General features: G+C 67.2%; 53 protein-coding genes, 1 tRNA gene and 2 riboswitches (2 of these 56 cut by a window edge). Of the genes, 34 read left to right on the plus strand and 20 right to left on the minus strand.

From position 1 onward, the window contains the following. From yidC to ttcA, 3 genes are all read right to left on the minus strand, one after another. Nucleotides 1–124: the 5' portion of a membrane protein insertase YidC gene (gene yidC, locus ACFO5X_RS14700; RefSeq protein ID WP_380718224.1), read on the minus strand. 1,709 nt of this gene lie to the left of the window's left edge; only the first 124 of its 1,833 coding nucleotides appear in the window; it begins with the start codon at nt 122–124; the stop codon falls past the left edge of the window. Nucleotides 125–708: 584 nt separating this feature from the next. Continuing rightward, a complete protein-coding gene (locus ACFO5X_RS14705) occupies nt 709–2,247 on the minus strand; it encodes a putative bifunctional diguanylate cyclase/phosphodiesterase (protein WP_380718225.1) in 1,539 nt (512 codons plus the stop codon). A gap of 87 nt (nt 2,248–2,334) precedes the next feature. Beyond that, nucleotides 2,335–3,180, minus strand: coding sequence for a tRNA 2-thiocytidine(32) synthetase TtcA (gene ttcA, locus ACFO5X_RS14710; protein ID WP_380718226.1), 846 nt, complete (start codon nt 3,178–3,180; stop codon nt 2,335–2,337). Nucleotides 3,181–3,588: 408 nt separating this feature from the next. On the opposite strand from ttcA, the gene ACFO5X_RS14715 reads away from it, so the two are divergent. Continuing rightward, nucleotides 3,589–4,302 (plus strand): VPLPA-CTERM sorting domain-containing protein, encoded by a 714-nt coding sequence (locus ACFO5X_RS14715; protein WP_380718227.1) that lies wholly within the window; start codon nt 3,589–3,591, stop codon nt 4,300–4,302. Between the two features lie 154 nt (nt 4,303–4,456). Then, nucleotides 4,457–5,620, plus strand: coding sequence for a leishmanolysin-related zinc metalloendopeptidase (locus ACFO5X_RS14720; RefSeq protein ID WP_380718228.1), 1,164 nt, complete (start codon nt 4,457–4,459; stop codon nt 5,618–5,620). A gap of 48 nt (nt 5,621–5,668) precedes the next feature. Here the strand turns inward: ACFO5X_RS14720 and yidD are convergent, their stop codons facing one another. From yidD to rpmH, 3 genes are all read right to left on the minus strand, one after another. Beyond that, on the minus strand, nt 5,669–5,893 hold the full coding sequence (yidD, locus tag ACFO5X_RS14725) for a membrane protein insertion efficiency factor YidD (protein ID WP_380718229.1): 225 nt from the start codon (nt 5,891–5,893) through the stop codon (nt 5,669–5,671). Then, nucleotides 5,890–6,240, minus strand: coding sequence for a ribonuclease P protein component (gene rnpA / locus ACFO5X_RS14730; protein ID WP_380718230.1), 351 nt, complete (start codon nt 6,238–6,240; stop codon nt 5,890–5,892). The genes yidD and rnpA overlap by 4 nt, the downstream gene beginning before the upstream one ends. A gap of 102 nt (nt 6,241–6,342) precedes the next feature. Next, entirely contained in the window at nt 6,343–6,477 is a 135-nt protein-coding gene (gene rpmH / locus ACFO5X_RS14735; RefSeq protein WP_009574071.1) for a 50S ribosomal protein L34, read from the minus strand. A 297-nt stretch (nt 6,478–6,774) separates the two neighbouring features. Between rpmH and ACFO5X_RS14740 the strand changes: the two genes are divergently transcribed. From ACFO5X_RS14740 to ACFO5X_RS14755, 4 genes are all read left to right on the plus strand, one after another. After that, on the plus strand, nt 6,775–7,509 hold the full coding sequence (locus ACFO5X_RS14740) for a TVP38/TMEM64 family protein (protein ID WP_380718231.1): 735 nt from the start codon (nt 6,775–6,777) through the stop codon (nt 7,507–7,509). Further along, nucleotides 7,510–8,928, plus strand: a complete 1,419-nt coding sequence (locus ACFO5X_RS14745) for a dihydrolipoyl dehydrogenase family protein (RefSeq protein WP_380718232.1) — start codon at nt 7,510–7,512, stop codon at nt 8,926–8,928. A gap of 16 nt (nt 8,929–8,944) precedes the next feature. After that, nucleotides 8,945–10,330: a sensor histidine kinase gene (locus ACFO5X_RS14750; protein ID WP_380718233.1), complete on the plus strand. Its 1,386-nt coding sequence runs from the start codon at nt 8,945–8,947 to the stop codon at nt 10,328–10,330. A 53-nt stretch (nt 10,331–10,383) separates the two neighbouring features. Next, a tRNA-Arg gene (locus ACFO5X_RS14755) sits at nt 10,384–10,460 on the plus strand. Nucleotides 10,461–10,600: 140 nt separating this feature from the next. On the opposite strand, the gene ACFO5X_RS14760 is transcribed toward ACFO5X_RS14755, so the two are convergent. Both ACFO5X_RS14760 and ACFO5X_RS14765 read right to left on the minus strand, forming a co-directional pair. Further along, the gene (locus tag ACFO5X_RS14760; RefSeq protein WP_380718234.1) at nt 10,601–12,028 is read right to left on the minus strand and encodes an amidase; all 1,428 of its coding nucleotides are present in this window, start codon (nt 12,026–12,028) and stop codon (nt 10,601–10,603) included. Between the two features lie 2 nt (nt 12,029–12,030). Next, the gene (locus ACFO5X_RS14765) at nt 12,031–12,660 is read right to left on the minus strand and encodes a helix-turn-helix domain-containing protein (protein WP_380718236.1); all 630 of its coding nucleotides are present in this window, start codon (nt 12,658–12,660) and stop codon (nt 12,031–12,033) included. Nucleotides 12,661–12,736: 76 nt separating this feature from the next. Between ACFO5X_RS14765 and ACFO5X_RS14770 the strand changes: the two genes are divergently transcribed. Genes ACFO5X_RS14770 through ACFO5X_RS14785 form a run of 4 tightly spaced genes read left to right on the plus strand, consistent with a single transcriptional unit; the run spans nt 12,737 to nt 16,520 of the window. Continuing rightward, nucleotides 12,737–14,056 (plus strand): TRAP transporter large permease, encoded by a 1,320-nt coding sequence (locus ACFO5X_RS14770; protein WP_380718237.1) that lies wholly within the window; start codon nt 12,737–12,739, stop codon nt 14,054–14,056. Nucleotides 14,057–14,086: 30 nt separating this feature from the next. After that, complete coding sequence (locus ACFO5X_RS14775; RefSeq protein ID WP_380718238.1) at nt 14,087–15,076, plus strand: TRAP transporter substrate-binding protein; 990 nt, start codon at nt 14,087–14,089, stop codon at nt 15,074–15,076. Next, nucleotides 15,073–15,588: a TRAP transporter small permease gene (locus ACFO5X_RS14780; RefSeq protein ID WP_380718239.1), complete on the plus strand. Its 516-nt coding sequence runs from the start codon at nt 15,073–15,075 to the stop codon at nt 15,586–15,588. Before ACFO5X_RS14775 ends, ACFO5X_RS14780 begins: the two co-directional genes overlap by 4 nt. Continuing rightward, on the plus strand, nt 15,585–16,520 hold the full coding sequence (locus ACFO5X_RS14785; RefSeq protein WP_380718240.1) for an ornithine cyclodeaminase family protein: 936 nt from the start codon (nt 15,585–15,587) through the stop codon (nt 16,518–16,520). The genes ACFO5X_RS14780 and ACFO5X_RS14785 overlap by 4 nt, the downstream gene beginning before the upstream one ends. Before the next feature lie 31 nt (nt 16,521–16,551). Here the strand turns inward: ACFO5X_RS14785 and ACFO5X_RS14790 are convergent, their stop codons facing one another. The 5 genes from ACFO5X_RS14790 to ACFO5X_RS14810 form a co-directional block, all read right to left on the minus strand. Next, nucleotides 16,552–17,604 carry a DUF475 domain-containing protein gene (locus ACFO5X_RS14790; protein ID WP_380718241.1) on the minus strand — a complete coding sequence of 351 codons (1,053 nt, stop codon included), beginning with the start codon at nt 17,602–17,604 and terminating at the stop codon, nt 16,552–16,554. A 259-nt stretch (nt 17,605–17,863) separates the two neighbouring features. Continuing rightward, nucleotides 17,864–21,262 carry a CHAT domain-containing tetratricopeptide repeat protein gene (locus ACFO5X_RS14795; RefSeq protein WP_380718242.1) on the minus strand — a complete coding sequence of 1,133 codons (3,399 nt, stop codon included), beginning with the start codon at nt 21,260–21,262 and terminating at the stop codon, nt 17,864–17,866. A 5-nt stretch (nt 21,263–21,267) separates the two neighbouring features. Beyond that, nucleotides 21,268–22,134, minus strand: a complete 867-nt coding sequence (locus tag ACFO5X_RS14800) for a rhodanese-like domain-containing protein (RefSeq protein ID WP_380718243.1) — start codon at nt 22,132–22,134, stop codon at nt 21,268–21,270. Next, nucleotides 22,121–23,152, minus strand: coding sequence for a serine protease (locus tag ACFO5X_RS14805; RefSeq protein ID WP_380718244.1), 1,032 nt, complete (start codon nt 23,150–23,152; stop codon nt 22,121–22,123). Before ACFO5X_RS14805 ends, ACFO5X_RS14800 begins: the two co-directional genes overlap by 14 nt. 57 nt (nt 23,153–23,209) lie before the next feature. Continuing rightward, the gene (locus ACFO5X_RS14810; RefSeq protein ID WP_380719514.1) at nt 23,210–25,354 is read right to left on the minus strand and encodes a caspase family protein; all 2,145 of its coding nucleotides are present in this window, start codon (nt 25,352–25,354) and stop codon (nt 23,210–23,212) included. Between the two features lie 149 nt (nt 25,355–25,503). Here ACFO5X_RS14810 and ACFO5X_RS14815 point away from each other — a divergent pair, with 149 nt between their 5' ends. Next, nucleotides 25,504–27,228, plus strand: a complete 1,725-nt coding sequence (locus ACFO5X_RS14815) for an alpha/beta hydrolase (RefSeq protein ID WP_380718245.1) — start codon at nt 25,504–25,506, stop codon at nt 27,226–27,228. Here the strand turns inward: ACFO5X_RS14815 and ACFO5X_RS14820 are convergent, their stop codons facing one another. After that, entirely contained in the window at nt 27,229–28,155 is a 927-nt protein-coding gene (locus tag ACFO5X_RS14820) for a hypothetical protein (RefSeq protein ID WP_380718246.1), read from the minus strand. A 16-nt stretch (nt 28,156–28,171) separates the two neighbouring features. Further along, a complete protein-coding gene (locus ACFO5X_RS14825; RefSeq protein ID WP_380718247.1) occupies nt 28,172–28,630 on the minus strand; it encodes a hypothetical protein in 459 nt (152 codons plus the stop codon). A 242-nt stretch (nt 28,631–28,872) separates the two neighbouring features. Here ACFO5X_RS14825 and dnaG point away from each other — a divergent pair, with 242 nt between their 5' ends. Together dnaG and rpoD are read left to right on the plus strand one after the other, a co-directional pair. Continuing rightward, nucleotides 28,873–30,813: a DNA primase gene (gene dnaG / locus ACFO5X_RS14830; protein WP_380718248.1), complete on the plus strand. Its 1,941-nt coding sequence runs from the start codon at nt 28,873–28,875 to the stop codon at nt 30,811–30,813. 132 nt (nt 30,814–30,945) lie between these two features. Then, nucleotides 30,946–32,931 carry an RNA polymerase sigma factor RpoD gene (rpoD, locus tag ACFO5X_RS14835; protein ID WP_380718249.1) on the plus strand — a complete coding sequence of 662 codons (1,986 nt, stop codon included), beginning with the start codon at nt 30,946–30,948 and terminating at the stop codon, nt 32,929–32,931. Nucleotides 32,932–32,975: 44 nt separating this feature from the next. On the opposite strand, the gene ACFO5X_RS14840 is transcribed toward rpoD, so the two are convergent. From ACFO5X_RS14840 to ACFO5X_RS14850, 3 genes are all read right to left on the minus strand, one after another. Then, complete coding sequence (locus tag ACFO5X_RS14840) at nt 32,976–33,134, minus strand: hypothetical protein (protein WP_380718250.1); 159 nt, start codon at nt 33,132–33,134, stop codon at nt 32,976–32,978. A gap of 94 nt (nt 33,135–33,228) precedes the next feature. After that, a complete protein-coding gene (locus ACFO5X_RS14845; protein WP_380718251.1) occupies nt 33,229–34,137 on the minus strand; it encodes a LysR family transcriptional regulator in 909 nt (302 codons plus the stop codon). Nucleotides 34,138–34,302: 165 nt separating this feature from the next. Then, nucleotides 34,303–35,184, minus strand: coding sequence for a phytanoyl-CoA dioxygenase family protein (locus ACFO5X_RS14850; RefSeq protein ID WP_380718252.1), 882 nt, complete (start codon nt 35,182–35,184; stop codon nt 34,303–34,305). Nucleotides 35,185–35,271: 87 nt separating this feature from the next. On the opposite strand from ACFO5X_RS14850, the gene ACFO5X_RS14855 reads away from it, so the two are divergent. From ACFO5X_RS14855 to cobJ, 9 genes are all read left to right on the plus strand, one after another. After that, the gene (locus tag ACFO5X_RS14855; RefSeq protein ID WP_380718254.1) at nt 35,272–36,243 is read left to right on the plus strand and encodes a LysR family transcriptional regulator; all 972 of its coding nucleotides are present in this window, start codon (nt 35,272–35,274) and stop codon (nt 36,241–36,243) included. Continuing rightward, a complete protein-coding gene (locus ACFO5X_RS14860) occupies nt 36,240–36,839 on the plus strand; it encodes an AAA family ATPase (RefSeq protein WP_380718255.1) in 600 nt (199 codons plus the stop codon). The genes ACFO5X_RS14855 and ACFO5X_RS14860 overlap by 4 nt, the downstream gene beginning before the upstream one ends. Nucleotides 36,840–36,890: 51 nt before the next feature. Then, a riboswitch (cobalamin riboswitch) is annotated at nt 36,891–37,075 on the plus strand. 86 nt (nt 37,076–37,161) lie between these two features. Continuing rightward, complete coding sequence (locus ACFO5X_RS14865; protein WP_380718256.1) at nt 37,162–37,545, plus strand: DUF1636 family protein; 384 nt, start codon at nt 37,162–37,164, stop codon at nt 37,543–37,545. Beyond that, nucleotides 37,542–38,579, plus strand: coding sequence for a cobalamin biosynthesis protein CobW (gene cobW, locus ACFO5X_RS14870; RefSeq protein WP_380718257.1), 1,038 nt, complete (start codon nt 37,542–37,544; stop codon nt 38,577–38,579). The genes ACFO5X_RS14865 and cobW overlap by 4 nt, the downstream gene beginning before the upstream one ends. Before the next feature lie 68 nt (nt 38,580–38,647). Further along, entirely contained in the window at nt 38,648–41,890 is a 3,243-nt protein-coding gene (gene cobN, locus ACFO5X_RS14875) for a cobaltochelatase subunit CobN (protein ID WP_380718258.1), read from the plus strand. Continuing rightward, nucleotides 41,887–43,008: a precorrin-3B synthase gene (gene cobG, locus ACFO5X_RS14880; protein ID WP_380718259.1), complete on the plus strand. Its 1,122-nt coding sequence runs from the start codon at nt 41,887–41,889 to the stop codon at nt 43,006–43,008. Before cobN ends, cobG begins: the two co-directional genes overlap by 4 nt. Then, a complete protein-coding gene (locus tag ACFO5X_RS14885; protein WP_380718260.1) occupies nt 43,008–43,637 on the plus strand; it encodes a precorrin-8X methylmutase in 630 nt (209 codons plus the stop codon). The genes cobG and ACFO5X_RS14885 overlap by 1 nt, the downstream gene beginning before the upstream one ends. After that, on the plus strand, nt 43,634–44,362 hold the full coding sequence (locus ACFO5X_RS14890) for a precorrin-2 C(20)-methyltransferase (RefSeq protein ID WP_380718261.1): 729 nt from the start codon (nt 43,634–43,636) through the stop codon (nt 44,360–44,362). The genes ACFO5X_RS14885 and ACFO5X_RS14890 overlap by 4 nt, the downstream gene beginning before the upstream one ends. Then, nucleotides 44,359–45,111 (plus strand): precorrin-3B C(17)-methyltransferase, encoded by a 753-nt coding sequence (gene cobJ / locus ACFO5X_RS14895; RefSeq protein ID WP_380718262.1) that lies wholly within the window; start codon nt 44,359–44,361, stop codon nt 45,109–45,111. Before ACFO5X_RS14890 ends, cobJ begins: the two co-directional genes overlap by 4 nt. On the opposite strand, the gene ACFO5X_RS14900 is transcribed toward cobJ, so the two are convergent. Beyond that, nucleotides 45,084–45,836, minus strand: coding sequence for a cobalt-precorrin-6A reductase (locus tag ACFO5X_RS14900; protein ID WP_380718263.1), 753 nt, complete (start codon nt 45,834–45,836; stop codon nt 45,084–45,086). The genes cobJ and ACFO5X_RS14900 overlap by 28 nt on opposite strands. On the opposite strand from ACFO5X_RS14900, the gene cbiE reads away from it, so the two are divergent. The 9 genes from cbiE (at nt 45,835) to ACFO5X_RS14945 (ending at nt 52,564) form a co-directional block, all read left to right on the plus strand. Further along, nucleotides 45,835–47,037: a precorrin-6y C5,15-methyltransferase (decarboxylating) subunit CbiE gene (gene cbiE / locus ACFO5X_RS14905; RefSeq protein WP_380718264.1), complete on the plus strand. Its 1,203-nt coding sequence runs from the start codon at nt 45,835–45,837 to the stop codon at nt 47,035–47,037. The genes ACFO5X_RS14900 and cbiE overlap by 2 nt on opposite strands. After that, nucleotides 47,034–47,399: a cobalamin biosynthesis protein gene (locus tag ACFO5X_RS14910; protein WP_380718265.1), complete on the plus strand. Its 366-nt coding sequence runs from the start codon at nt 47,034–47,036 to the stop codon at nt 47,397–47,399. The genes cbiE and ACFO5X_RS14910 overlap by 4 nt, the downstream gene beginning before the upstream one ends. Next, the gene (gene cobM, locus ACFO5X_RS14915) at nt 47,396–48,166 is read left to right on the plus strand and encodes a precorrin-4 C(11)-methyltransferase (RefSeq protein ID WP_380718266.1); all 771 of its coding nucleotides are present in this window, start codon (nt 47,396–47,398) and stop codon (nt 48,164–48,166) included. The genes ACFO5X_RS14910 and cobM overlap by 4 nt, the downstream gene beginning before the upstream one ends. Next, on the plus strand, nt 48,163–49,470 hold the full coding sequence (locus ACFO5X_RS14920; protein ID WP_380718267.1) for a cobyrinate a,c-diamide synthase: 1,308 nt from the start codon (nt 48,163–48,165) through the stop codon (nt 49,468–49,470). Before cobM ends, ACFO5X_RS14920 begins: the two co-directional genes overlap by 4 nt. Next, complete coding sequence (gene cobA, locus ACFO5X_RS14925; RefSeq protein WP_380718268.1) at nt 49,467–50,189, plus strand: uroporphyrinogen-III C-methyltransferase; 723 nt, start codon at nt 49,467–49,469, stop codon at nt 50,187–50,189. Before ACFO5X_RS14920 ends, cobA begins: the two co-directional genes overlap by 4 nt. Next, a complete protein-coding gene (gene cobF / locus ACFO5X_RS14930) occupies nt 50,189–50,932 on the plus strand; it encodes a precorrin-6A synthase (deacetylating) (protein ID WP_380718269.1) in 744 nt (247 codons plus the stop codon). The genes cobA and cobF overlap by 1 nt, the downstream gene beginning before the upstream one ends. A 38-nt stretch (nt 50,933–50,970) precedes the next feature. Continuing rightward, nucleotides 50,971–51,177, plus strand: a riboswitch (cobalamin riboswitch). A 31-nt stretch (nt 51,178–51,208) separates the two neighbouring features. Further along, nucleotides 51,209–51,379 carry a CbtB domain-containing protein gene (locus tag ACFO5X_RS14935; RefSeq protein ID WP_380718270.1) on the plus strand — a complete coding sequence of 57 codons (171 nt, stop codon included), beginning with the start codon at nt 51,209–51,211 and terminating at the stop codon, nt 51,377–51,379. 1 nt (nt 51,380) lies between these two features. Then, the gene (locus ACFO5X_RS14940) at nt 51,381–52,073 is read left to right on the plus strand and encodes a CbtA family protein (RefSeq protein ID WP_380718271.1); all 693 of its coding nucleotides are present in this window, start codon (nt 51,381–51,383) and stop codon (nt 52,071–52,073) included. A 2-nt stretch (nt 52,074–52,075) separates the two neighbouring features. After that, nucleotides 52,076–52,564: a hypothetical protein gene (locus ACFO5X_RS14945; RefSeq protein ID WP_380718272.1), complete on the plus strand. Its 489-nt coding sequence runs from the start codon at nt 52,076–52,078 to the stop codon at nt 52,562–52,564. Here ACFO5X_RS14945 and ACFO5X_RS14950 read toward each other — a convergent pair. Then, nucleotides 52,544–52,924 carry a DUF1636 family protein gene (locus ACFO5X_RS14950; protein ID WP_380718273.1) on the minus strand — a complete coding sequence of 127 codons (381 nt, stop codon included), beginning with the start codon at nt 52,922–52,924 and terminating at the stop codon, nt 52,544–52,546. The two genes, ACFO5X_RS14945 and ACFO5X_RS14950, sit on opposite strands and share 21 nt — an antisense overlap. A gap of 148 nt (nt 52,925–53,072) precedes the next feature. Here ACFO5X_RS14950 and ACFO5X_RS14955 point away from each other — a divergent pair, with 148 nt between their 5' ends. The 3 genes in view from ACFO5X_RS14955 to ACFO5X_RS14965 are tightly spaced (each overlapping or abutting the next) and all read left to right on the plus strand, a layout consistent with a single transcriptional unit that may run on beyond the window. Beyond that, a complete protein-coding gene (locus ACFO5X_RS14955; protein WP_380718274.1) occupies nt 53,073–54,023 on the plus strand; it encodes an ABC transporter substrate-binding protein in 951 nt (316 codons plus the stop codon). After that, nucleotides 54,020–55,069 (plus strand): quaternary amine ABC transporter ATP-binding protein, encoded by a 1,050-nt coding sequence (locus ACFO5X_RS14960; protein WP_380718275.1) that lies wholly within the window; start codon nt 54,020–54,022, stop codon nt 55,067–55,069. Before ACFO5X_RS14955 ends, ACFO5X_RS14960 begins: the two co-directional genes overlap by 4 nt. After that, nucleotides 55,066–55,299 carry the 5' end (the start) of an ABC transporter permease gene (locus ACFO5X_RS14965; RefSeq protein ID WP_380718276.1) on the plus strand. The gene runs 1,833 nt beyond the window's last position, so 234 of the gene's 2,067 nt are visible here — the first part of the coding sequence; it begins with the start codon at nt 55,066–55,068; the stop codon falls past the right edge of the window. The genes ACFO5X_RS14960 and ACFO5X_RS14965 overlap by 4 nt, the downstream gene beginning before the upstream one ends.

Genomic DNA, 55,299 nt, shown 5'->3' on the forward strand with positions numbered 1-55,299 from the left:
CACCCTGTTCGGTCTGCACCGCTTCGGGCTTGGGTTCCGGTGGCGGCATGAGGAAGGTCCAGGCCAGGATCACCAGGAAGCTGAGCACCGTGGCCAGGATGAGATTCTTGTTCTGATCGTCCATGTGGAGACCGCCGCCTTCTTCCGCTTCGACAGGGTGCGTTCAACAGAGTGCGGCCCGAAAGGTCAAGCCGAATCCGGGCCACGGGTCAGCAGGTCGCGCCCCGGCAGCATATTTCGGCTGGCTCGGACGCCACAGCCCGCCGGACTGGCCGGAACCCGTCCCGCCTGAGCGCGCTCAAGTCCGCCCGGCGTCAGACCGGCAGCGCCAGTGATCGGACTGAGCAGCCGGTCCTTCGCCGGCGGACGCCCTTGCTCTCCCAAAGGCAGGCGGACGCGGCGCGTTCAACGGCTTCCTTTCCTGCATCGGGCCCAGCCCAAGACGTGTCCGGCCTCAGGCCGGGAGACGCCCTGCCGCAGGCAGCAACCGCAGTCGGCGCCAGCGCCATGCGGCCCCTGTCCCCGGAAATGCCACACCGCCGGTCTTCGGGGCCTGCGACGCAGGTTGTCGGACCAGGCTCCCGCCCTGCGCACCTGCGCCCAGAGGGAGATCATCCGCGGGCGCACGTCGTCCCGTTGGCGCTGTGCCAGAGCGAGCCCGAGTCCCATGGCGCTGCTTGCCGCGCCACATACGGCCGCTGGTCTGACCTATCCCGCTCCGCGACCGATCTGAGGGGCGTCTGCCAGGGTCGCCTCATGCGCGAAGATCCAGTCGACAGTCTCGCTGAAAGGCATCGGCCGCGCGATGCCAAAGCCCTGGACATGCGCGCAGCCGAGCTGCGCCAGCAGAGCGTGTTCGCCCGCGGTTTCGACCCCTTCGCCCAGCGTGTCGAGACCGAGCTGCTCCGCCATGGTCAGGATCGCGGCGATCATGCGCTGCTGCTCCGGGTCCCGGTCGGCCCGCGCAATGAAGCTGCGGTCGATCTTGATGCGCCGGATGGCGAACCGGCGGAGGGCGGCGATCGAGGCCTGGCCGGTGCCGAAGTCGTCAAGGTCGATGCGGCAACCCAGCTGGCCCAAGGCGCGCACCGTCCGGGTCAGGGCGTCGTCCGGGCTGTCTGTCACCACGGTTTCCAGGATTTCTACGGCCAGCCGTGACGGTGCGAGATCGAAGCGGTCGAGTTCCCATTTGATCCGGTCCACCAGCGCCGGATTGCGCAGTTCCGTCGTCGTGAAGTTCACCCCGACACTGGGGACTTGTACGCCCGCCCTGTCCCAGGCGGCCAGCGCGCCCAGGGCGTGCGACAGCGTAACCTGGCCCATGCGCTCGATCAGACCGTTTCCCTCGAGCAGAGGCAGGAAATCCGGCGGCTGAATCACCCCATGCCGTGGGTGGGTCCATCGCGCCAGCGCCTCGAAACCCGAGACTCTGCCGGTGTCTGTGGAGATCTGCGGCTGAAACCAGGGCTGAATCTGGCCGTTCTCCAGCGCCGCCGCAGCCTCGTCGCGCAGGTTCGGCTGCAGCAAGGAGCGACGCCGTTCCTGCGGTGTGAAACTGCGCATCGAAGAGGGGCCATGGCGCCGCGCCTCGGCCAGCGCCGTTGCGGCGGCACCGATCCAGTCCGCGGCTCCGGCCCCGGGCGCGCGGCCGGACAAGCAGAAGCCAACCGTGCAGGAGAGATAGACCGCCACGCCGTCAACCATCACCGGTTCCTCCAGTGCGACCTGAAGCCGTCCGCAGAGCTGGATGCACATCTCGAGATCGAACTGGCGTACCGGGTGAAGGCATACCGCAAAGCGGCTGTCGTCAAGCCTGGCGACCACGTCCGCCGGCCGCAGCGCCTCGGCGATCCGCTGGGCCACGCATTGGGCCAGCACATCGCCCGCGCCTGCACCATGCCGCACCACCGCCTCGGGCCATTCGTCGAGATCGACAAGAATGCAGGCCGATTTCAGGTCGCTCTCCGCCAGTTCCGCCCCGATCCGCTCCACTTCGGCCTCGAACCCGGCTGACCCGAGCAGTCCGGTCACCTGATCGCGGCCCGGCGGGCGCACCGACTGAAGACCGAAGGTTCCGGCGACGGTGAAAAGCAATGGCAGGCCCAGCGACGCAACCAGCAGCGCCCGTTCTCCCCCCAGCCAGAAGGCACCCAGCGAGAGCGCCGGCAGGAAGGCGAGCAGGGGCGGCCCGGTCAGGCCGGGGGCGATCCAGTCCCGGAACTGGCTCAGAAGACTGGAAAGGCGCATCTGACGGCTCCTGCATGGGTTGGGTTGCAGGGCGCAGTCTAGGTGGCGGTTCTCACCGGATGATTAACGGAACCGCGGAAATCAGTGCTATTTCTCCGCAGGCCCAGGTGCGCTCCGCACCAGGCCCGCGAAATCGAACAGCGCCGGATCCAGCAGATGCGACGGCCGGGCGTTCATCAGCGCGCGGAACATCTTCTGCCTCCGCCCCGGATGGTTCTTTTCCCACTGGTCCAGCAGCGCCTTGATCTGCATGCGCTGCAAGCCGTCCTGGCTGCCGCAGAGATCGCAGGGAATGATCGGATAATTCATCGCCCGGGCGAAACGGTCGCAATCGGCCTCGGCCACATGGGCCAGCGGGCGATAGACGAACAGGTCGCCCTCTTCGTTGACCAGCTTCGGCGGCATGGTGGCCAGCCGGGACCCGTGAAACAGGTTGAGAAAGAAGGTTTCGAGGATATCGTCGCGATGGTGGCCCAGCACCACTGCCGAACAGCCCTCTTCGCGCGCGACACGGTAGAGGTTGCCCCGCCGCAGCCGCGAGCAGAGCGCGCAGAATGTTCGGCCCTGCGGGATCTTGTCCATCACGATGGAATAGGTGTCCGCGTATTCGATCCGATGCGGCACGCCCATCTTCGCCAGGAACTCGGGCAGCACCGTCGCGGGAAAGCCCGGCTGACCCTGGTCCAGATTGCAGGCCAGAATGTCCACCGGCAGCAGGCCGCGCCACTGCAGCTCTGTCAGGGCCGCCAGCAGGGTATAGCTGTCCTTGCCGCCGGACAGGCAGACCAGCCACCGCGCGCCCGGCTCGATCATTCCATACTGGTCCACCGCCTCGCGCACGTCCTGCACGATCCGCTTGCGCAGCTTCTTGAACTCGGTGCTCTTCGGAGCGCCGGCGAACAGCGGATGGATGTCGTCATTCTGGTCGAGCATGGGCCTGCTTTAGAGCCTGACGGGCGCCGCGGCAACGGGTTTGGTGCGTCAGATCCGGCTGATCGAAGGGTCTGTTAGGAAAGCACGGCCGCCGATGACCTGACGCGCATCCGCGTGATTCTGAAAAATGCGCGAAAACCGCACTTTTTCGACCCCGGTATTGTCGCTGCTTCGAGGACAGTTTGATCGAAAGGTGGGAATTTTCCACCGGGCCCAATGCCCAAATCAGCGTGGGGTCGTCCCTGTGAGTGCGGAGCACAGCTCATAGTTGTATTTGTGGCTGGAACGGCATTCTGTCGCGAAAGGCTTTGTGTATTCCTGCAGAATAAGGCAAAATATTGTCCAATGCGAGCCAACTGACGACAGCTAGCAGCGTAACTATGATCCTTTTGACTTGGGGAAAATAAGATGATTGGGAGTATCCGGGGCATCGCATTCGCCGCGACAGCGGCAGCGTGCTTCATGGTCGGAGGCGCGGCAAACGCGGCGCAGATGACTCTGACGAAGATTACCAACAACACGAACTTCAGCGCGGTAAGTCAGATCGTCATCGACGTGATCGACAACACCACCAGCGCGCTGTTCAAGATCTCCGGCATCAGCGGGAGCGCCTTGACCTCTTTCGCTATTTCAGAGGCTTACTGGGACGACAATGGCGGTCTTTTCAATGCCATTTCGATCAACAGCAGCTCGAACGGGCTGAATAACAGCGTCGTGAGCTGGAAGACGACCGGCGTCACCCCGCCGAACCTGCCTTCGGGCAATACCGCCAATCCGACCTTCGACGGTACCGGCGGTCTGAAGGCTGCGGCAAACAATCCGTCGGCTGCGAATGGCGTCGGCATCAATGAATTCGTGCAGTTCAAGCTGACCTACACGAACGGCACCAGCTTTGCCGATGTGATCTCTGATCTGAAGGACGGCAGCCTGCGTCTTGGCCTGCACGTGCAATCGCATAACGGTGGCGAAAGCGAAAGCTATGTCGCCGGCGGCTGCAAGGGCGACGACTGCGGCGACGGTGGTTCGGGCATCGACCCGGTTCCGGTTCCGGCCTCGCTCCCGCTTCTGATCGGCGCGCTCGGCCTTACCGGCTACATCGCCCGCCGCCGCAAGGCTGCCTGAGCGTTTCGCCGCCGCCCGCGCCCTCGGGGGCGGCGACAGATTGCTCAAATCAGCATGAAAAGACAAAAGGCGTCCACACGGGCGCCTTTTTTCTGCCATAGCCGAACCATAGCAAGATCGCCGGATGGGCGACGACAGGCAATCGGGACAGGATATGGCAAAACACGGTGTGTTTGCGGGTCTGCACGAGCGGGCAATCAGCAATCTTCTTCCAGACAATTTCGACGCGGACCTGATCGCCGGTTTTTTCGGCGAGAAAAGCAAGGCGTCGGAGAAGGCCCTGCTCAAGGTGGCAGAGCTGCTCGGATATCACGACTCCGACCAGGGCGGCACGCCCTCGGTTCCGGTCGATGATCCGGTGATCGACGACGACAGCATGGAAGGCGGAGCCAAGCCCAGCTGGTCGGGCGGCAAGGAGACCTCCGGTGGAACCGACCCGATCGACTCCGGCACCGGCGGCAAGGGCCACGGCAAGGTAAAGAACACCACGCCGGACACCGGCACAGATACCGGTGGCACCGGAACGGACACGGGCGGCACGGACACCGGCAGCACCGACACCGGCACGGGCGGGACTGGTACGGGCGGCACGGACACGGGCGGAACCGACACCGCCCCCACCACATCTGCCGATTTCATCAGCGGCCTCGACACGCCCGGTGGCTTCAACATCGCCATCAACTGGGTCGGCACCTGGACGCAAAGCCAGATGCAGTCGGTCATGCAGGCCGCCGAGATGATCAGCGACATCATCATCGGCGATCTGCCCGCGACGAATGGCATCGACGACGTGCGGATCAGCGCGCAGATGACGGCCATCGACGGGGCTGGCAACTATTTCGGCAAGGGCGGCTATACCGCGCTGCGCTCCGACAGCCTGCTTGCCAGCGACGGCTATCTCAAGCTCGACTCTGCCGACATCGGCACGATGGAGGCCTATAACCTCGTCGATGACTTCGCCTTTCACGAAATCCTGCACGCGCTTGGCTTCGGGCTGACCTGGAGCGCGATGGGCCTGACGACGACCTCGCCGGACGGACAGCTGCGCTTTACCGGCGAAAACGCGACGCTCGCCTACAAGAACGTCTACGCCTCGATCGCAGCAAACGACAAATACGCCGATATGGGCGTTCCGATCGAAATGGACGGCGGCAGTTCCACCGCGGGCAAGCATTGGGACGAGATCATCTTCAAGTCCGAAATCATGACGGGCTCGCAAAGCACTGCCGGCAATGTCGTCTCCGACATGACCATCGGGGCCCTTCAGGACATGGGCTATCAGACAATCTTCAACCCGTCGGTCTACGAAATCGCCTGAGGCTTATTGCCATTCAAGGTCGAAAGGGCGCCCGTTTGGGTGCCCTTGTCATTTCGGCGGCACCGGATCGTAGCCCGATCCGCCCCAGGGATTGCACCGCGCGATCCGCCGGGCCGCCAGCCAGCCGCCCTTCAACGCGCCATGCCGCTCCAGCGCTTCCAGCGCATAGGCCGAGCAGGTCGGTTGAAACCGGCAGCTGTGGCCGATCCAGGGACTGAGCAGCAGGCGATAGGCGCGAACGGGCAGGGCGAGAACGTGGGCCAGCGGGCTCATCGCGGTGCGTGGCAGGCCGTCAAGGCCCGGCGCAGGTCGTCCTGCATCGCAACGAAATCCCGCGTCGCGGTGGCCGACGGACGGCCGATCAGCACATAGTCCCAACCGGTTTGCCCGGCGTCCGGCAGCACCAGCCGCGCGATCTCGCGCAGGCGCCGCTTGGCCCGGTTGCGGGCGACTGCGTTGCCGACCTTCTTGGAACAGGTGAACCCCACGCGCATCCCTGCGCCGTCGTCTTCGGCCCGCGCGCGGGCCTGAAGCGTGAAAGCCGGCATCGCCTGACGGCGCGCCCGTGCTGCGGCCAGGAAATCGCCGCGCTTTTTCAGAACTGTGTAAGGCACGGTCATAGGAGCAACGCAAAAACCGCCGGGTGCAAACAGCCCGCGCTGGCAAGGCCAGTCACGGGAGTCCCCGGCGGTGTCATCGCTGTGCGACCTGCGCTGTGCGCCTTACGCGCAGAGCGACTTGCGGCCACGTGCGCGACGGGCGTTCAGAATCTTCCGGCCGGCCTTGGTGGCCATGCGGGCACGGAACCCATGGCGGCGCTTGCGGACCAGGTTCGACGGTTGATAGGTGCGTTTCATCGCGCTTCTCCAGCTTTTCGGGGCGGACCAAGACGTGGAATCGCGTGGACCGTGGTATTAGAGGCCCGGTCTCTACTGTGCCTTGTCGCCCAAGTCAAACCCTGCGGACCGGGTTTTTTGCCCATCCGGTGAAACATTTGCCCGGTGTCGGGATGCAGACCCGTTCGAACCCGCTCCGGACGGCGCGATAAGTTCACGAAACCCCAAACCGCGATCAAGGCGGCGTGATCCGTCGCTCGTCTGCTGTTGCCCGGCAATATTCTCGGTAAGGAAGAAAGACAACTGCACAGGCGGCACATGCGCGACACCGAGCCAAGCGAACAGACCGGCGGATGGATGCGCCATGTGCCACTGGCGGTGATTCTGCTGGTGGCCCTTGTCGGATTCGTCACCCTGCGGGAATTCATCAGCTTCGAGACATTGCGCGAGAATCGCGAAGAGCTGCTCGCCTTCCGCGAGTCGCATCTCGCCGGCATGGCGCTGGCCTTTGTTGCCGCCTACGTCGCCATTGTCGCCTTTTCGCTGCCGGGCGCAGCCGTGGCCTCGGTCACTGGCGGATTCCTCTTCGGGCTGGCGCTTGGCGCGGCGCTGAACATACTCGCGGCCACCATCGGCGCGGCCGCGATCTTCCTGGCCGCCCGCTTGGGCCTGGGCGCGGCGCTCTCCGCGCGTCTCGACGCCACCGAGGGGCGTATCGCCCGTATTCGGGATGGCCTGCGCGAAAGCCAGGTCTCGGTCCTGCTTCTCCTGCGCCTCGTGCCGGCGGTTCCCTTCTTCGTGGCCAACCTGTTGCCCGCCCTCGTCGGCGTGCGCTTTGGCACCTTCCTCTGGACGACCGCGGTCGGCATCGTTCCTGGCGCGATAGTCTTCACCTCCATTGGCGTCGGCCTGGGCGAGGTTTTCGACCGTGGCGAGACCCCGGACCTCTCGCTGCTCTGGACGCCGCAGGTGATCGCACCGATCCTGGGGCTCTGCGCGCTGGCCGCCCTGCCGCTGGTCCTGCGCGCCTTTCGGGCCGGCAAGGAGGACTGAATGGAGCGGATCAAGACAGACGTGCTGGTGATCGGCGCTGGCTCCGGCGGCCTCTCGGTGGCGGCAGGGGCGGTCCAGATGGGCGCCTCGGTCGTGCTGCTGGAAGGGGCCGAGATGGGCGGCGACTGCCTGAACTATGGCTGCGTGCCCTCCAAGGCGCTGCTGGCGGCCGCCAGGGCCGCGCAGGCCCAGCGCACCTCCGGGGTTTTCGGCATAGCGCCCGTGACGCCTCAGGTCGACTACAGCGCCGTCATGGCCCATGTCGGCGAGGTCATCGCGCGGATTGCCCCGGTCGACAGCCAGGAGAGGTTCGAGTCGCTCGGCGTCCGGGTCATCCGCGCATTCGGCCACTTCATCTCGCCAACCGAGGTGCAGGCCGGCCCGCATGTCATCACCGCCCGGCGCGTTGTCATCGCCACCGGCTCTCGTCCCCTGGTCCCGCCGATCCGCGGTCTCGACACTGTCGACTATCTGACCAACGAGACTCTGTTCCAGCCGCGTGGGAAGCCCGCCCACCTGCTGATCATCGGCGGGGGGCCGATCGGGATGGAAATGGCCCAGGCCCATGTCCGCCTCGGCTGCAAGGTCACGGTGATCGAAGGCGCCCGGGCGCTGGGCAAGGAAGACCCCGAAACCGCCGCCGTGGTGCTGGGCGCCCTGCGCGCCGAGGGCGTCGAGATCGCGGAAGACGCCCAGGTGTCAGAAGTGGCGAAAACCGAGACGGGCATCTGCGTGATGACGAAGGACGGGCGGCGCTTCGACGGCTCGCATCTGCTGGTGGCGGTCGGCCGCAAGTCAAACGTCGAAAACCTGAACCTCGACGCGGCAGGCATCGAGACCACCAAGACCGGCATCCGTGTCGATGCCGGCCTGCGCACCACCAACCGCCGCGTCTACGCCATCGGCGACGTGGCCGGCGGCATGCAGTTCACCCATGTCGCGGGCTACCACGCCGGCGTCGTGATCCGCTCCATGCTCTTCGGGCTGCCCTCAAAAGCCGCGACCGCTCACATTCCCTGGGCCACCTATACAGACCCCGAACTCGCCCAGATCGGCTTGACCGAGGCCGAGGCCCGCGACCGCCACGGCGACCGGCTGGAGATCGCCCGCTTCGAATACGCCGACAACGACCGCGCCGTGGCCGAGCGCAAGGGCAGGGGGCTGATCAAGGTGATGGTCGTGCGCGGCCGCCCGGTCGGCGTCTCGATCGTCGGTCCGCAGGCGGGCGAGGCCATCGCGCTCTGGTCGCTCGCCATCTCGTCGCGCCTGAAGATGAGCGCCATTGCCGGCATGGTAGCGCCCTATCCCACATTGGCGGAAATCAACAAACGCGCCGCGGGGGCCTATTTCTCGCCCCGACTGTTTGATAACCGTCTGGTGAGGATAACGGTCGGGCTGATCCAACGTTGGCTGCCCTGACTTTCGGACAGGGCATATGCTGAACACGCTCTCAGGGCGCTTTCTTATTCTGACCACGGTCTTCGTCATGCTGGCCGAGGTGCTGATCTTCGTGCCCTCCATTGCCCGTTTCCGCGAAGACTACCTCCGCGACCATCTCGAACGCGCCCAGATCGCATCGCTGGCGCTGCTCGCCGACGACATGCTCGAAGTCGATCTCGAACGCGAACTGCTGCAGAACGCCGAGGTCTTCAACGTCGTGCTGCGCCGGGACGAGGTGCGCCAGCTCATGCTCTCATCGCCGATCCCGAAACCGGTCGCCGAAACCTACGATCTGCGCGCTTCCGGGCCGCTGACCCTGATCGGCGACGCGCTGACCCAGCTCTTCGTCGCCGACAACCGGATCATCCGCGTCATCGGCGCCCCGGTCCGCGACGCCGGCCTTCTGATCGAGATCACCATGGAGACGAAACCGCTGCGCACCGCCATGGTCGATTATGGCCTGCGCATCCTCGTTCTCTCGGCGGTGATCTCGATCTTCACCGCCATCCTGCTGTTCATCGCCGTCCGCGTCTTCCTGGTCACGCCCATCAAGGGCGTGGTCGGCAACATGAAGCGCTATGCCGCCGCGCCAGAAGATGCGCGCAGCATCATCCGGCCGCACGCCGTCCTGCGCGAGCTGCGCGAGGCGGAAGAGGCACTTTCCTCGCTCCAGACCGAACTCACCCACGCTCTCAAGCAGAAAGAGCGCCTGGCCCAGCTTGGCGGTGCGGTGGCCCGGGTCAGTCACGACCTGCGCAACATCCTCACCTCGGCCCAGCTCTTCACCGACCGCATCGAGACCAGCGAAGACCCGCTGGTGCGCCGCATGGCGCCCAAACTGGTCAATTCGATCACCCGCGCCGTATCGCTGTGCGAAAGCACCCTTGCCTTCGGGCGCGCGGAAGAGCCGGCCCCGACGTTGACCATGGTGCGCCTGATCAGCGTGGCGCAGGACGTGCTCGACAGCGAAAGCATCACCTATCCCGAAGGCGCGGTGACACTCGCCTGCGACATCCCGCCCGACCTGACCCTGCGCGCCGACCCCGAGCAGCTGTTCCGCGTGATTCTGAACCTCGTGCGCAACTCGGGCCAGGCTATCGCCGCCACGGGCCAGCCGGGAACCGTTACCGTCTCGGCCCGTGAGGGCGACAAGGCCTGGACCATCACCGTCGCCGACACCGGCCCCGGCCTTCCCCCCAAGGCCCGCGAGCATCTCTTCAAGGCCTTCCAGGGCGGCACCCGCAAGGGCGGCTCGGGCCTTGGCCTCGTCATAGCAGCCGAACTGATCCGCGGCCACGGCGGAACGCTCGACCTCGAACACTCGGATTCCACCGGCACGCGCTTCCGCATCACCCTGCCGAAAGACGATGGCACGATTTAGTGCGAAACCGCTCTTGCATTGCTCCGAAGGCTTGTCTACATGCAGCCCTCAGTGGACCGATAGCTCAGCTGGATAGAGTACTTGACTACGAATCAAGGGGTCGGGGGTTCGAATCCTCCTCGGTCCGCCACTGATTTCAAGGGCTTGGAGGGTGCCGCCTCCAGGCCCTTTCCTTTCCGCTCATAGCGTGTCGATAGCCCACACCGCCTGACCGGGCGGGCACAAACGCGGCGCGCGATCGTGAGAGCGACCAACCAACGCGCCCAGGGCTCAGGCCAGCGGACGCACCCTGAAAGGTTTGGCGATCTCGATCTGCCTCGCAGCCTGCAATACCAGCGCGTCCTCCCCCAGCCGCCCGACGATCTGCGATCCCACCGGCAGCCCCTCCGGCGTGTGGTGAACCGGCAGCACGACGGCAGGGAGGCCACTGGCATTGAACGGAGCCGAGAAGGGGCTCAGCTCGAACAGACGAGTCAGGAAGCCGTCCAGGTCGGTCGAGGTCATCGGCAGCGACTTGTGCGGCAACGGGGGTGTCGCTGTGGCCGGCGTGACCATCAGATCGAACCGTTGGAAGTAGGCCGCCAGGCGTCGCACCTCGCGGTTGATCACCGCTGTCCGCATCAGGTGATCAGAGAGGGACACGCTTCGCGAGTAACGCAGTGCAGCGCGGGTCATCGGCTCCAGCCCGGCCAGCTCCGCTTCGCCCAGATCGCCGGCGCCGGGATAGAGCCCGGCCAGGGAAGCCAGCAGCACGCGGATCATCGCATCGGTCAATGCGTGAACGTCGAACGCGGGCATCGCCTCCTCTACCTCATGCCCAAGCCCCTCCAGCAGGGCGCCGGTCATCCTGGCAGCTTCTGCACAGGTCGGATCGACCGGCTTTCCGTCGAACCGCGTGGTCACCAGCCCGATCCGCAGCTTGCCTGGCGCCCGTTTGATCAGTCTTTCGAAGGGCTCGGAGGGCTTTGCCGTGAAATAGGGTGCTCCCGTGTCAGGTCCGGACGTCACGTCAAGAATCGCGGCACTGTCGCGCACGCTGACCGTGACCGCATGTTCGTGACTGATCCCGTGATTGGGGTCGCCCCGGTGCGGCCCGAAGGGATTCAGCGCCCGGCTCGGCTTGAACCCGACCAGCCCGTTGAAGGCCGCCGGAATTCGGATCGACCCGGCGCTGTCTGTTGCATGGGCTGCGGGCATCATCCCGCTGGCCACGGCGGCACCGGCGCCCCCGCTCGACCCGCCCGCGCCCCGATCCGGGTCCCAGGGATTGCGCGTCAGGCCCCAGGCCGCGCTGTCGGTCTCCATCGTGAGCCCGAACTCGGGCGAGGCGCTGCGCCCCAGAAATCCGAACCCCGCCGCGCGCAGCCGCCCGACCAGTGTCGAATCGAAATCGAAAACCGCGCCCTTGAACCGTTCCGAACCGTTGGAAAGTGGCAACCCCCGCACCGGCGCGTGCAGGTCCTTGATCAGATAGGGCATTCCCAGGAATCGCGGCTGGTCCCCCTGCGCCACCCGCGCGTCCAGCGCGTCCAGCGCCTCTTCGAAGTGCGTAACGACCACCGCGTTGACGCGCGGGTTCTGCGCCTCGATCTCGCGAATTGCCGTCTCAAGCACCTCGCGCGGGCTCACCTCGCCCCGGCCCGCCAGATCGGCAAGCCCCACCAGGTCCAGCCCGATCCATTCCTCGCGCGTCAGCATGTTCAGTCCTCCAGAGGCAGCCCGCCGCCGCCGGTCACGATATTCAGAAGCGTAGCGTCCTCGTCCGAGACCGAGATCAGCGCATGCCCCATGCCGGCGTCGTAATAGGCGCTGTCGCCGGCTTCGAGGCGGATCGGCGCATAGAGATCCGAGTGCAGCTCCACCGCACCCGTCAGGACAAAGACCAGCTCCTCGCCGGGATGCGAAACCAGATGCTCGAACTCCGTGACATCCCGCGCCTTCACCACGACCACAGTCGCGTCGATCAACTTCTGCTTAAGCCCCATCGCCAGCGGTTCGTAGATATAGGTCGCCGCGTCATAGCCCACCCTCTCGGCCGCTCGCGTCACGTCCAGGCGGCCCATCACCTGAACCGGCTTCTTTGCGGCGGTCTGGTCGCCGTCCAGCAGGGTCGACAGATCCACCTCCAGCCCGCGCGCCAGTTTCAGCAATCCGTCGAAAGTGGGCGACAGGTTTGAATTCTCGATCTTCGAGATGGTCGAACTAGCCATGCCAGCCCGATCAGCCACTTGTTGCAGCGTCAGCCCCTTCCCACGCCGCAGGGTCCGCACCTTTTCTCCGAAGGCGCTCAGCGCATCCAGCGTGCTTTCGTCTTCCGTCTTTCGGATCATCAATATTTCCCATTGGAAATTTATCGCTTGACATATTGCGTATACGAAAGTGACGATCGCGGCAAGGAGCTTGTCCATGGCCTTCGGTCTCATCACGGCGTTTGTCGCGCTCGCCATCGCCGGCGGGGTGGCGATCAGCTATGTCGCTGGCTCGGCCGCCGTGCTTGCCTTCCTGGCCAGCGGCTACGGCAATTACCTCGCGATCATGCCCCAGCGCATCTTCAGCCAGATCGACGTGTTCACCTTCCTCTCCATGCCGCTGTTCATCCTGGCCGGAGAGATGATGACCCGGGGCGGCGTGACCGGCGCCCTGATCGACCTCGCCATGCTGATCGTCGGCCGCATGAAGGGCGGGCTGGGATACGTGAACATCGCCGCGTCGGTGTTCCTCGCCGGTATTTCGGGGTCCGCCGTTGCAGATGCGGCCGCCACCACCAAGACCCTCGTGCCGGCGATGGTCGACCGCGGCTATCGCCTGGACTTCGCCGCCGCGCTCACCGCTGCCAGCTGCGTAATCGGCCCGATCATCCCGCCCTCCATCGTGATGATCTTCTACGGCGCGCTGATGAACGTCTCGGTCGCGGCCATGTTCGCGGGCGGCATCGTGCCCGGCCTGCTGATGGCGCTGTTCCTGTTCGCCTACAACGCCTGGTGCGCCCGGCGCGAGGATCACCCCGGCGGGGCAGGGGTCGTACTGCCGCCTGTGCGTCCGACCATTGCCCGCGCGCTTCCTGCCCTGCTGATTCCCGTCGTCATCGTCGGCGGCATCGTCTTCGGCGTCGTCACCCCGACCGAGGCTGCGGCGCTGGCCGTCGCGATCACCGCCGTCTTGGTCTTCGCCTATCGCCTGATGGAGCGTGACCGCCCGGCCAACGCCCTGCGCCACCTGTTCTCCGAAGGATCGCGCGCTGTGGAAAGTGCCCTGATGCTGACCGGCTCGATCTTCATGATCCTCTTCGCCGCCGCCATCTTCGGCTATCTCATCGGCATCATGCGCCTGCCCGAGGCGATTGCCGCAACGGTCACCAATCTCGACCTCAGCGCCACCACCTATTTCCTCCTCGCCAGCGCCATCATGTTCGCCGCCGGCATGGTGATGGACGTGACCATGGCGCTGGTGCTCATGGTGCCCGTGCTGATCCCTGCCGCCATTGCTGCGGGGGCCGATCCGGTGCACGTCGGCGTGGTCAGCTGCCTCAATCTCACGCTGGGCCTGATCTCGCCACCCTTCGGCGGTATTCTGATGGTCATCTCGGCCGCCAGCGGCACCACCTATCTGCGCCTGTCCTTGGCCATCCTGCCCTTTCTCGCGGTGCAGGTCGTCCTGCTCGTGCTGCTGATCCTCGTCCCCGACCTGACTCTGGCACTGCCCCGCCTTCTGGGCCTCGTAAATTGAACAACAAACTCAATCCAAAGGGAGATAGACATGTTTGACTTGCCCAAGACCGCCTCCGCAATCGCCCTCGGCCTCGCGCTGGCGTCCCCCGCCGCCGCTGAGGAAGTCCGCATCGCGGTCCAGTGCCCGGCCGTCCCGGCCTGTGCCGACTGGGTCTATGCCGAGGACTTCGCCGCCGCCCTGCGCGAGGGCGGGATGGAGGCCACCGTCTTTGCCGGCGCAAGCCTCGGCAAGGACCCCGAAATCGTCGACCAGCTGTCGCAGGGTCTGCTGCAGTTCGGGGTCACCAACTTCGTGATGATCGCCCAGGTCGATCCCCGCATCATCGGCTTCCTCGCCCCCTATGTCTTCGAGAATTCGCGCCAGTTCTTCCGCGCCACGCAGGACGTGGACAGCCCGCTGCTGGATGGCATCCGCGAGAAAATGGAGGCGCAGGGCATAAAGGTTGCCGGGCTGCCCGGCCTCGGCGGGCAGATGGGCCTGTTCAACTCCAAGAAGGACGTCACCTCGGTCGACGACCTTGCCGACCTGCGCCTGCGCGCGATTGACGCCAATCAGGTCAAGCTGTTCGAGGCCTGGGGCACCCAGGGTGTCGTCGTCGACATGCCGGAATTCGCGGGCGCCGTGCAGCAGGGAATCGTCGATGGCTACTTCAACCCGCCCGCCGTGCCGCTGATCTTCAAGCACACCGAGTTCCTCACCCATTTCACCGACCTCCGCGCCGGTACGCCCTTCCGCGCCGCGCTGATGTCGGCCGACTGGTACGACGGTCTGGGCGAGGCCGAGAAGAAGACCGTCGATGATGCCATCGCGGCCGCCAACGCCAAGAACCGCGAATGGACTTTCGCGGCCGAAAAGGCCGAACTCGGAATGCTCGAAAAGGCCGGCGTCACCGTGGTCACTCCCACGCCCGAAGCTCTGGCCGAATTCAAACGCCGCAGCCAGGAGGCCTGGGACACGCTGATGCCCGAAGGCTCGGTCGCCGACATGCAGGCCCTCGCCGACGCTTCGAAGGAATGAACCGCATCGAACGGCTGAGCGCGGGGCTCGACAGGGTCTGTCTCGCGCTGGCCAAGGCCGGGCTGATCGGCATCGCGCTCACGATCCTGCTCCAGGTGGCTGTCCGATATGGCCTGCGCAGCCCCTTCGCCTGGACCGAGGAACTGGCCCGCTACCTGATGATCTGGAGCGGCCTGCTCGGGGCCACCTGCGCCTTCCGGCGCGGGCTGGACCCGGTCATTCTCTCGGTTCACGCGCAGTCCTCGCCAGGGCTGCAGAGGCTCGCGCGGGGGATGCTCGCGCTGGCCGTCGTGATCTTCCTGCTGCCGATGCTGCACTATTCCCTCTTCGGTCCCGGATGGAACATCGAACGCGGCTTCCTCTGGCGCGGCGCTGGTCGCAGCTCTCCGGGGCTCGGCCTCAACATGGCGCTGGTCGGGGCGGTGATCCCGATCACCTGTCTCGTCATCCTGACACATTGCGCGGCCCGGGTGACCGGCCCCTTCGCGCCCCCGAAAGGCATTCCCGAATGAAGGTCATCACCGCCCCGCAGGTGCTCGGCCGCATCTCCGTCGCCGAACTCGTTCCGGTGATGGAGCAGACGATGCGCGACGTCTCGGCCGGTAACGCCCTGCATCCGCCCCGCTTCGCCATCCCGATCAATGACGCCGGGCGCATGGGCCTGATGTATGGCGCCCTGCGAACGCCGGCGGTCCATGGCGTCAAGGTGCTCAGCCTCTATCCCGATGCGGCGCGCCACGGCTTGTCCAGCCATCAGGGCTTTGTCCTGCTGTTCGAAAGCGCTCTGGGCCAGCCGGTTGCCGCCATCGAGGCCGACGCCCTGACCGCTCTGCGCACCGCCGCCGTTTCCATGTTGGCCACCCGTGTATTGGCCCGGCCCGCGCCGCTGGTCTTCACCATCTGCGGTGCAGGCGAACAGGCCGAATGGCACCTGCGCGGCGTGCTGGAATGCTTCGCGCCGGAAGAGATCCGCCTCTGGGCCCGCCGACCCGAAGCGGCGCGCACTCTGGCCAGCCATTTCCCCGAGGCCGCGATCCAGGTTGTCGAGGACCTCGCCGTGGCGATCCGTGGGGCCGATGTCGTCACCACCACCACCTCGGCCCGCGCGCCCTTCCTCGCAGGAGCGCTGCTCGAGCCGGGGCAGCACATCAACCTCGTCGGCGCCAGCCTGGCGGACTCGCGTGAAATCGACGATGCCGGGGTGGCGCGCCTCACGATGTTCACCGACTCGCTGGAAAGCTCCGGCCGCGAGTCCGGCGAAATCCTCGGTGCCAGGGCATCCGGCGCCATCGCGGATGACTATCCGCTGCACGAAATCGGCGCGGTTCTGGCGGGCGACGCGCAGGGCAGGACGGAGGTCGACCAGATCACCGCCTACAAGTCGCACGGCCTCATCGCCCAGGATCTGGCCGCCGGCTGGCACATCGCCCGGGCGCTGGGCTGACCGCGAACGACAGCGCGGTCAGCCGCAAGCCTCAGCCCTGCGCGCCGTTCTTCCGGTTCCAGCGCACCGATGACCAGAAGGCCAGCCCGATCAGGCAGGCGCCGCCCAGCCCGGTCAGAACTTCGGGGATGTGATACAGCGATTGCGCATACATGATCACCGAAAGGATCAGGATCGCATAGAACGCCCCGTGCTCCAGATACTGGTAATGCGCCAGCGTGCGCTTCTCCACCAGCATCACGGTCATCGAACGGACATACATCGCGCCCACGCCCAGGCCGATGGCGATGACGAACAGGTTCTGCGACAACGCAAAGGCCCCGATCACCCCGTCGAACGAGAACGAGGCATCCAGCACCTCGAGATAGAGAAACGCGCCGAGCCCGCCCTGTGCGGCGGCGGCGGTCGCCGCCTGCTTGCGGTCCAGCACCTGGCCCAGAACCTCGACCGCAAGGAAGGTCAGCAGGCCCCAGACGCCGGCTTTCAGGAACACCGGCACATCGGCCGGCGCCTGCAGGTTCGAACATCCGACCAGGATTGCCAGAACGATGGCGATCTCGATCCCCCGAACCGAGGAATACCGCGCCGCCCAGCTTTCCAGCTGCCGCACCCAATGCACCTCCTTCTCGTGATCGAAGAAGAAGTTCAGCGCCACCATCATCAGGAAGGTGCCACCAAAGGCCGCAATCGGCAGATGCGCCCCCTTCATGATCTCGGCATAGCGGTCCGGTTGCGATGCCGCCAGAACCAGCGCTTCAATCGGGCCCACCTTCCCGGCGATCACCACGATCAGCACCGGAAACACGATGCGCATTCCGAAAACCGCGATCAGGATGCCCCAGGTCAGGAACCGCCGCTGCCAGAGCGGCGACATGGTCTTGAGCTTGTTGGCGTTGACGATGGCGTTGTCGAAGGACAGCGAAATCTCCAACACCGACAGCACTGCGACGATGAACAGCACCGACATCGTGCCGCCCAGCGTTCCGGTCATCGTCCAGCCCAGCCAGGCGCCCAGCCCAAGCCCCGCGGCGGTCACCACAAAGGCCCATGCGAAATACGACGCAATCGTCCTCTGCCCAGCCACGCCGCCCGTCACGTCTGCACCTGCGCACACGCCGAAAGCGGCCGCCCCGGGCCGCAGGAATTCAACGAAATCATAAAGTTATGCCGTCTGCGGCTTTTCCCTTGGTCTGCGCCGACATCGCAAGAGTGCCGCACAACTCTTGCCAGAGGGGCCCGGTCGCCGCCAACCCGAATCGCCGAAGCGGCCGGATCAGGATGGGCCAGAACCTAGGGTCCCCATTTCCAAACTGCAAGGCGCAGCACTGGCGCCGCACGCCACCTCACTCCGCGCCCACCAGTGCGAAAGCCGCCCAATAGGACGGATGATGGTGCAGCGCCGGACGGCCAGGGTCGTCCAGAATGTCCAGCACCGAGCGCCGCAGCGCTTCGGAGAACCGCAGCCCGGGGTCGCGGTCCAGCGCGGTGAACAGCCCCGTTGTCACATCCACCGCCGCCTCGGAATAGACAGCCCAATGCGTCACCAGCAGATTGCGCGCGCCCGCCTGAAAGAAGGCCCGTGCCAGACCCGACAGCCCATCCTGGCCGGTATCCCCGCCGGCGGCGGTATTGCAGGCCGAGAGAACGACCAGCTGCGCATCCAGATCCAGCCCCGCGATCTCCCCGGCGGTCAGCAGCCCGTCGTCTTCCAACGTCGCAACTGCCGGCGGTGTCAGAACCAGCCCCGGCGCGGTGGCGCCCGTCTCGCCCGCCGTCAGCCCGTGCGTGGCAAAGACCAGCACGTCGGCCCCGCGCAAGAAGCCCTCCGCATCCATCGCCTTGACCCGAGTCTCGGTCGCCGCATCGCCCAGCACCAGGTCGCCGGCGCCGCCAAAGGCATCTCGGATCGCCTCCAACTCGCAGACCGAATCCGGCAGCCGGGGCAGGGCGGCCAGCCAGGTCACATCCGCCAGCGGCACCGCGCGTGCCGCCGCAGCGTGCAGCACGGCGCCGCCCGACGGCGCGGCCCGCAGCGCGGCCACCGCGATATCGCCGCAACGGGCCGGCGGCGCATGGCCGATCACCGGATCGCCAAAGCCCACCATGTGTTCCATCCGCCGTGGCAGCCGGTCCTGCGCCCGCAACGCCCGCAGGCTGTAGATCGCCGGCAGAACCGAAATCGCATGATCCCGGATCAGCCAGTGGACATCGGCCAGCCCGCCCGACCACTCGGCCGACACCGGCAGCGCCTCGAACGGCAGGCGCAGCAGATCCGGCGGCGGCGCGATGATCAGATGGGGATAGTCCGCCATCTCGTCCGCAAGGTCCCCGAACAGATCGGCAAACAGTGCATGGGCCGCCGCCACATTGAAATGATCTTCCGCCCGTGGTTTCGGTCCGCTTGCCGCCATCGCGCCGCGCAGGCCCGCCGCCCCGCCACCCCGGCAGCCCGGATCGCTGACCGCCACGTCGCAGCGGAAGGCCTGAATTCGCCGGTTCAGCGCGCCCCGGCTCGCCTCGCCCATGCGGGCGATATGCACACCGTCGCGCGTCACCCCGATCACATGGTTCGCCGGCCCCTCCAGCCCGGCGATCCGCCCCGGCGTAAGCCCTGGCAAGAGGAAGGTCACCAACATCTCGTCCGGCGCCAGCAGGGCCTGGACCTCGGCCAGCGGCAGCGGTTCGATACTCCCAAGCCCCAGCGCATCCAGTCCCAGAGCGTCCAGCCGGCTGTCGACCCCGGCCATCTCTGCCGCCACCGCGGCAATCTCTTCAGCCAATGCGCCGGTGTCTTGTCCCGCCGCCTGAGCCCGCGACAGCCGCGCGGCCAGCCCCGCATGGGCCTCGGCAAGGTCCTGCCGCTGCCGCAGCAGGGCGCCTCGCGCGGGATCGTCCACCGCCAGCCGCGCTTCCAGCAGCGCGGTCGCCTCAGCCGATCTCGTCACCTGCGTCCATTGCAGCGCCTCGAAGGCCTCGGCCACCCCGGCGGCCGTCCGGTCGGGCCGGTCGATCAGCAGCCAGGCGAATTGTTCGAAATCCGGCGCCGCGGCGGCGAGGTCGTCGCGGTAGACCGGCGATTTGCGGGCCGCCACGACGCGGCGCAGCTCTGCGGTGGCGCCGGCGCGGTCGCCCTCGATCATCTCGACCCGCGCGAGGAAGCCGCGGGTGTGCAGGGCCTGGGGCACGACGTCGGGCAGGGCGGTGCGGTTGATCTCGACCGCTTCGCTGAGCAGCCGCCGAGCCGCTTTGCGCTCTCCTGCGACCATCAGCGTGTCGGCGGCATTGGACAGCGCCATGCTGTAATCGGCGTTGTCGGGCGGGGCCACCTCGCGCAGGGCGGCGATGGCGGTTTGCAGCGGCCCGGTGTCCGCGGTCGCGCCCGAGGCCAGCGCCATGTCGGCGATCTGGGTGCGCACCAGCTGGGCGCGGAAATCCGACGCGGTGCCGAGGGCGGTCTGCGCCTTGTCGATCTCGGCCCGGGCCAGCTCTTCGCGGCCGGTCCATTCGTAGAAGCGGGCCCGGTTCACCAGGCGGAGCGCGCGTTCTTCGGGGGTTTCGGGGTCCGGCTCTTGGGCCAGGGCCACCTCGCGGGCGGCGTCTGCCTTGGCATAGACCAGATCGGCGCGGGCGTATTCGCTGTTGAGGGCGAGGGCCCACGCCAGATCCTCGTAGAGGAGGAAAACCTGGCGGCGGCCCGCCTCGGTTTGCTCCAGGATCGAAGCGCCGACTTCGAGCGAGCGGATGGCGGCCGCGGTCTGGCCGAAATAGGCTTCGGCGCCGGCCAGGGTGCGCAGGGCCAGACCGATGCGCGGGTCCGCCCCGCTGTCGAAGGCGCTGGCGAAGAACAGCGCCTCGCGCACCGTTTCGAGGCGGTCCAGGGTGTCGATGTTGCCGCCCTCTGCCAGCGGCAGGGCGAGGGCCATGCGCTCTTCCACGAAGGCGCGCTCGGGCTCGGTCAGGGTGCCGAAGGACTTCCACGCCAGCAGTTGGGTGCGGGCGCGGGCGTAGTCGCCGATCTGGCTCAGCGCGAAATAGCGGTTGAACATCAGGTTGCGGATCGCGGTGTCGCGGTCGTCGAGGTCGTAGAAGGTGCGCAGGATGGTCAGCTGCGCCTCCAGAAGGGGGGCGACTTCGGTCCATTTCTCCTGCTCTTCCAGCGCGGTCACCTGCTGGCCGAGGCGACCGTAATACTGGCCGTAGACCGGGCGGATCAGCTCGGGAGCGACTGCGATCACCTCTTCGAAGGCGAGCGCGAAGCCGGTGTAGTCGCCGGCCGCGTAGAGCGCGTCGGCGACCATCTTTGCGGCCTGACCGTGCCACTGGGTGCCCCGCGCCATAGGCAGGGCAGAGCGGAACAGCTCCACCGCCTCTTCGGTTCGGCCCTGGCGGGAGAGGTGGTTGGCCAGTTGCATGCGGGCCAGCAGCGCCTCGACTGTGGTCGACCCGGCGGCGTCCTGGGCGGCGATCACCTCGCGCCAGAGCGCCTCGGCCGCGGCCATGTCGCCCCCGGTGGTGGAGGTGAGGAAGGCGGCATTGGACAGCGCGGTGGACCAGGCGGCGAGGTCGGAGGCGCCGTCTGGCGCGCGTGCGAGTTCCACCGCCTCTGCGGCGATCTTCCGGGCGCCTTCGGCGTCGCCGGCGGAAAAGGCGGCCTGGGCGCGGCTGTTGACCTCGGCCAGGGTCTCGGCATCTGCGGTCCCGGCGCAGGACAGCGCCAGGACGAGGGCGAGGACCCGGCGCATGCGCCTCACATCCCCGATGGCACGACCTGCAACCCCGCCATCTGCCAGGCGGTGATGCCGCCGCGATACCAGTAGACGTTGGCGAACCCGGCATTCACCACGCGCAGGGTTGCGTTGTAGCTCAGCCAGCAATGCGGGTCCGAACAATAGATCACGATGGGCAGATCGCGCCGCCCGCCGGTGATCTGGTTCAGCCACTGGCTCGCCTGCTGCTGCGTGCGGTCCTGGAAGTTCCCGGGCGAGGCCAAGGCCGGCGCCATCAGCGCCCGCGGCAGGCTGTATTGCCCGCCCAGCACGTCGATGAGCACCATCTGCTGCCCCGAGGCAATGGCCCCGGCCAGCGCGGCCGTCGACACCGCATTGGCCCCCGGTATCGCCGTCGGCGTCGGCGCATGCATCTGTCCCTGTCGCAACAGGTTGGTGGGCTGCACCCCGAAGTCGCGGGATTCAAAGGCAAAGATCTGCGGATCGACGCCGCCGGTATTCGGCTGCGGCTGTTGCTGATAGGGTTGTGGCTGCGGTTGCGGCTGCACATTGACCACCGGCGGCTGCGGTTGCTGGTAAGGCTGCGGCTGTTGCGTCACCCCCGGCTGCTCGTCGGTCCCGAAGGTCCCGCCAAAGTTGTCCCCTCCCGGCGCCGGGGCCTGCCCTTGGGGCGGCAATTGCACCGGCGCCGTCGGCTGGCCATCGAACGACCCGCCGAACCCGCCACCCCCCGGCGCGGGCACCGGCTGTTGCTGCACAGGTGCAGGTGCCTGGCCACCGCTATCGAAGGATCCGCCGAACCCGCTCTGCGCGCCCGCCGCCGAAGCGGTCAGAGCCGCGACCACACAGAAAACCGACCGCATGAACATGGCGCTAACCCCGGACATGGCGTGCGATCCAGTCGAAATAGGCCGGTATCCGGGTATAGACGCCATACAGGCTCTCATGCCCGCAGGCCGACTTCGCTCCGATGGGCGACCGGTTCCAGCTGACGATCCCAACCTGGAGCCACTGGCCGTTCTGCTGCTTCACCATCAGCGGCCCGCCGCTGTCGCCATTGCACATCGTGCGCTGCCCCGAAGGCGTGCCCGCGCAGATCATGCCCGGGCTCAGCGCCGGTCCGATCTCCTTGGTCAGGATCGCATAGGCCTGCTCCAGGTTCTCCATCGGAATGCCGTTGGCCTGTCCGACCCCCAGCAGAAAGCCTCCCATGTCCCGCTTGGTCTGCTCGGCCATTCCAGCGTTGCAGGTCGCATTCGGAACGATGTCGATATCGGTCTCCATCAGCTGATAGGGGAACTTGCCGTCCTCCATCATGCCCCAGCCGATCACCATAGCCGGACCGGCCGGCACCTCTGTCCCCTGCGGCGCGATGGAAATCGCGCCCACCGGCCCCGAGGCCTGCTGTATCGGCTCGGCCAGTTGCACCAGCGCCACATCGTTGTCGATCCGCTTGGGGTCGTAGTCCTCGTGCACGATCACCCGTGCCACCGGGCGGTAATCGCCCTCGCGCACATCGACGGCGCTGGTATGCACCAGCACATCCGCCGCCTGTGTTGGTGATCCGTCCGGCTTGACCAGGCAATGCGCCGCCGTCAGCACCCATTGCCGCGCGATCAGAGAGCCGCCGCAGAACTGCGACTGGAACCGCGCCTCGGGCGTGCCTTCGCCCGCCTTGTTGGCATCATGCAGCGAAACCTGCGCGGGCCAAGCCCCAGTCTGCGCCGCGCGTCCGCCAAAGATCCGCGCCGCCGTGTCGGCCTCGATCGCGCCCGCTTGCTCTTTGAGGCCCATCACATAGGCCTTCACCAGCACCTCGTCTCCCCCGGTGGGCACTGCCACGGCAGCCAGACTGGTCTGCTGCGCCGACACCGCCAAGGGCGCCAACGCGCCGGCCAGAGCCATCCCAAACATCCTTCGAAATCTCATCGGTCGTTCTCCCAGTTCGTCATTCAAATCACATCACTTCGCAATTCCTGCCCGGGCAAAGGCTTCGGGCTTGGGCAGAACCCGCCAGTCGTGCCGCTCCACCCAGACCTCCGAGGCCGCCGCCCGCGCCCCGAAGGCCCCGCGCGTGCCCGGCCGCTGCGCCAGCCCGGTCAGGAAATCGATCACCTGTCCCTCTGCCGCCCCCCGCGTCGGTGCGCCCGCGCAGGTCTCGATCATCCCCTCCAGGTTCAGCGCCTCGGCATTCGCCTCCGCCTCAGTCACCACCAGAAACAGTCGCTCCTCACCCGCTGCATAGCCTTCGGGACAGTCCGAACACAGGATCATCCCATCGCCCACCGCGCGCGGCCGGGCGGTGTCCTCGATCCGCTCATAGGCCGTGTTCACGCAGTATTTCGCGTCGATATGGATGCGGTTCACGTCCCGCGCCCCCGCCGTTGCCCCCTGCGCCGAAACCGTCAGCGCGTCGCACTGCTTGAGATCGGCCGAAGGCGCCAGCGCGACCGGCGCCGCCGCGCCCTCCATCGCCACGCCACATTCCTCGTAGGGATCGACGCCCGCGTCGACCGGCGCCAGCGCGCGCGCATCCGCCGCCGCGACGTCGATGCGGATGTTCACCGGATTGGGCGAAAGCAGCGAGGGCTTGGTCGCCACCGACGACAGCAGCCGCGACAATTCCTCCGCCTTGCGAATTCGCCGCAGCGCCGCCGTCAGCGCCGCCACCTCGGGCGCCACCTGCAGCCCCACCGGGCTGCCGCCGATCTGCGCGCGCGGTCCGAACCACAGTGCACCCTCGGCCAGCACACTCTCCACGTCGTAAGCCGTCGCGTCGTATTCCACCCGCGTGCCGCCATCGGCATTCACCGCCGCAACCGCCGCCTCCAGCGCCACGGCCGCCGGATCGCCCGGTGCCAGCGCCAGCCCGTCCATCCCGCGCGGTGGGGCCAGCCGCACCACCAGATCGACCGGCCGGGCCAGCACCTGCGCATAGCGCGCTCCGGGCGGCAGGCTGCCCGAATCGGGGCAGGGCAGGGCCGCCTGCGGCACACAGTCTGCCGCGACCGGGACCAGCCGCGCCGTCGTGGCCGTGCTCTTCTGCACCTGCGCCGTGCCGATCAGGGCGTCGGCCGGATCGGCCGGATCGGCCACCAGCCCCATCACCGTTCCGTCCGCCAGCCCATGCACCCGGCCGGCCCGCAGCCTGTTGCCCTGAACGGCGAACCGGCGCAGCCCGGCGGTATCGCGGCCGCCCAGAACCGTGGCGTCAATCAGCGTGCCGGCCCAGAGCGGCGTCTGCAACCGCGCGCCTCCGGGCACTGTCGTGTCGTTCATGTCGGCCAACACGCCTTGGAACAGCTGGCGATAGCTGATCGCTCCGGCATCCTGCAACCGCGCCGCAAGCTTGGCGGTGAACAGCCCGTACCAGACCTCGCCCTCATCGGTGGCAAAGCTCACCTCGCGCGCCACCTCCGAGGAGCGCGCGGCATAGAAGGCAAGGTAGCCGCCCGGCGGCTCTGGCCCGTCCTCTTCCACCGTATCCGCCTCGGTCACCCGGCTTGCCGATGCGCTCACGCCCAGCAGCGCGGGATCGACATAGCGTGCCGCCGTCCCGTCCGGCGCCGCCCGCAGCCCGCTGCCCGAATGACAGCTGTCCATGACGAGCCAGACATCCGCACCCGTCTCGCGGATCGCCCGCACCATCCGTCCGATATCGTCATCCACCAGCGCATTGGGGATCAGCCCCGCCCCCGGCTCGGCCCGCCCGGTGTCGGCCGGCAGGAAGACCTCGTCCAGCCCGTCGGTCTCGTCACCGTCCTGATCCGGCTGGCGCGTGCCGTGCCCCGACATCGAGATGAACACCAGATCGCCCGGGACCGAGCGTGCAGCGAGCGCGGCAAAACCCTTGATGATCGCCGCCCGCGTCGGCACGCCGCCGCCCTCGACGCCATCCGCCAGGATCGAAATGTCACGGACACCGCGTCCGCGCATCACCTCTTGCAGGAACCGCACGTCATGCGCAGGACCCTTAAGGTCGGCCATGCCGATCGAATTGTCGTAGTCGGAAACGCCGATCAGCAGCGCGCGCACCTCGGCTGCCGCAGTCTGCGCAAAGAGACAGACGCAAACCGCCAGAACGGACGGCCACCACACCCTGACCACCAAGCAAACCCCCGGTCGAATGCCAAAATAAAAAATTCCTTGCGCCCATCATGACACAAGCCGGCCAGCAATTGAAAGAGCTTGGCGATGTTTACACAGACCGCGAGTCGGGCCACCATGACCGCGGAAACTCCGGCGAGGATCGACGAGTGCTCAAGCGTTGGATGTGTGCCCTGACCGTGGCGCTAATGGCGGCCTTGCCCGCTGGCCTCACCGCGCAGGAGGATCCCGGCCTGATCGGCCTGGCCTATCTGGCCGAAACCGATCCGCCCGCCGCGCTCGACCGGATCGACGCACTGCTGGCGCAGGAAGAGGCCAGCCCCGATCCCGACATCCGCCTGGTCTTCGACCTCTACCGTCTTGGCGCCGACCTGCTGATCGGGCAGGGCAGGGGCGCCGAGGCCGCCGGCGTGCTGCTGCAACTCGGCCGCTATGCCGCCGGCAACCGCGCCGTGCTGAACGTTGATCCCGCCCGCCTCTTCGACGAAGCCGCGCGCCTGTATCAAGCGGCGGGCGACCCCGCCTCGGCGGTTACGGCCCTCACCGCCCTTGTCGAGGAACAACGTTCCGGCGCCCGGCCGGGCGCGGTCATCGCCGAAACCCTGAACCGCCTTGCAACCATGGCCGAACAGGCCGGCGACACCGCCGCCGCCACCCGCCACCGCGCCGCCGCTTCCGCCGCGCTCGAACCGCTCACAGCGGGCGCGCGCGGCAGCGAAGAGGGCTTCCGCGAGGTCGAGGTCTATTATGCCACCGACCGCGCGCGCACCGGCGAGGCCGACCCCAACGAGTTCTACGGCCCCGGCCGCGGCACGCTGGAGCTGGGCGTCGCCACCGTTTCGGTCCCTGAGACCCATACCCCCGGCCTCGTCGAGGCTCCCTCGATCTGGCGTCTCGAATTCCGCGCCGACCCTGCCAAACACGTCGTTCTGCAATCGGTGGAGCCGATGGAACCCGCGGGCTTCTGGCGCCGCCTCAGCACCGAATTCACCCACACGCCGGAAAAGGAGGCCTTCGTCTTCGTCCACGGCTATAACGTGACCTTCGACGCCGCCGCCCGCCGCGCTGCGCAAATCGCCTATGACATGAATTTCGCCGGCATCCCCATTCTCTATTCCTGGCCCTCGCGCGGCACCACCGTTGGCTATGTCGCCGACACCGCCGTGGTCCAGCTCTCGGGCCGCCGCCTGACCCATTTCCTCGACGACTTGGTCGCAAAGTCCGGCGCCGAGACGATCCACCTCGTCGCCCATTCGATGGGCAACCGCGCCCTCACCGAAGCGCTCGAACTCATGGCTCTGCGCCAGGGGTCCAAACCCGGCGACCCGCCGGTCTTCGGGCAGATCCTCTTTGCCGCCCCCGACGTCGACGCCGGCCTGTTCAAGGAAATCCTGCCCACGATCCGCCCGCTCGCCAAGCGGATGACTCTTTACGCCTCCGAGGAAGACTGGGCGCTGACCGCCTCGCGCAAGCTGCACGGCGACATGCCCCGCGCCGGAATCGGCGGCAAGACCACGCTCACCTCCTCCCAGATCGACAGCATCGACATGTCCGAACTCGGCGAGGACATGCTCGCGCACAGCTACTTCGCCGACGACAGCTCGGCGCTCGCCGACATGATGACCCTGTTCTGGACCAACAATGCCCCGCAGAACCGCTGCGGCCTGTTCGCCGATTCGCCCGGTGCCTCCCCGGTCTGGACCTATCGCCGCGGCATCTGCTCGGACCGCAGCCTGATCTCGGTCCTGGGCAACCTGCAGCGAGAGAACGTCCACTCCGCCCAGCAGGCGCGCATCGTCCTGCAGCGCACCGTCTCCGACGCCGAAGTGGTGAAAAAGCTGGCCCCCGTGGTCGAGGCCATCGTCTCGCAATAGCTACTGGCGAATATAGTCCAGGAATCGCTGATGCTGCTGGTCGTTCAGCAGTTCGCGCTGGATCCGGTCCCGCTCGCGCTGCTGCGCGGTCTGCTCGTTGGCCTGCCGGCGCTGCTCCGCCAGCTTCTGCTGCACCTCGCCCACCTTGCGCTGCCACTCGGGATTGGCCCGGAACGACGCGGCGATCTGCTTGATCAGCGCCTCGTCCGCGGCCTGTCGCTCCACCGCCACCCACTCCAGTTGCATCGCGTTCACCACCGTATGCTGGTTCAGCGCATACATGTTCGAATCCCGCAGCTCGCTCTGGAACATGTACCAGCTGAACCCGACCCGCTCGATCACCGGTCCGCCGCCCAGCCGATAGGTCAGCTCCAGCGTGAAGGCATCATAGGCCACGCTGGAGCCCGGAACCTGCGTGCCCCCAGCCATCTGCGCGTATTGCGCCCGCAGCGCCTCGTTCGGTGTGCGCTTCAGCACCTGAGCGCCCGGCCGCTGCGCCAGCACGAAATTCTGCACCAGCGACTCGGCATCCCGCACCAGACCGACATGGCAATTCGATCCCTGCCACTGGGTGCGCAGCCGGTTGCGGTCGGCCTCGACCTGCACCTTCATCTGCGCTTCCAGATAGGGATCGAGACCGGCGAGGATCGCCTCGGTCCAGAGGATCTGATGCCCCGGCACCACCCGGACGCCGGTGCGACCGTCGGGAGACCGCGCCGTCAGAACCAGTTCGTAAAGATCGTTGCCGGAACAGGGCTTCTGCCACAGGATCTGCCCCTCGACCTGCCAGTCGCGCGGCACGTCGATCGTATAGGCCACGATCTCCCGGTCGAACCCCTGCCGGTCCATGACCTCATGGGTCACCATCTGCGCGCGCCCGGCGCCGGCGATCAGGGTCAGGGCGGCCAGCAGCGCGAAACGCAGCATGTGAAAACTCCTTGCTTCAGAAAATCCGCCAGTAGCTGACCAGAGGCGCGAGGATCAGGTAACTGATGATCGCCCAGGCCACGATCAGGATCGCCGCCCGGCGCATCGCGTGCATGTCGTAATTCTGCGCCCTCGCCCAGACATAGACATGGCTTTTCGGGTCGGCGACCTGTGCCAGATCCTGCACCACGGCGCGCAGCCCGCCATAGGCATCCCGGAAGGCGACATAGGTCACGATGGAGTTCATCGTGTAGAAGAACACCACCAGCATCCGGGGAATGGCGAAGGGAAACTCCGCCGAGGCAAAGAAGACCAGCACGCCGACCATCACGCCATGGGCATAGATCACCCTCTGCCAAAGCGTATCGATACGTCCGTTCAGCTTGAGCGAAAGATCGACGAGATCGGGAAACCCCAGCGCCGGCGGCGGATCGCTCGCGGGAACAATGGGCACGGACGGCTGTGTCTCGGTCATGAAAAAAGGCCAGCTTGAAATCAATGCCCAAGGGCTAGCACGACTCACGCCCGCGTTCAATTTCGCCCGCGTACCCAGCTTCTTCTCTTTCCGGATACTCATGACTCCCTTCCCGTCCGCGCCCTCCGCTTCTCAAATGCGCGTCCCCTCGCCGTCGGAGAGGGGCGGGGGCCTCCCCAAAGACTCCCGCGCCTGCATTCCACCGCCTCGCCTTTCCCACCTCCCGCGTGCTATGAAGGGCCATGAGTCTTCCTCCCGGATTCCTTGACGAGTTGCGCAGCCGTGCCAGCCTTGCCCGCGTGGCGGGGCGCAAGGTCACCTGGGATCCGCGCAAGTCGAATCAGGGGAAGGGCGACCTCTGGGCCTCGTGCCCCTTCCACCAGGAGAAATCCGCCTCCTTCCACGTCGACGACCGCAAGGGCTTCTATTACTGCTTCGGCTGCCACGCGAAGGGCGACGCGCTCAGCTTCGTGCAGCAGACCGAAAACGTCGGCTTCATGGAAGCCGTCGAAATCCTCGCCCGCGAGGTCGGCATGACCATGCCCGCCCGCGATCCCCAGGCGCAACAGAAGGCCGACCGCCGCACCGAACTGGTGCAGGTGATGGAACAGGCCGTACAGTTCTTCCGCCTGCAGCTGAAAACCGGCGCCGCCAGTGCGGCGCGCGACTACCTGACCAAACGCGGTCTCGACGACAAGACGCTTGAACGATGGGAGATCGGCTTTGCCCCCGATGCCTGGCAGGGCCTGTGGGACCATCTGCGCGGCAAGGGTGTGGCCGAGGATCTCATCCTGGACGCGGGCCTTGCGCGACCCTCGTCCAAGGGCGGCAAGCCCTATGACGTCTTCCGCAACCGCATCATGTTCCCGATCCGCGACGCGCGCGGGCGCTGCATCGCCTTCGGCGGGCGCGCGATGGATCCGAACGACAACGCGAAATACCTGAACTCCCCGGAAACGGTGCTGTTCGACAAGGGCCGCAACCTGTTCAACCATGCCCCCGCGCGCGAAGCGGCCGGAAAGGGCGCCCAGCTCATCGTGGCCGAGGGCTACATGGATGTGATCGCGCTCGACGCCGGCGGCTTCAATGGCGCCGTCGCCCCGCTCGGCACCGCGATCACCGAGGAACAGCTGCACCTGATGTGGCGCATCTCTCCCGAACCGGTCATTGCGCTCGACGGCGACACCGCCGGACTGCGCGCCGCCATGCGCCTGATCGACCTCGCCCTCCCACTGCTCGAGGCCGGCCAGTCGCTGCGCTTCGCCCTCATGCCCGAAGGCCAGGATCCCGACGACCTGATCCGCAAGTCGGGCGCCCCGGCGATGCAGAAGCTGCTCGACGAGGCGATCCCCATGGTCCGTCTGCTCTGGCGGCGCGAGACCGAAGGCCGCGTCTTCGACAGCCCGGAACGCAAGGCCGCGCTGGACAAGGCCCTGCGCGAGAAGATCAAGCTGATCCGCGATCCCTCGATCCGCGGCCACTACGCCGAAGAGATCAAGGCCCTGCGCTGGGCGCTGTTCAATCCGCGCCGCGCCCGCACGCCCTGGACACCCAGGGGCAAGGCCGCACCGCTCGCCCCCCTCGCCAGCACGCGCTCGTCCCTTCTCGTCGCCTCCGACGACTCCGGCCAGCTCCGCCTGCGCGTCGCGGTCGTTCTGGCCACGCTGATCGCGACCCCCGCGGTGATCCACGCCTTCGAGGCCGAGATCGAGCGGCTCGACTGCTCCGACCCCGATCACCTCGCGCTGCGCGACCTGATCCTGCGCCACGCCGGCGCCTCTTCCGAGGCCCTGCGCGCCGAAATAGTCACCCGGATCGGCCCCGCACCCCTTGAAAACCTGTTCTCCCTTGGCCATGTGGCCATCACGCCCAGCGTACGCCGTCCCGGGGATGCCGACGTCGCGCGCATGGTGCTGAGCGAGGAACTGGCGAAATTGCAGGCGCAGCGCGGGTTGCAGGCCGAAATCGACGAGGCGGTGGAAGACCTGCACCACATGGCCGACGAAGCCCTGACCTGGCGTCTCAGCCAGGCGGCCGAGGCCAGCCATCGCGCCCTGCGCAGCGAACAGCAGGAGCGGACGGAATATGAAACCGGAGCCAACGGCGCGCGAATCAGTCGCGACGAACGCACGGCGTTTGACGCGCTTCTGCAGCGTATTGGACACGCTAAACCGGACAATTGACCAGAAATGGTAGGGAAACCCGGAAGAAAAACCGCTAGACGGGTGGCCGAATCACTCGATCGCGCTATTGATTCGCGGACCCGCGAATCGACCGAAGTAGAATCGCCCGTAGCAATCGTGCAGGAGCTCTGAATGGCCGCCAAGGACACCGACGACGTCAAGACCGAGGATCAGGACAACGAGATCTCGCTCGACATGAGCCAGGCGGCCGTCAAGAAGATGATCGCCGAGGCGCGCGAGCGCGGATATATCACGTACGACCAGCTGAACCAGGTTTTGCCGCCCGATCAGGTGAACTCGGAGCAGATCGAGGACGTGATGTCGATGCTCTCGGAAATGGGCATCAACATCATCGAGGACGAGGAAGCCGAGGAGGAAGAGCAGAAGGGCTCGACCGAAGTCGTCGCCCAGTCCGACGCCCGCGAGGTCTCGCTCGCCTCCACCGGCAACGAGAAGCTCGACCGCACCGACGACCCGGTGCGCATGTATCTGCGCGAGATGGGCTCGGTCGAACTGCTCTCCCGCGAAGGCGAGATAGCCATCGCCAAGCGCATCGAGGCCGGCCGCGACACCATGATCGCGGGCCTCTGCGAAAGCCCGCTGACCTTCCAGGCGATCACCATCTGGCGCGACGAACTTCTATCCGAAGACATCCTGCTGCGCGACGTCATCGACCTCGAGACCACCTTCGGCAACCAGCTCGACGACGACGACGATGTCGGCGCGCCAATCGTTTCCTCCGAAAGCGGTGAGTCCTCCCGTGAGGAAGGCGGCTCGGACCCCGAACTCGACGCCGACGGCAATCCGATCATCAAGGAAGACGACGATGAGGACGACGAGCAGGCCAACATGTCGCTCGCCGCGATGGAGGCCGCGCTCAAGGACCAGGTGCTGAACACTCTGGAGCGCATTGCCCACGACTATGCTCTGCTCTCCGAGATGCAGGACAGCCGGATTTCGGCCACCCTGAACGAGGACGGCTCGTTCAGCGCCCTCGACGAATCGACCTACCAGTCGCTGCGCTCGGAAATCGTTGTGCTGGTGAACGGACTGCACCTGCACAACAATCGCATCGAAGCGCTGATCGACCAGCTCTACGGGATCAACCGCCGCGTGATGGCGATCGACTCCTCCATGGTCAAGCTCGCCGACCAGGCCCGCATCAACCGCCGCGAATTCATCGACGAATACCGCGGGCGCGAGCTCGACCCCAACTGGCTCTCCGACATGGGCGAGAAGGGCGGCCGCGGCTGGCAGGCTTTCATCGAACGCTCGTCGGACAAGGTGGAAGAGCTGCGCGCCGACATGGCCCAGGTCGGCCAGTATGTCGGCCTCGACATCACCGAATTCCGACGCATCGTCGCCCAGGTCCAGAAGGGCGAAAAGGAAGCCCGCCAGGCCAAGAAGGAAATGGTCGAGGCCAACCTGCGCCTCGTCATCTCCATCGCCAAGAAATACACAAACCGCGGCCTGCAATTCCTTGATCTCATTCAGGAAGGCAACATCGGCCTGATGAAGGCGGTCGACAAGTTCGAATACCGCCGCGGCTACAAGTTCTCGACCTACGCGACGTGGTGGATCCGTCAGGCGATCACCCGGTCGATCGCCGACCAGGCGCGCACGATCCGTATCCCGGTGCACATGATCGAGACGATCAACAAGCTGGTCCGCACCGGCCGGCAGATGCTGCACGAGATCGGCCGCGAACCGACGCCCGAGGAACTGGCCGAGAAGCTGCAGATGCCGCTCGAAAAGGTCCGCAAGGTGATGAAGATCGCCAAGGAGCCGATCTCGCTCGAAACACCCATCGGCGACGAGGAGGATTCGCAGCTCGGCGACTTCATCGAGGACAAGAACGCCGTCCTGCCGCTGGATTCGGCCATTCAGGAGAACCTGAAGGAGACGACGACGCGCGTTCTGGCCTCCCTGACGCCGCGGGAAGAGCGGGTGCTGCGGATGCGCTTCGGCATCGGCATGAACACCGATCACACGCTGGAAGAGGTGGGCCAGCAGTTCAGCGTGACGCGCGAACGGATCCGTCAGATCGAAGCGAAGGCGCTCAGGAAGCTGAAGCACCCGAGCCGGAGCCGCAAGCTGAGGTCGTTCCTGGATCAGTGAGCGCTCTCCGCGCAACAGCTTCCCGAGAGGGGGGTGCAACGGGTTCATTCAGAAAGAAGACGCAACAGGGCGTTTTCCGTCACGGAGAACGCCCGACGTCCGGCAAGGGATTTTGCGCCCGGCGTCGTCGCCGGATTCTGCTTTTCTGACCGGGAAACCAGACCGAAGTCCGCGCAGGAATCCGCCCGGTCAGCGGTCTGCAAGAGGCCTTTCCCGGGCGCCCCAAAAAGGTCACTCCTAAAAAATCGATTGAAATCAATAATATGACCCCCCGTCCTAGCTGGGACGCCCCAAATGCTATCGTCCGCGCTGGGCGGAATGCCCCTGTGCGATGGCGATGAAATCCCGCGCGGCCGCCGACAGAGGCGACCCCTTCCGCCAGGCCATTCCCACCTGAACCACCGGCAGGGCCCCCGAGACATCGCGCTGCTCGATCCGGTCCCCCTCCAGCGACCAGGGCCGATAGACCAGATCCGGCAGCAGCGTCACACCGGCCCCCGTCGCCACAAGGCTGCGCACCGCCTCCACCGACCGGGTCCGGAAAGCGACCCGAGGCTTGCGCCCCAGCGCCGCCAGCAGCGTCGTCGCCGCGCCCCCCATCTCGTCGATATCCAGCATGATCAGCGCCTCGTCGGCCAGATCGTCCACCCGGATACTGTCCTGCGCCCCCAGGCGGTGGCCCATCGGCAGCCACAGCCGATAGGGCGAGACATCCAGGATCTCCACCTGCAGCGCCAGACGGTCGTGCAGGTTCGACAGCACCATCACCGCCACATCCAGCTCGCCGCCGATCAGCAGGTGTTCGAGATATTCCCCGTTGTCCTCGATTGCCGAGACCTCGACCTGCGGATTGGCCCGCCGGTAGCGCGCCAGCAGATCGCTCATCACATAGCCCGCCATCAGCGAGGTGACGCCCAGATGCAGCCGCCCGGTGATGTCTTCGTCACGCTCCGCCATGGCCCGCCGCGCGCCGGATACCTCTGCAAGGATCGACGTCGCATGGCGCAGGAACTGGTGCCCCTTGTGGGTCATGTGCAGCCCCCGGGCATGCCGCTCGAACAGCCGCAGGCCCAGATCGTCTTCCAGCCCCTTCACCGCCTCGGTGACCGCCGATTGCGAAATCGCCAGCGCCTGCGCCGCACCGCTGACGGTGCCGTGTTCGCAGACGGCGACGAAATACTGAAGCTGACGGATCGAGAAGGCCATGACCGAAAGATTAGGACACCCTTGGCCCAAGGGAAACGGCCTTCCGGCCGCCGGGGCTCTGCCCCGGACCCCGGGATACTGCCGGCAAGAGGAAAAGCGGGACCTCGGCTTCCTCTTGCCAGAAATATCCCCGCCGGAGGCATCGCGCGCAGCGCGATTTCCGGTTCAGCGGGCGTACCAGTCATCCTCGACGTAGAACGGTCCCGGCTTTTCGCGCAGCTGTTCGTATTTGCAGATTTCGGGTTCCGCGCCAACTGGTGTCGGAACGCCGTCGCGGAAAGCCCATTCGCCCCGGTCGGTCTTTTCCGCACGCAGATAGCTCGAGATCAGGAAGGCGCGGTCGTGATCCGAGGTATTGGCCTGGCTGCCATGCACGGTGAGCAGGCTCCAGAGGGCGACGTCGCCGGGCTCCAGTTCCAGATCGACGATATTGGCCGGATTCAGCCCGACCCTTCGCAGCTCGTCCATTGCTGTGTCGCCCTTCATGAGCGCGCCGCCGTCATCCGAGAGACCCAGGTATCCCAACTTGTGGCTGCGCGGCACCACGCGCAGACAGCCGTTCTCCTTCGTCGCGGGATCGATGGCGAGACCGGTGTTGATGTAGGAGGTCATCACGTCCCGATAGGCGTCCATCCGCTCGCGGAACCGCAGATCCTGGTGAAATCGGAAGCCGGTGACCGAGGCTCCGGGCGGCTTCCAGTGGATCTGGTTCGATACCTGCCGGATGTCGCGTCCGAGCAGGGGTTCGAGCATGGCGAAATAGGCCGGATCACGGCGCAGTTCCTCGAAGAGGGGCGAGATCCACGACATCCAATGTGCCTGAAGCACATAGCGCTGACCGGCAAATCGCTCGGGCAGGATCTCGAAAAGCACGTTCTTGTCGCGATAGGTGGCGTGATGCTTCAACCCTTCCTCGTAGATGCGCCGGGTCTCGGCCTGAACCGCCTTCATGCGGTCCTTGGAAAACAGGCCGCGGACCACCGCATAGCCCTCTTCCCAATACTGTTCGACGTAATCTCGGCTTTCCGCCGCAAGGTTAAGTCCCATCGTGTCAGACCTTTCGTGAGCGACTTGACTTGCACCAGACTGCCGCAGCAGGTTTCATGAGACAAATTCGAAATCTGCGGGAAACCGATGAGCAACTCTCATGACTGGACCGGTCGGTTGCCCCAGCTGGATCTGCGCCACCTGGCAATGATCGACGCCCTGGGGCGCACCGGGGTTCTGACGCAGGCGGCCGAGGCATTGGGCGTCACCCAGTCTGCGCTGTCCCACCGGCTGCGCGAGGCCGAGCGGAGGCTGGGCGTTGCGCTGGCAGAAAAGCGCGGTCGCGGCGTGGTGCTGACACTGGCTGGCGAGCGGCTCCGCGTCACCGCCCAGCGGCTGCTGCGAGACCTCGCGGCGGTCGAGGCCGAGGTGACCGAGGTCGGGGCCGGCGGCATCCGCCACAGGGTGATCCTGGGGCAGGCGGGATATTCCGATGTCCACTGGCTGCCCGCGTTCACCGACTGGCTGTCCGCGCGGATGCCCGCGGTGCAGATCGCTCTGCACGCCGGCAATGGCGGCAGCCGGATCGGCGACCTGCTCGACGGCGCCATTGACCTGTTGCTGACACCCACCCGTCCGCTGGCGCCGGGGCTCGACATGCTGCCAGTCGGGACGGACGACCTGATCGCGCTGGCCGCCCCCGGTCACTCTTGGGAAAGCAAGGCAGAGATCGTTCCATCGGATCTGACCGGCGAGACTTTTCTTTCCTACAGTTTCGAGCGCGCACCGGACATGGAGAATGCCCGCTTCATGCAACCGGCCCAGACATTTCCCGGGCGGGTGATCCGGGTCGGCCACACCGAGGCGGTGTTCGAACTCGTCGCCGCTGGGCGCGGCGTGTCGATCCTCGCAGGCTGGCCTGCGCGCAAACGGGCCGGGCGGGGCGGTCTGGTGCTGCGGCCCTTGCGGCCTCTGGGCAGCGCCGGACCGGGCCTTGCCATAACCTGGCGCGCCGTGGTGCGGGCGGGCGAGGAGGGCAGTGCGGCGCACAGCTGCATGGGCCTGCTTGCCGAATGGGCAGGCCAAAGCCGCACATTCTGCACCGGCAGCAGCGCATGAGCCTCGATCGCCTCGAAACTCTGGTGCGGGCCTTGCCGAAGGCGCAGGCGCGCATCCTGATCGCGCTTGCCGGGCCGCCGGCCGCGGGCAAGTCGATCCTGGCCGCCGCCCTGGTCGACCGGCTTGGCCCCGGCGCCGTCTGTGTGCCGATGGACGGCTTTCACCTCGACAACCACGTGCTTGCCGCGCGCGGGCTGCTGCATCGCAAGGGGGCTCCACAAACCTTCGACACCGGCGGGCTTGTCCACGCCATGCACCGGCTGGTGCACGAAGCCGAGATGAGTCTGCCAGACTTCGACCGCACCCTCGACTGTTCCATCGCCGGTCGGATCGCGGTGACCGCCGGGCACCGGATCGTTGTGGTCGAAGGCAACTATCTGGCCTGCGCAGAACCGCCCTGGGCGGCCCTCGCGTCCTTGTGGTCTCTGGTCGTCTTTGTCGATTCGCCGGACGCGGTCTTGCGCGCCCGGTTGCTTGCGCGGTGGCGTGCGCAGGGGCTGGACGCGGATGCAGCGCAGCGTCGGACCGACGCGAATGACATGGCGAATGTCGCCTTCGTGCGGCGCAGCCGGATGCCGGGCATCCTCACCCTGTGACGGGCCGCGGCAAGCTTGACAAGGCGGGGCAGGGCTGCGCAGATGCCGGACGCTGGTGCCCGGTGACGCTGTCTCCGGGTGAAAAGGGAATGCGACAGGGGCAGGGGCCCCAAAGCGCAGCCGCCCCCGCGACCGTGACCGGAGAGGTCGCCCGCAGCCACTGGTCCCGACGGGTCCGGGAAGGCAGGGGGGCCGCCAGGGAAACCTGACATCCGCAAGCCGGGAGACCTGCCAGCAGCGACGACGACGTGAACCGGGCGGGGTGTTCCGGGGACGGGTCCCTGACCGGATTCGGCCATTCTCCCGCCTGACTGAAGGGATTATGCGCGTGAGCGACACTGCCGAAACCGAACTGCTGGTCTGCACCACCTGCCGCATGGGCCTGCCCGTAGTGGACGGCGAACGGCGTCCCGGTGCGCAGCTGTTCGCCGAACTTCAGGCGATGAATTGGCCCGAGGGGGTAATCCTGAAGGCAGTCGAGTGCCTTTCCAACTGCGACTCCGGCTGTTCGGTCGTCCTGCGCGGCGGTCCGGCGCGCTGGACCTACGTCTATGGCCGGCTCGATCCGGGCAAGGCGGAAACGGTGCATGAGGGCGCCAGCCGCTATCACGCTACCGCCGACGGCCTGGTGCCCTGGCGCGAACGCCCCGAACATTTCCGCAAGAACTGCATCGCCCGAATTCCCCCGCTGGAGACACCCGCATGAAAGACCTCACCAAGCTGCCCGTTACCGTGATCACCGGCTTTCTCGGTTCCGGCAAGACGACGCTGATCCGCCATCTGATGCAAAATCCCGGCGGCAAGCGCCTGGCCGTTGTGGTGAACGAATTCGGCGACGTGGGCGTGGACGGAGAGATCCTGAAGTCCTGTGCCATCCCCGACTGCCCGGCCGAAAATATCGTCGAACTGGCCAATGGCTGCATCTGCTGCACCGTGGCAGACGATTTCATTCCGACGATCGAAGCGCTGATGGCGCTCGATCCGCGCCCGGATCACATCCTGATCGAGACGAGCGGGCTGGCCCTGCCAAAACCCCTGCTCAAGGCCTTCGACTGGCCCGACATCCGCTCGCGCATCACCGTGGACGGGGTCATCGCCCTGGCCGATGCGGAGGCTGTTGCCGCCGGACGGTTCGCGCCGAACGTGGCTGCGGTTGATGCGCAGCGGGCGGCGGATGACAGTCTGGATCACGAGACTCCGCTGAGCGAGGTCTTCGAGGATCAGATCTCCTGCGCGGATATCGTCCTGCTGACGAAACCCGATCTTGCCGGCCCCGAAGGCGTGGCGGCGGCCCGTGCGGTCATCGCGGCCGAGGCGCCGCGCCCCCTGCCGGTGGTCGAAGTCTCCGAGGGGGCCATCGACCCGCGAGTCATCCTGGGCCTTGGAGCCGCCGCCGAAGACGACCTCGAGGCCCGCCCCAGCCATCATGACGGTGCCGACGATCACGATCACGAGGATTTCGACTCGATTGTTGTCGAGATTCCGGAAGTGGCCGATCCACAGGATCTGTCCACAAGGATATCCACCTTGGCAACGACCCGTAACATCCTGCGCGTCAAGGGTTATGCGGCGGTCAGTGGAAAACCGATGCGGCTTCTCGTGCAGGCGGTCGGGGCACGCGTTCGCCACCAGTTCGATCGGCCTTGGCAGCCCGGCGAGGAGCGGCGTGGCCGGCTCGTCGTAATTGCCGAGCATGACGACATCGACGCGGTGGCGATCCGCGAGGCACTGGTGGGGTAGGCGCATGAACATCGGCCCGCATCTCATTGACAGCTCGGGCGTTCGGGCCCGCGCCGAGGGCTGAGCCGATGCATGTCATCTTCCGTGAAAGCCACGGCCTGGAAGAAACCGACTCGCCGACCGACCTGGGGCAGAGCCCGGCGGATCTGATTGTCCTCTCCTTCTCGGACAGCGATCTCGGGGCCTTTGCCGCAGGCTGGCATCGCGCGGCGGGCCGTCTGCCCGGCCTGAGGCTCGCCAATCTTGCGGCGCTGAAGCATCCCCTCTCGGTCGACACCTATGTTGAGCGCACGCTGTCCGGCGCCAAAGGCATCCTGATCCGGCTGATCGGCGGCGTGCCCTATTGGGCCTACGGCCTGCAACAGGTCGAAACGCTGGCCCGGGCACGGGGCATCGCTCTCGCCGTGCTGCCGGGGGATGGACGGGTGGACGATCGGCTGGATGCGGTCTCGACCGTGCCTGTCTCGACCCTGCGGCGTCTGGCGGCGCTCTGCGACATGGGCGGAGCGGTGTCGGCGCAAGCGGCGCTGGCGCAGCTGGCCCTGGCGGCCGGGCTTTATGCTGGTCCGGTGCGTGGGGCGAAGGCGCTCCCGCAGGTCGGCGCCTGGTCGCCCGACGCCGGCGTGGTTTGTCCCGCCGTGGCCTGGCCTGCCGCCAGCGACCGCCCCCGCGCGCTGATCACCTTCTACCGCGCCTATCTGGCGGCTGCCGACACTGCGCCCATCGCAATCATGCACGACGCGCTGGTGGCGCAGGGCTTCGACGTTACCGCACTCTTCGCGCCGTCGCTCAAAGCGCCCGAGGCTGCGACCTGGCTCACCCGTCAGGTGCGTCGCCTGGCGCCCGACGTGATCGTCAACGCCACCGCCTTTTCGGGGATCGGCGAAAGCGGCGCCTCACCTCTCGACGCCGCCGATGCGCCTGTGTTGCAGATGGCCCTGGCCACAAGCACCCGCGCCGCGTGGGAGGAGTCTGCCCGCGGCCTCTCGCCGGCCGATCTCGCCATGCATGTGGTTCTGCCCGAGGTCGACGGCCGCATCCTCGCGGGCGTCGCCTCGTTCAAGGAACCCGCCGCACGCGACACCGCGCTGGAATTCGCCCGCCACGAACACCGCCCCGACCCGGACCGGATCACCGCCATCGCGCGCCGCGCGGCGGCCTGGGCGCGACTGCGGCACAAGCCGGACGCAGAAAAAACTGCCGCGGTGGTGCTCTCCACCTATCCCGGGAAGGCCTGGCAGATGGCTCATGCAGTGGGCCTCGATGCGCTGGCCTCGGGCGAGGCGGTCCTTGCGGATCTTGCCCATGACGGCTGGCCGGTCGCGCCTGGCGCGCCATTGGCAACAGGCCTTCAGGAAACCATCGCCTGGCCCCTGGACGAGTACCGTATCGCGCTGTCCAGGCTGCCCGCCGCCCTCCGCGCCGATCTCGCCCGCCGCTGGGGCGATCCCGAGGCCGAAACGACCGATGGTGCCTTCCACTTCGCCGCCACGCGCCGCGGCGCCGTACTCGTGGCTCTCCAGCCCGAGCGAGGCGATTTCACGGCGCGCGACGACGAATATCACGACCTCGCCCGCGTCCCGCGCCATGCCTACGTCGCCTTCTATCTCTGGCTGCGCGCCCAGAATGTCGATGCCCTGATCCATGTCGGGGCGCATGGCACGCTGGAATGGCTGCCGGGGAAGGCGGTTGCGCTCTCCTCTGCCTGCTGGCCCGATGCGCTGATCGGCGATCTGCCAGTGATCTACCCCTTCATCGTCAACGATCCGGGCGAGGCGGCGCAGGCGAAACGCCGCATCGGTGCGATCACGCTTGGCCACATGCCCCCGCCGCTGAAGGACAGCGGCACGCCCGAGCGGTTTGTGCGGCTGGAAAGCCTGCTCGACGAATTCTCGAATGCCGATGGCCTGGACCCGCGCCGTCGCGACCGGCTTCAGTCCGAAATCCGCGACGAGGCGCGCGCGCTGGGCGTCGAGGACGACCTCGGCCTCGACGCCGCCGCCAGCGCTGCCGAGGCGATCACGCGGATCGACAGGTTCGTCTGCGACATCAAGGAAAGCCAGTTCGGCGACGGGCTGCACATCTGGGGCGCGGGCGCCGGAGAACGCGAGGGGCTCACCGCCGCGCTGACCGGCCGCCGGGTGCCGGCAGGGCCGTCCGGCTCGCCCTGGCGAGGGCGCAGCGACGTTCTGCCGACCGGGCGAAACCTCTTCACCACCGATCCACGCTCTGTGCCGACGCGCGCGGCCCATGCACAGGGCGTGAAGCTGGCCGAGGAATTGGTGCGCCGGCACCTGCAGGACCAGGGCGACTATCCCAGGGGGCTGGTCGTCGACCTCTGGGGCTCGGCCACGATGCGCACGGCGGGCGAGGATTTCGCCATGGCGCTGCATCTGCTCGGCGCGAAACCCATCTGGGACGCCGGCAGCGAACGAGTGTCGGGCGTGGAAATCCTGCCCATCACCCTGCTCGAACGGCCCCGGATCGACGTCACCCTGCGCGTCTCGGGCCTGTTCCGCGACGTCTTCCCCTCCCTCTCGGCACTCTTCGGGCAGGCGGTCGGCGCCCTGTCGCAGCGCGATGAAAGCCCGGAGTGGAACCCCTACGTCGGGCTGGCCGACGTAGCGCGGGTCTTCGGCCCGGCTCCCGGCAGCTACGGCCTCGGCATCGGGCATCACGCCGAAACCTTTACCGCCGAGGCGCGGGGCAGGGCCGGTCAGGCTTGGCTCGACGCCAGCGCTTGGGCGTTGGATGGCACTCAACCGGAGCGCAACCGCGAGGGAATCGCGGCGCGAGTCGCGGCGTCGGATGTCTTCGTGCACGCCCAGGATCTGCCCGAAACCGACCTGCTGCTGGCCGCCGACTACGCCGCCCACGAAGGCGGGTTTGCCGCGGCCAAGGCGGTGACAGGCGGTGCCCCCGCCCAACTCTACCATCTCGACAACACGCGGCCAGGCGCCCCGCGGGCCCGTCCGCTCGACGAAGAGATAGCCCGCGTCGTCCGCGCCCGCGCGGCTCATCCGGGCTGGATCGCTGGAATGATGCGGCACGGCTTCCGGGGGGCTGCTGAAATCGCCGCCACGCTCGATCACATGGCCGCCTTCGCCAACCTGGCCGGCGCCGTGCGCCCGGCGCTCTTCGACCTCTTCTACGACGCAACGCTCGGCGATGAGCAGGTCGACGCCTTCCTGCAATCGGCCAATCCCGGCGCACATGACGCGATGCGCGCCCAATTCTCCGCGCTCGACGCCGCTGGGCTGTGGCAGACTCGGCGGAATTCCATCCGGGCACGACTGGAGGCAGGGGAATGAGCGAGATCAAGGGCTGGTGCCCGGGTGCCTATACGCCGATGCGCTCGGGCGACGGTCTGATCGTGCGGGTGCGCCCGAAGATGGGGCGCATCAGCCGTGATCAGGCCCTTGGCCTCTGCGCCGCCGCGCGCGGTCTGGGAAGCGGCGTGATCGACCTGACCAACCGCGCCAACCTCCAGCTTCGCGGCGTGCCCGATGCGGGGCACCAGCCGCTGCTCGGGCAGTTGCTGGATCTTGGTCTACTCGATCCCGACCCTGAAACCGAACAGCGCCGCAACGTGATGATCACGCCCTTTTGCGAGCCGGGGGATCTCAGCACCCGCATCGCCGAGGAACTGGTCCACCGACTTCAGGCTCTGCCGCCTCTGCCGGCGAAATTCGGCTTTGCCATCGATTGCGGCGACGCGCCGGTGCTGGCGCGCGACCCTGCCGACATCCGGTTCGAGCGCGCCAGCGATGGAGCCTTGCTGATCCGGGCCGACGGCGCCGACTGGGGCCGTTTCGTCGCGCCGGACGACGCAGTGGATGCCGCCATCATGCTGGCCTACTGGTTCGCCCAGAACCGGACGGCCGAGGCGCGCCGGATGCGGGCCCTGGCCGACCGCTTGCCTGACGTCTGGCAACAGGAAATGTCGGCGCCGCCCGCGCCCCCGGCCGCGCCCGGCCCGCGCGCCGACGGCTTTCTTCTGGGCGTCGCCTTCGGCAGCATGACCGAAGCCGCGCTGCGCGGACTCCTCGACCAGACCGGAGCCCAGGAAATCGTCCTGACCCCCTGGCGGATGATGCTTCTGCCCGGCGTGACCGAGGCCCGCCGGCCCGGGTTTGTCACCGCGCCGGGCGGCCGGCTGCTTGCGACCCATGCCTGCCCCGGCGCGCCGGGCTGCGCGTCGGCCACCGTGCAGACCCGCGCGCTGGCCATGGCGCTCGCCGCGCGCACAAACGGTAGCCTGCATGTCTCCGGCTGCGCCAAGGGATGCGCCCTGCCGCGCACGGCCGACGTCACGCTTGTCGGGCGCGACGGTGCCTTCGACCTTGTCCGCGCCGGCGCTTCGTGGGATGAGCCGGCCCGGCGCGGGCTGAGCCCCGATGACCTGATGACCGGACGGGAGACGCTGTGATGCCCTACGAATACCAGACCGATGGCGCCGCGATCTATGCCCAGTCCTTCGCGACGATCCGCGCCGAATCCGAACTCGCGCGCTTTGACCGGGACGAGGAACAGGTGGCCGTCCGCATGATCCATGCCGCCGGCATGGTCGAACTTGCGCCCCATATCCATTTCTCGCCGGACTTCGTCGCGGCCGCACGCGGCGCACTGGAACGCGGCGCGCCCATCCTCTGCGACGCGCGCATGGTCAGCGAAGGCGTGACCCGTTCCCGCCTTCCCGCCGACAACGAGGTGATCTGCACCCTGCAGGACCCCCGCGTGCCGGAGATGGCCAGAGAGATGGGCAACACCCGCTCCGCCGCCGCACTCGAACTCTGGCGACCGAAACTCGAGGGCGCGCTGGTCGCCATCGGCAATGCCCCCACCGCCCTGTTCCACCTGCTGAACATGCTGGAAGACCCCGACTGCCCGCGCCCCGCGGCGATCATCGGCTGCCCGGTCGGCTTTGTCGGCGCGATGGAAAGCAAGGACGCGCTGTGGGAAGCGCAAGCGGTGCCCTGCGTCATCGTGAAAGGCAGGCTCGGCGGCAGCGCGATCACCGTCGCCGCGATCAACGCCGTGGCGAGCCGCGCGGAATGAACCGGGGCACGATATACGGTCTCGGCCTAGGACCGGGCGATCCCGATCTCATGAGCGTCCGCGCCGACCGTCTGCTGCGCACCGCCCGCCACGTGGCCTTCTTCCGCAAGGCCGGCCGCGCCGGCCAGGCACGCGCCATCGTCAGGGACATGATTCCCGAGGACGCCGTCGAATTTCCGATGGAATATGCGGTAACGACCGAGATCCCTCTGGCCGACCCGCGTTATAACGCCATGCTTTCGGCTTTCTACACCGAGTGCTGCGACCATCTGCGCGCGCTGTCCGAGGCGGGCGAGGATGTGGTCGTTCTCTGCGAGGGCGACCCGTTCTTCTACGGATCGTTCATGCACCTCTATTCGCGTCTCCGGGACGTGGTCCCGGTCGAGGTGGTTCCGGCCATCACCGGAATGTCAGCCGCCTGGACCGCCACCGGCCAGCCGATCACCTGGGGCGACGACGTACTTTCGGTATTGATGGGAACGCTCTCCGAGGCCGATCTTCTGCGCCACATGCAGGCCGCCGATGCACTGGTGATCATGAAGCTCGGCCGCAATCTGCCCAAGGTGCGCCGCGCGCTCGACGCCGCCGGGCTGACTTCCCGCGCCTGGCTGGTGGAATATGCCGCCATGCCGGGACAGACCGTCACGCCGCTGGCCGAGGCCGATTGCGACAAGGCCCCCTATTTCTCCATCGTCATCGTGCATGGGCAGGGCCGCCGGCCATGAGCGGACGCCTGGTCATCGCAGGCCTTGGCCCGGGCGCCGACGACCTGGTCACGCCGCAGGTCCAGGCGGAACTGGCAGCGGCCACCGATGTCGTCGGCTATATTCCCTATGTCGCCCGCGTGGCGCCGCGCGAGGGCCTGACCCTGCACGCCTCGGACAATCGTGTGGAACTCGACCGCGCCGCCCATGCGCTCGACATGGCGGCGGGGGGACGGCGCGTCGTTGTCGTCTCCTCCGGCGATCCCGGTGTGTTTGCCATGGCTTCGGCAGTGTTCGAGGCGCTGGAGACCGGCCCGGCCGAGTGGCAGGCCCTGCAGATCGAAGTCCTTCCCGGCATCACCGCGATGCTGGCCGCCGCCGCGCGCGCCGGCGCGCCGCTTGGCCACGACTTCTGCGCCATCAATCTGTCGGACAATCTCAAGCCCTGGCCGCTGATCGAAAAACGCCTGCGCTTGGCCGCCGAGGCCGATCTGGCCATGGCCTTCTACAATCCGCGTTCCGCCTCGCGCCCCGAGGGCTTCATCCGCACGCTGGACATTTTGCGCGCAGCCTGCGCCGACGCCCGTCCGGTGATCTTCGCCCGCGCGATCTCCACTCCGGAAGAGAATATTCTCACCGTCCCGCTGCCCGAGGCCCGTCCCGAAATGGCCGACATGCGCACCGTGGTCATCGTCGGCAACTCGGCGACCCGCATCCTCAGGCGGCCCGGCGGCGATATTGTCTATACACCTCGTTCGGTGCCGGCATGAACCCAGTCCAGGACCTGGTCGATTGTGTGCACCTCCCGACGTTCGGGCAGTTCCGGTCGTTCGATCATCACCACCGGAAGGCCCAGCGCCCGCGCCGCGTCGATCTTGGCGCGCGCGCCGGTGCCACCCGCGTTCTTGGCGACCAGCATGGTGATCCGGTGGCGTTCCATCAGCGCGCGGTCTGCTTCCAGAGTGAACGGTCCGCGCGAGACCTCGACCGCGCAGTCGGGAAACGGCAAGGGTTCATCCGGCGGATCGACCAGCCGCAGCAGGTAGAAATGCCAGGGCGCGACGGCGAAGGCCGCCAGATGCATCCGGCCGATGGCCAGCATGACCCGTTCCGGCGTCTCGCCCAGCGCGGCGACGGCAGAGGCGATATCAGGCACGACGGACCAGCGGTCGCCGTCCTGCGCGCGCCACGCCCGGCGGGTCAGCGTCGCCAGCGGGGTTCCGGTCCGTTCGCAGGCTGCGATGGCATGCGCGCTCATCTGCGCGGCAAAGGGATGCGTTGCGTCGACCACGTGGGTGATGCCATGATCGGCGATCCACCGCGCCAGCCCGTCCACCCCGCCGAACCCGCCGACGCGCACCGCAATCGGCTGCTCTTGCGGACGCTCCACTCGGCCCGCATAGGAAAACGTCGCATCGATACCGGCCTTCGCCAGGGCGGCGGCCAGAGCCGTCGCCTCGGTGGTTCCGCCAAGGACAAGCAGGTTGGGGGACATGGCTGAGGCTCCGTGGCTGACCATTATCGGTCTGGGCGAAGATGGCCCGGACGGCCTGACCGGCGCAAGCCGCGCGGCGCTGGACGCGGCGGAATTCGTCATGGGTCCGCCCCGCCACCTTGACCTGCTCGGCCCGGTCTCTGCCGAAACCATCGCATGGCCCGTCCCCTTCGCCGACGGCATTCCCCGCCTGATGAACCTGCGCGGCCGGCGGGTGGTCGTGCTGGCCTCGGGCGATCCCTTCTGGTTCGGCGCCGGCTCGGTGCTCGTGCGTGACCTCCCTCCCGGCGAATGGACGGCCATGCCAGGCCGGTCCACCTTTTCGCTGGCTGCCGCGCGTCTCGGCTGGCCACTGGAAGCCACCCATTGCCTCGGTCTCCACGCGGCCCCGCTGACCCGGCTCAGGCCCATCCTCGCGCCGGCCGTGCGCGTTCTGGTCCTGCTGCGCGATGGCGCGGCGGCAGGGGAGCTGGCGCAGTGGCTGGTTGATCAGGGCTTCGGAAAAACCCGGCTCCACCTGCTGGAATCGCTCGGCGGCCCGCGCGAGCGACGGCGCGTCACCACGGCCGCAGACTTCGCCCTCGACGACGTGACCCATCCGGTCTGCGCCGGGCTCGAAATCGCCGGGCAGGGCAGGGTGCTCCCGCTGGCCGCGGGCCGAGCCGATGACTGGTTCGATCACAACGGCCAGATCACCAAACGCCCGGTGCGGGCCCTGACCCTGTCCGCCTTGGCGCCCACGCCCGGAGCCCACCTCTGGGACATCGGCGCCGGATCGGGTTCCATCGGGATCGAATGGCTTCTGGCCGGGCGCGATCTCACCGTGTCAGCCATTGAAAGCGATCCGGCCCGCGCCGCCCGCCTGACCGGCAACGCCGCGCGCCTCGGCGTCGGTCATCGCCTCACCCTGATCGAAGGCCGCGCGCCCGAGGCCCTGTCCGGACTGCCCGTGCCGGCTGCCGTCTTTGTCGGCGGCGGCCTGTCGCAGGCCCTGCTCGAAACGCTCTGGCTGCTGATCCCCCTCGGTGCCCGGCTTGTCGCCAACGCTGTCACCCTCGAGTCCGAGGCCCTGCTGTCCCTCTGGCACGCCGATCGTGGAGGTGAGCTGTATCGCATCGAACTGGCCGAGGCCTCCGCTCTCGGGCGAAAACGCGGCTGGAAATCCGCCTATCCCATCGTGCAATGGAGCGTGGTCCGATGATCGTCGCCGGCTTCGGTTTCCGCGCGGCTGCCACCCCGGCCAGCCTGCACGCGGCCCTTTCCGCCACCGGTGTGACGCTGCCCGCTGCCCTGGCCGCGCCCGCCGACAAATGCGCCGCACCGGCCTTTCAAGCCTTTGCCGCGGATCTGGGCCTGCCGGTCATAGCCATTTCTCCCGACGCGCTTGCGGCCGCCGAAACGCATACCCGATCGCCGCGCGTCAACGCCGCACGCGGCACCGGCAGTGTGGCCGAAGCCGCCGCCCTGTCCGCCGCTGGACAGAACGCCCGCCTGATCTGTCCAAGAGTGGTCAGCACCGACCGGATGGCAACCTGCGCGCTTGCAGAAGGAATGACTTCATGACCGTGCATTTCATCGGCGCCGGCCCCGGCGCACCCGACCTGCTGACCCTGCGCGGTCGCGATCTGATCGCGGCCAGCCCCGTGTGCCTCTATGCCGGCTCGCTGGTGCCCGAAGAGATTCTGGCCCATTGCCCGCCCGGCGCGAAGATCGTCAACACCGCCCCCCTCGATCTCGACGCCATCATCGCCGAATGCCGTGCCGCCCATGACGCCGGACAGGATGTGGCGCGGCTGCATTCGGGCGACCTTTCCGTGTGGTCGGCAATGGGCGAGCAGATTCGCCGCCTGCGCGCAGAAGACATTCCCGTCAGCGTGACCCCCGGCGTGCCCAGCTTTGCCGCAGCCGCCGCCGCGCTTGGCGCGGAACTCACCCTGCCAGGCCTCGTGCAATCGGTGGTTCTGACGCGCACCCCCGGCCGCGCTTCGCCCATGCCCGGCTCCGAAAGCCTGGCGAATTTCGCCGCAACCGGGGCGACGCTGGCCATTCATCTCTCGATCCACACGCTCGACAGCGTGACCGAAGCGCTGATACCCGCCTACGGCGCCAGTTGCCCGGTCGCCATCGTCTATCGCGCAACCTGGCCCGACCAGCGAATCCTGCGCGGCACGCTCTCCGATATTGCGGCACAGATGACCCCCGAGATCGACCGCACCGCGCTGATCCTCGTCGGTCGCGCGCTCGGCAATGCCGACTTCGGCGAAAGCTGCCTCTACTCCACGGACTACGACCGCCGCTATCGCCCGCAATCGGCCCGAGGCGAGGCATGAGCGTCCCGGGCCTGCTGGTCGCCGCCCCCAGCTCGGGCACCGGCAAGACCACGGTGATGCTGGGCCTGCTGCGCGCCTTCGCCGAGGACGGCCTGACCGTGCAGCCTTTCAAGAGCGGCCCCGACTACATCGACCCGGCCTTCCACCTCGCGGCAGCGGGGCGCAATTCCTTCAACCTCGACAGCTGGGCGATGGGCGCGGGCCTGATCGACACCATCGCCGGCCGCGCGCAGGGCGCCGATCTGGTGATTGCCGAGGGATCGATGGGTCTGTTCGATGGCGTCGCCTTTTCCGGTGCAACCGGTCACGGGTCTAGCGCCGAAACCGCCGTGCGCATGGGCTGGCCCGTGATCCTCGTGCTCGACGTGTCCGGACAGGCGCAATCGGCGGCGGCAACCGCACTGGGCTTCGCCCGCTTCCGTGACGACCTGTCCATCGCCGGCGTCATCCTCAACCGCGTGGCCAGCCCGCGCCACGAACGCCTGACCCGCCTCGGGATGGAACAGGCCGGCCTGCGTGTTTTCGGCTCCCTGCCGCGCCGCGGCGATCTCGTTCTGCCCGAGCGTCATCTCGGGCTGATCCAGGCGGTCGAACACCCCGACCTCGACGCGGCCATCGCCGGCTATGCCGCCTTCCTGCGCGAAAATGTCGATCTCGCAGCGATCCGCAGTGCCGCCTCGGCGCTTCCTCAGGGCGCGGCCGGACGCTTGCCGAAACCGCCGGCCCAGCGCATCGCCCTAGCGCGAGACGCGGCCTTCTCCTTCACCTATCCTCATATCCTCGAAGGCTGGCGCGAGGCCGGGGCCGAGGTCCTCCCGTTCTCGCCCCTCGCCGACGAGCCGCCCGATCCCGGCGCCGATCTGATCTGGCTTCCCGGCGGCTATCCCGAATTGCACGCAGGCGCGCTGGCGGCGGCCGACCGCTTCCGCGCCGGTCTGATACGGCACGCCGAAACCCGCCCCGTTCATGGCGAATGCGGGGGGTACATGGCGCTGGGCGCGGCCCTGATCGACAAACAGGGTGTTCGGCACCGGATGGCAGGGCTGCTTGGGCTGGTCACCAGCTACGAAAAGCGCAAGCTGCACCTCGGGTATCGCCTCGCACGGCTCAATGCCCCGATGCCAGGGTATGCCTCCGGAGCGGCGCTGCGCGGCCACGAATTCCATTATTCGACAATTCTGGAGGAACCCGACTCGCCCCTCGCCGCGGTCACCGACGCCGAAGGCGCGGCCGTGCCCGAAACCGGATCGCGCCGCGGTCAGGTGACCGGCACCTTCTTCCACCTGATCGCGGAGGCCGAATGACCGGTTTTGTCAGCTTTGTCGGCTCCGGGCCGGGAGACCCGGAACTGCTGACCCTGAAAGCGGTCGACCGCCTGCGTCGGGCCGATGCGGTCCTGTTCGACGATCTGTCCTCCGGCCCCATTCTCACCCACGCGCGACGCGATGCCGATCTGGTCGGCGTGGGCAAACGTGCTGGGCGACCCTCTCCAAAACAGGACCATGTCAGCCGGCTGCTGGTCGAATATGCACAGGACGGCGCCCGCGTCGTGCGTTTGAAAAGCGGCGATGGCGGACTGTTTGGCCGGCTCGAGGAAGAACTCGTCGCCCTGCGCGCGGCCGGCATCCCCTATGAGATCATTCCCGGCATCCCCTCGGCCTGCGCCGCGGCGGCCGCGGCGGGCATTCCACTGACCCGCCGGCTGACCGCGCGGCGGGTGCAATTCGTCACCGGTCATGACGTCACCGGCCGACTGCCCGAAGACCTCAACCTTGCCGCGCTGGCCGACGGCCAGGCGACAACGGTGATCTTCATGGGCAAGCGGACCTTCCCGGCACTGGCCGAGGCGCTGATCGCCCACGGGTTGCCGGGCGACACCCCCGCCATGCTCGCCGAGGCGATCAGCACGCCGGACCAGTCGATCAGCCGGACCACCGTCGCCGAACTGGCCCAACGTCTCGCCCATTCTCCCGGCGACGCAGCGGCACTGATCCTCTACGGACCGCTGGCAGAGGAGGGGTGATGCGCGACCTGCTGCTGATCGGCATTGGAACCGGCAACCGCGACCATGTCACGCTGGCGGGGGTTCAGGCGATGCGGTCGGCCGACCTGATCCTGATTCCGCGAAAGGGGCCGGACAAGGCCGATCTGGCCGACCTTCGCCACCAGATTTGCGAAAGCGTCCTTTCGGGATGCGATGTGGCCCTGGCCGAGTTCGATCTGCCGGTGCGCGACGCTTCGGGCGATTACCGTGCCGGAGTCGATGCCTGGCACGACGCCATCGCCAAGGCCTGGAGCGACGCGATCGACCGCCACGCGCCCGACGCGCGACGCGTGGCGTTGCTGATCTGGGGCGACCCTTCGCTCTATGACAGTTCTCTGCGCATCGCTGCGCGGCTGCCCGACCTGCGCGTGCGGGTCATTCCCGGCATCACCGCTCTGCAGGCGCTGACTGCCGCCCACGCGATCCCGGTCAATGAGATCGGCGCACCCTTCATCGTCACCACCGGCCGGCAACTGCGCGACAAGGGCTGGCCGCCGGGTGTCGATACCGTGGCAGTCATGCTGGATGGCGACTGCGCGTTCCAGACGCTGGATCCGGACGGGATCGAGATCTGGTGGGGCGCCTATCTGGGCATGGCCGAGGAAATGCTCATTTCCGGTCCATTGGCGGACAGGTCCGCGCAAATCCTGTCCGATCGCGCACAGGCGCGTTCCCGGCATGGCTGGATCATGGACATTTACCTTCTGCGGCGGCGTAGCTGATGCATTCGCTCTTGCCAGCGGACGATCCGGCGGGATACACCAAAAGAGCTTGATGTCCGGCGGATGGTCCGCCGGGCGATGGGAATTCGGTGCGGATGGTCCGATCGGGCCGCCAAAGCCGAAGCCGCCCCCGCGACTGTAAGCGGAGAGCGCCTGCCGGAATACCACTCGCATCCTTTGTGGGGAAGGTCGGCAAGGCGCAGTGACCCGCGAGCCAGGAGACCGATCAGGCCGAAACGTGTAGACTCTGTCGGGTGTGACAGGAAGGAGATCGAAATGAACGCAATCGCAAAGAACGCCTCCAGCGTTAAGTCCGGTTTGGCGCAGGCGCTGATGGTCGCGGTTTTTGGAATCGGCATCGTGTTCGTCGCCGGCCATCTGCAGGCCTCGGCCCTGCATGATGCGGCCCACGACGTGCGCCACGCAACCGGTTTCCCCTGCCACTGAGATGGCTTCCAGACTGCTGACCAGCGCGTTGTTCGCTGGATTCTGCGCGGGGCTCGTGGCAGCCTTGTTGCAGTTCGTTTTCGTACAGCCGGTGCTTCTCCATGCCGAGTTGTACGAGTCCGGTCAACTTGTCCATTTTGGAGCGGAGCCCGTCTCGGCCGATCCCGATCTGGGCGGTCTCGACCTCATGCGCGATGCGCTGTCGGTGATTTTCTCGGCGCTGGTCTATACCGGCTATGCGCTGGTTCTGATCGCCGTCATGTCGCTGGCCGAGGCGTCGGGGGCGGGGATTACCGCCCGCACCGGACTGATCTGGGGTGTTGCGGGCTTTGTCGCCGTGCATCTGGCCCCGGCAGTCTCGCTCCCTCCCGAAGTGCCCGGCGTGGCCGCGGCCGACGTCTTCCTGCGCCAGATCTGGTGGTGGGCGACTGTCGTCGCGACGGGCATCGCGCTGGCGCTGCTCGCCTTCGGGCGCTCCTGGATGGCCTGGGGTAGTGCAATCGTTCTGCTCGCCGCGCCTCACCTGATCGGCGCGCCACATCCGGACAGCTTCAGCGGCAGGGTCCCCCCCGAACTCGCCGCGCTCTTCGCCGCGCGGGCGCTCGGTGTCGGGCTCGCGGCCTGGGTTCTGCTGGGCAGCCTCTGCGGCTACTTCTGGCAGCGCGAAGGCTTGCGTCAGACCGCGACGGCCTGATCATGCTTGATCGAGGACTGGCTCTCTTCGCAATCGGGCTCGTGTTCGGCGGCGGGTTCGGTTTCCTCACCGCCGCCGGCATGGGCGTGACGCTGGACGGGCACGACCATGCCACCGGCCACGATGCGGGCGGACATGCCGAAGTGCATGACCACGCCAATGCCCGACCTGTCGAGATCGCGCCCGGTGCCACGGTTCCCGCCGTGGCGCTGACCGCCACCCGGGACATGGCCTCGGGCTGGAACGTACATGTTGCCCTTACGGGTTTGGCCTTCGCGCCGGAGCATTCGGGCCAGGAGAATAGCCCGGGCGAGGGGCACGTGCATCTCTACCTCGACGGGGTCAAGGTCGCGCGCGTCTATGGCCCCTGGGTGCATCTGCCCGTGGGCGACCCCGGCGCCCGGCTGACGGCGGCGCTTTATTCCAACGACCACCGTCCCCTGACTTCGGACGGCGCGCCTATCCAGGCATCAGTCACCCTCGGCGACTGAGGGCAGGGCGGGCACACGCGCCCGAAGATGAAAGCGAAGCTGCCCGGCTGGCCGGGCATCTTCGATCCACCCGTTCGGCGCATTCAGATACAGCCGGCAGAAGGCGGCGATGTCGTGGTCCGGCCAGTCTGCACCGAGCCCCGAGAACACGTAAGAGGCGCGTCCGGCCGCCTGAACGGCAATGCTGCGCGGCGTGTCGCATCCGCCAAGACAGGCGAATTCCGCAACATCGGCTTCGATTCCCGCCTGCGCCATCATCGCCTGCGCCCTTAGGCATTCTTCCGCGGCGCTGCCGCTCTCGCGGTGGCAGGTCGAACAGACAAGCAGGCGCAGGGCAGGGTCGGCAGGCATTTTTTGCATCGGCAGGGTCTTTCGATTTGCCCGCATCTGGCCCGTATTTCCGCGCGCTTTCAATGCGAAACCTCCCCCAATAGGCTACAAGTGGGGTGACTTTGCACCTCACTTCGGCAAATACTCGCGACCAAATCATCATGCACGGGGATCATTCATGAAACATCTTTCTCTCGGGCTGGCCTTCGCTGCCCTCGCCGGGTCGGTCCACGCCGCTGAACTGGGCGCGGTGGACGAGCCCATCAAGCTGGCTGTCAACGAATGGACCGGACAGCACGTCACCACGCATATTGCGGGTGAAATGCTCAAGGCGGCGGGCTACAAGGTGGAATATGTCACCGCCGGCATGATGAACCAGTTCCAGGCGCTGGCGGACGGCGATCTGGACGCGACCCTGGAAATCTGGTCCTCGAACGTCTCGGACGAATACGCCAAGAAGGTTGCCGAAGGTAAGGTTGTCGAAATCGGCGACCTCGGGCTCGACGCTCGCGAAGGTATCGCCTATCCCGCCCATGTCGCCGATCTCTGCCCGGGCCTGCCTGCTTGGGAGGCGCTGAAGGACTGCGCCGGCGTCTTCGCCACTGCCGACACGCTCCCGATGGGCCGTCTGGTGGACTATCCCGCCGATTGGGGCACGCCGGGCGCAGACCGTATGACCGGCTTCGCCCTGCCGTTCAAGGCCGTCCCCGCCGGCTCGGAAGGTGCGCTTATCACCGAACTGCGCGCCTCCGTCGAAAAGAAATCGCCGCTGTTGATCACCTTCTGGCAGCCGCACTGGGCGATGTCCGCCTATGACGTGAAGTTCGTCGATCTGCCGGTCGGCAACGAGGCCTGCTTTACCGATCCGGCCTGGGGGCCGAACCCCGATGCCGTCAACGACTGCGACTTTGCACCCTCGCGCATCTTCAAGGCTGCCTGGTCCGGATTTGAAGAGAAATGGCCCGCAGCCTTCGAAATCCTGTCCAATTATGAACTGGCGGTCGAGGATCAGCAGCCGATGATGGGGGAGATCGACGTCGACGGCGGCAAGGTCGAAGAGGTGGTGACCGCCTGGATGGCCGCGAACGAGGCCAAGTGGCGCCCGGTGGTGGACGCCGCGACCAAGTGAGCGAAGACGCCACACCGGCCATTGCCTGCCGCAACCTCTGGCAGGTGTTCGGGCCCAATGCCGGGGCCGAGCTGGCCTCGGCCTTGGCGGCAAACGGCGGCGATGCCGCCGCCGCGGCGGCAGAACTGCGCGACAAGGGCCTGATCCCGGCGGTTCAGGACGTCGGCTTCGACGTCCGACCGGGCGAACTCTTTGTCATCATGGGCCTGTCGGGGTCCGGCAAGTCCACGCTGGTGCGCGGTTTGTCGCGCCTGCTCGACGTCACCGCGGGCGATGTGCGGATTCAGGGCGAGGACATCGCTGCCGGAAGCAAGGCCCGCCTGATCGAGCTGCGCCGCAAGAAGCTCGGCATGGTGTTCCAGCACTTCGGCCTGTTCCCGCATATGAGCGTGCTCGACAATGTGGCCTATCCGCTCCGGGTGCAGGGCATCCCCCGCGCCAGGCGCCACGCCAAGGCGCGCGAGGTGATCGAACTCGTCGGACTAGGCGGGCGCGAATCCGCCTTCCCGCGCACGCTGTCCGGCGGCCAGCGCCAGCGGGTCGGCATCGCTCGCTCGCTGGTTGGCGATTGCGAGGTCTGGTTTCTCGACGAACCCTTCAGCGCGCTCGACCCGCTGATCCGCCGCCAGCTGCAGGACGAATTCCTGCAAATCCGCGCCAAGCTGAACACCACCATCGTGTTCATCACCCATGACATCGCCGAGGCGCTGAAACTGGCCGACCGCATCGCCATCATGCGGGACGGCGAGGTGATCCAGATCGGCACCCCGGCGCAGATCGTGCTGAACCCGGTGGACTCCTATGTCCGCGAATTCGCCCGCGATGTGGCCAAGGGCCGTCATGCGCGCGTCGCATCGGTGATGAAACCAGCAAGCGGGATCACCGGCGACGGCCCGGCCCTGCGCGAAGGCATGACACTTGACGCGGCTCTGGCAACTTGTGTCGCCGCGCAGGCTCCGGTGCCGGTGACCGACGGCGCGGGTAAGATTGTGGGGCAGGTCGATCCCGCCGATCTGGTGAGCGCCCTGCACGTGGACGACCGGTGAGCGTGCCGAGCGGACCAGCACCATCCCGCCGGCCCGAGATCCCCGCCGGACTCTGGGCCGCGCTGCTCACGCTGGTGGCGGGCGCGCTCTGCCTCGCCCTCTCCCCGACGCTGCCGTGGCTGACAAAATGGCCGGCCGACTGGGTTCTGCTCGACACCAAGAGCCTCAGCGCCTGGCTCGAGGCCGTGTTGCGCTTCATCCGCCCTGCCGCAAGGCTGGTTTCAGCCGTG

This window comes from Seohaeicola nanhaiensis, assembly GCF_042654245.1.
In the GTDB taxonomy this organism is placed as follows: domain Bacteria; phylum Pseudomonadota; class Alphaproteobacteria; order Rhodobacterales; family Rhodobacteraceae; genus Seohaeicola_A; species Seohaeicola_A nanhaiensis.

What these genes read in the sequence shown, in the direction of transcription:
- ACFO5X_RS14705 (WP_380718225.1), bottom strand. Translation starts at nt 2,247, where the DNA reads ATGCGCCTTTCCAGTCTTCTGAGCCAGTTCCGGGACTGGATCGCCCCC.
- ttcA (WP_380718226.1), bottom strand. Translation starts at nt 3,180, where the DNA reads ATGCTCGACCAGAATGACGACATCCATCCGCTGTTCGCCGGCGCTCCG.
- ACFO5X_RS14715 (WP_380718227.1), top strand. Translation starts at nt 3,589, where the DNA reads ATGATTGGGAGTATCCGGGGCATCGCATTCGCCGCGACAGCGGCAGCG.
- ACFO5X_RS14720 (WP_380718228.1), top strand. Translation starts at nt 4,457, where the DNA reads ATGGCAAAACACGGTGTGTTTGCGGGTCTGCACGAGCGGGCAATCAGC.
- yidD (WP_380718229.1), bottom strand. Translation starts at nt 5,893, where the DNA reads ATGAGCCCGCTGGCCCACGTTCTCGCCCTGCCCGTTCGCGCCTATCGC.
- rnpA (WP_380718230.1), bottom strand. Translation starts at nt 6,240, where the DNA reads ATGACCGTGCCTTACACAGTTCTGAAAAAGCGCGGCGATTTCCTGGCC.
- rpmH (WP_009574071.1), bottom strand. Translation starts at nt 6,477, where the DNA reads ATGAAACGCACCTATCAACCGTCGAACCTGGTCCGCAAGCGCCGCCAT.
- ACFO5X_RS14740 (WP_380718231.1), top strand. Translation starts at nt 6,775, where the DNA reads ATGCGCGACACCGAGCCAAGCGAACAGACCGGCGGATGGATGCGCCAT.
- ACFO5X_RS14745 (WP_380718232.1), top strand. Translation starts at nt 7,510, where the DNA reads ATGGAGCGGATCAAGACAGACGTGCTGGTGATCGGCGCTGGCTCCGGC.
- ACFO5X_RS14750 (WP_380718233.1), top strand. Translation starts at nt 8,945, where the DNA reads ATGCTGAACACGCTCTCAGGGCGCTTTCTTATTCTGACCACGGTCTTC.
- ACFO5X_RS14760 (WP_380718234.1), bottom strand. Translation starts at nt 12,028, where the DNA reads ATGCTGACGCGCGAGGAATGGATCGGGCTGGACCTGGTGGGGCTTGCC.
- ACFO5X_RS14765 (WP_380718236.1), bottom strand. Translation starts at nt 12,660, where the DNA reads ATGATCCGAAAGACGGAAGACGAAAGCACGCTGGATGCGCTGAGCGCC.
- ACFO5X_RS14770 (WP_380718237.1), top strand. Translation starts at nt 12,737, where the DNA reads ATGGCCTTCGGTCTCATCACGGCGTTTGTCGCGCTCGCCATCGCCGGC.
- ACFO5X_RS14775 (WP_380718238.1), top strand. Translation starts at nt 14,087, where the DNA reads ATGTTTGACTTGCCCAAGACCGCCTCCGCAATCGCCCTCGGCCTCGCG.
- ACFO5X_RS14780 (WP_380718239.1), top strand. Translation starts at nt 15,073, where the DNA reads ATGAACCGCATCGAACGGCTGAGCGCGGGGCTCGACAGGGTCTGTCTC.
- ACFO5X_RS14785 (WP_380718240.1), top strand. Translation starts at nt 15,585, where the DNA reads ATGAAGGTCATCACCGCCCCGCAGGTGCTCGGCCGCATCTCCGTCGCC.
- ACFO5X_RS14795 (WP_380718242.1), bottom strand. Translation starts at nt 21,262, where the DNA reads ATGCGCCGGGTCCTCGCCCTCGTCCTGGCGCTGTCCTGCGCCGGGACC.
- ACFO5X_RS14800 (WP_380718243.1), bottom strand. Translation starts at nt 22,134, where the DNA reads ATGTCCGGGGTTAGCGCCATGTTCATGCGGTCGGTTTTCTGTGTGGTC.
- ACFO5X_RS14805 (WP_380718244.1), bottom strand. Translation starts at nt 23,152, where the DNA reads ATGGCTCTGGCCGGCGCGTTGGCGCCCTTGGCGGTGTCGGCGCAGCAG.
- ACFO5X_RS14820 (WP_380718246.1), bottom strand. Translation starts at nt 28,155, where the DNA reads ATGCTGCGTTTCGCGCTGCTGGCCGCCCTGACCCTGATCGCCGGCGCC.
- ACFO5X_RS14825 (WP_380718247.1), bottom strand. Translation starts at nt 28,630, where the DNA reads ATGACCGAGACACAGCCGTCCGTGCCCATTGTTCCCGCGAGCGATCCG.
- dnaG (WP_380718248.1), top strand. Translation starts at nt 28,873, where the DNA reads ATGAGTCTTCCTCCCGGATTCCTTGACGAGTTGCGCAGCCGTGCCAGC.
- rpoD (WP_380718249.1), top strand. Translation starts at nt 30,946, where the DNA reads ATGGCCGCCAAGGACACCGACGACGTCAAGACCGAGGATCAGGACAAC.
- ACFO5X_RS14845 (WP_380718251.1), bottom strand. Translation starts at nt 34,137, where the DNA reads ATGGCCTTCTCGATCCGTCAGCTTCAGTATTTCGTCGCCGTCTGCGAA.
- ACFO5X_RS14850 (WP_380718252.1), bottom strand. Translation starts at nt 35,184, where the DNA reads ATGGGACTTAACCTTGCGGCGGAAAGCCGAGATTACGTCGAACAGTAT.
- ACFO5X_RS14855 (WP_380718254.1), top strand. Translation starts at nt 35,272, where the DNA reads ATGAGCAACTCTCATGACTGGACCGGTCGGTTGCCCCAGCTGGATCTG.
- ACFO5X_RS14860 (WP_380718255.1), top strand. Translation starts at nt 36,240, where the DNA reads ATGAGCCTCGATCGCCTCGAAACTCTGGTGCGGGCCTTGCCGAAGGCG.
- ACFO5X_RS14865 (WP_380718256.1), top strand. Translation starts at nt 37,162, where the DNA reads ATGCGCGTGAGCGACACTGCCGAAACCGAACTGCTGGTCTGCACCACC.
- cobW (WP_380718257.1), top strand. Translation starts at nt 37,542, where the DNA reads ATGAAAGACCTCACCAAGCTGCCCGTTACCGTGATCACCGGCTTTCTC.
- cobN (WP_380718258.1), top strand. Translation starts at nt 38,648, where the DNA reads ATGCATGTCATCTTCCGTGAAAGCCACGGCCTGGAAGAAACCGACTCG.
- cobG (WP_380718259.1), top strand. Translation starts at nt 41,887, where the DNA reads ATGAGCGAGATCAAGGGCTGGTGCCCGGGTGCCTATACGCCGATGCGC.
- ACFO5X_RS14885 (WP_380718260.1), top strand. Translation starts at nt 43,008, where the DNA reads ATGCCCTACGAATACCAGACCGATGGCGCCGCGATCTATGCCCAGTCC.
- ACFO5X_RS14890 (WP_380718261.1), top strand. Translation starts at nt 43,634, where the DNA reads ATGAACCGGGGCACGATATACGGTCTCGGCCTAGGACCGGGCGATCCC.
- cobJ (WP_380718262.1), top strand. Translation starts at nt 44,359, where the DNA reads ATGAGCGGACGCCTGGTCATCGCAGGCCTTGGCCCGGGCGCCGACGAC.
- cbiE (WP_380718264.1), top strand. Translation starts at nt 45,835, where the DNA reads ATGGCTGAGGCTCCGTGGCTGACCATTATCGGTCTGGGCGAAGATGGC.
- ACFO5X_RS14900 (WP_380718263.1), bottom strand. Translation starts at nt 45,836, where the DNA reads ATGTCCCCCAACCTGCTTGTCCTTGGCGGAACCACCGAGGCGACGGCT.
- ACFO5X_RS14910 (WP_380718265.1), top strand. Translation starts at nt 47,034, where the DNA reads ATGATCGTCGCCGGCTTCGGTTTCCGCGCGGCTGCCACCCCGGCCAGC.
- cobM (WP_380718266.1), top strand. Translation starts at nt 47,396, where the DNA reads ATGACCGTGCATTTCATCGGCGCCGGCCCCGGCGCACCCGACCTGCTG.
- ACFO5X_RS14920 (WP_380718267.1), top strand. Translation starts at nt 48,163, where the DNA reads ATGAGCGTCCCGGGCCTGCTGGTCGCCGCCCCCAGCTCGGGCACCGGC.
- cobA (WP_380718268.1), top strand. Translation starts at nt 49,467, where the DNA reads ATGACCGGTTTTGTCAGCTTTGTCGGCTCCGGGCCGGGAGACCCGGAA.
- cobF (WP_380718269.1), top strand. Translation starts at nt 50,189, where the DNA reads ATGCGCGACCTGCTGCTGATCGGCATTGGAACCGGCAACCGCGACCAT.
- ACFO5X_RS14935 (WP_380718270.1), top strand. Translation starts at nt 51,209, where the DNA reads ATGAACGCAATCGCAAAGAACGCCTCCAGCGTTAAGTCCGGTTTGGCG.
- ACFO5X_RS14940 (WP_380718271.1), top strand. Translation starts at nt 51,381, where the DNA reads ATGGCTTCCAGACTGCTGACCAGCGCGTTGTTCGCTGGATTCTGCGCG.
- ACFO5X_RS14945 (WP_380718272.1), top strand. Translation starts at nt 52,076, where the DNA reads ATGCTTGATCGAGGACTGGCTCTCTTCGCAATCGGGCTCGTGTTCGGC.
- ACFO5X_RS14950 (WP_380718273.1), bottom strand. Translation starts at nt 52,924, where the DNA reads ATGCAAAAAATGCCTGCCGACCCTGCCCTGCGCCTGCTTGTCTGTTCG.
- ACFO5X_RS14955 (WP_380718274.1), top strand. Translation starts at nt 53,073, where the DNA reads ATGAAACATCTTTCTCTCGGGCTGGCCTTCGCTGCCCTCGCCGGGTCG.